At 67.1% G+C, this 43,705-nt stretch carries 38 protein-coding genes and 1 pseudogene; 17 read left to right on the top strand and 22 right to left on the bottom strand.

The window, feature by feature from the left end:
- A pseudogene (locus Q0Z44_RS09720) lies at positions 1 to 247 on the top strand (hypothetical protein); the annotation flags it as partial.
- 22 nt (positions 248 to 269) lie between these two features.
- Here the strand turns inward: Q0Z44_RS09720 and Q0Z44_RS09725 are convergent.
- Positions 270 to 806 carry a hypothetical protein gene (locus Q0Z44_RS09725; protein WP_298012041.1) on the bottom strand — a complete coding sequence of 179 codons (537 nt, stop codon included), beginning with the start codon at positions 804 to 806 and terminating at the stop codon, positions 270 to 272.
- Positions 807 to 856: 50 nt separating this feature from the next.
- Positions 857 to 2,113, bottom strand: a complete 1,257-nt coding sequence (locus tag Q0Z44_RS09730) for a GNAT family N-acetyltransferase (protein ID WP_298012043.1) — start codon at positions 2,111 to 2,113, stop codon at positions 857 to 859.
- Between Q0Z44_RS09730 and Q0Z44_RS09735 the strand changes: the two genes are divergently transcribed.
- Together Q0Z44_RS09735 and Q0Z44_RS09740 are read left to right on the top strand one after the other, a co-directional pair.
- The gene (locus Q0Z44_RS09735) at positions 2,112 to 3,821 is read left to right on the top strand and encodes an NAD+ synthase (protein ID WP_298012046.1); all 1,710 of its coding nucleotides are present in this window, start codon (positions 2,112 to 2,114) and stop codon (positions 3,819 to 3,821) included. The two genes, Q0Z44_RS09730 and Q0Z44_RS09735, sit on opposite strands and share 2 nt — an antisense overlap.
- A gap of 97 nt (positions 3,822 to 3,918) precedes the next feature.
- A complete protein-coding gene (locus Q0Z44_RS09740; protein WP_298012049.1) occupies positions 3,919 to 4,257 on the top strand; it encodes a P-II family nitrogen regulator in 339 nt (112 codons plus the stop codon).
- Between the two features lie 6 nt (positions 4,258 to 4,263).
- On the opposite strand, the gene Q0Z44_RS09745 is transcribed toward Q0Z44_RS09740, so the two are convergent.
- From Q0Z44_RS09745 to Q0Z44_RS09765, 5 genes are all read right to left on the bottom strand, one after another.
- Positions 4,264 to 4,878, bottom strand: a complete 615-nt coding sequence (locus Q0Z44_RS09745) for a TIGR00730 family Rossman fold protein (protein ID WP_298012050.1) — start codon at positions 4,876 to 4,878, stop codon at positions 4,264 to 4,266.
- A 5-nt stretch (positions 4,879 to 4,883) separates the two neighbouring features.
- Positions 4,884 to 5,471 (bottom strand): RDD family protein, encoded by a 588-nt coding sequence (locus Q0Z44_RS09750; RefSeq protein WP_298012052.1) that lies wholly within the window; start codon positions 5,469 to 5,471, stop codon positions 4,884 to 4,886.
- A gap of 62 nt (positions 5,472 to 5,533) precedes the next feature.
- Entirely contained in the window at positions 5,534 to 6,340 is an 807-nt protein-coding gene (locus Q0Z44_RS09755; RefSeq protein WP_298012054.1) for a DUF3106 domain-containing protein, read from the bottom strand.
- A complete protein-coding gene (locus tag Q0Z44_RS09760; protein WP_298012055.1) occupies positions 6,337 to 7,002 on the bottom strand; it encodes a DUF3619 family protein in 666 nt (221 codons plus the stop codon). Before Q0Z44_RS09760 ends, Q0Z44_RS09755 begins: the two co-directional genes overlap by 4 nt.
- Positions 6,999 to 7,583, bottom strand: a complete 585-nt coding sequence (locus Q0Z44_RS09765) for an RNA polymerase sigma factor (protein ID WP_298012057.1) — start codon at positions 7,581 to 7,583, stop codon at positions 6,999 to 7,001. The genes Q0Z44_RS09760 and Q0Z44_RS09765 overlap by 4 nt, the downstream gene beginning before the upstream one ends.
- 322 nt (positions 7,584 to 7,905) lie before the next feature.
- On the opposite strand from Q0Z44_RS09765, the gene Q0Z44_RS09770 reads away from it, so the two are divergent.
- From Q0Z44_RS09770 to ilvC, 3 genes are all read left to right on the top strand, one after another.
- Positions 7,906 to 9,684, top strand: a complete 1,779-nt coding sequence (locus tag Q0Z44_RS09770) for an acetolactate synthase 3 catalytic subunit (RefSeq protein ID WP_298012059.1) — start codon at positions 7,906 to 7,908, stop codon at positions 9,682 to 9,684.
- A gap of 185 nt (positions 9,685 to 9,869) precedes the next feature.
- Positions 9,870 to 10,361 (top strand): acetolactate synthase small subunit, encoded by a 492-nt coding sequence (gene ilvN, locus Q0Z44_RS09775; protein ID WP_109036974.1) that lies wholly within the window; start codon positions 9,870 to 9,872, stop codon positions 10,359 to 10,361.
- A gap of 98 nt (positions 10,362 to 10,459) precedes the next feature.
- Positions 10,460 to 11,476, top strand: a complete 1,017-nt coding sequence (ilvC, locus tag Q0Z44_RS09780) for a ketol-acid reductoisomerase (RefSeq protein ID WP_109036973.1) — start codon at positions 10,460 to 10,462, stop codon at positions 11,474 to 11,476.
- 79 nt (positions 11,477 to 11,555) lie between these two features.
- Here ilvC and Q0Z44_RS09785 read toward each other — a convergent pair whose 3' ends face one another.
- The 11 genes from Q0Z44_RS09785 to Q0Z44_RS09835 all read right to left on the bottom strand — a co-directional run bounded on the left by Q0Z44_RS09785 (position 11,556) and on the right by Q0Z44_RS09835 (position 25,837).
- Complete coding sequence (locus tag Q0Z44_RS09785; protein WP_298012063.1) at positions 11,556 to 13,082, bottom strand: TolC family protein; 1,527 nt, start codon at positions 13,080 to 13,082, stop codon at positions 11,556 to 11,558.
- A complete protein-coding gene (locus Q0Z44_RS09790) occupies positions 13,079 to 14,497 on the bottom strand; it encodes a bifunctional enoyl-CoA hydratase/phosphate acetyltransferase (protein WP_298012066.1) in 1,419 nt (472 codons plus the stop codon). Before Q0Z44_RS09790 ends, Q0Z44_RS09785 begins: the two co-directional genes overlap by 4 nt.
- An 11-nt stretch (positions 14,498 to 14,508) precedes the next feature.
- Complete coding sequence (locus tag Q0Z44_RS09795) at positions 14,509 to 16,242, bottom strand: alpha/beta fold hydrolase (protein ID WP_298012070.1); 1,734 nt, start codon at positions 16,240 to 16,242, stop codon at positions 14,509 to 14,511.
- A gap of 22 nt (positions 16,243 to 16,264) precedes the next feature.
- Positions 16,265 to 17,392 (bottom strand): ABC transporter permease, encoded by a 1,128-nt coding sequence (locus Q0Z44_RS09800; protein ID WP_298012072.1) that lies wholly within the window; start codon positions 17,390 to 17,392, stop codon positions 16,265 to 16,267.
- Between the two features lie 4 nt (positions 17,393 to 17,396).
- Positions 17,397 to 20,198 carry a ribosome-associated ATPase/putative transporter RbbA gene (gene rbbA / locus Q0Z44_RS09805; RefSeq protein WP_298012075.1) on the bottom strand — a complete coding sequence of 934 codons (2,802 nt, stop codon included), beginning with the start codon at positions 20,196 to 20,198 and terminating at the stop codon, positions 17,397 to 17,399.
- 13 nt (positions 20,199 to 20,211) lie between these two features.
- Positions 20,212 to 21,234 carry an HlyD family efflux transporter periplasmic adaptor subunit gene (locus Q0Z44_RS09810; RefSeq protein ID WP_298012077.1) on the bottom strand — a complete coding sequence of 341 codons (1,023 nt, stop codon included), beginning with the start codon at positions 21,232 to 21,234 and terminating at the stop codon, positions 20,212 to 20,214.
- Positions 21,231 to 21,950, bottom strand: a complete 720-nt coding sequence (locus Q0Z44_RS09815; protein ID WP_298012079.1) for a CerR family C-terminal domain-containing protein — start codon at positions 21,948 to 21,950, stop codon at positions 21,231 to 21,233. Before Q0Z44_RS09815 ends, Q0Z44_RS09810 begins: the two co-directional genes overlap by 4 nt.
- 139 nt (positions 21,951 to 22,089) lie before the next feature.
- Positions 22,090 to 22,605: a GNAT family N-acetyltransferase gene (locus Q0Z44_RS09820; RefSeq protein WP_298012082.1), complete on the bottom strand. Its 516-nt coding sequence runs from the start codon at positions 22,603 to 22,605 to the stop codon at positions 22,090 to 22,092.
- A 104-nt stretch (positions 22,606 to 22,709) separates the two neighbouring features.
- Positions 22,710 to 24,482, bottom strand: a complete 1,773-nt coding sequence (locus Q0Z44_RS09825) for a PhoH family protein (protein WP_298012085.1) — start codon at positions 24,480 to 24,482, stop codon at positions 22,710 to 22,712.
- Positions 24,483 to 24,851: 369 nt separating this feature from the next.
- A complete protein-coding gene (locus Q0Z44_RS09830; protein WP_109036964.1) occupies positions 24,852 to 25,331 on the bottom strand; it encodes a peroxiredoxin in 480 nt (159 codons plus the stop codon).
- Between the two features lie 131 nt (positions 25,332 to 25,462).
- A complete protein-coding gene (locus tag Q0Z44_RS09835; RefSeq protein ID WP_298012088.1) occupies positions 25,463 to 25,837 on the bottom strand; it encodes an Mth938-like domain-containing protein in 375 nt (124 codons plus the stop codon).
- Positions 25,838 to 26,026: 189 nt separating this feature from the next.
- Here Q0Z44_RS09835 and Q0Z44_RS09840 point away from each other — a divergent pair, with 189 nt between their 5' ends.
- From Q0Z44_RS09840 to thrC, 3 genes are all read left to right on the top strand, one after another.
- A complete protein-coding gene (locus Q0Z44_RS09840; protein WP_294637204.1) occupies positions 26,027 to 27,250 on the top strand; it encodes a pyridoxal phosphate-dependent aminotransferase in 1,224 nt (407 codons plus the stop codon).
- Between the two features lie 88 nt (positions 27,251 to 27,338).
- Positions 27,339 to 28,661: a homoserine dehydrogenase gene (locus Q0Z44_RS09845; RefSeq protein ID WP_298012121.1), complete on the top strand. Its 1,323-nt coding sequence runs from the start codon at positions 27,339 to 27,341 to the stop codon at positions 28,659 to 28,661.
- On the top strand, positions 28,658 to 30,079 hold the full coding sequence (gene thrC / locus Q0Z44_RS09850; RefSeq protein ID WP_298012090.1) for a threonine synthase: 1,422 nt from the start codon (positions 28,658 to 28,660) through the stop codon (positions 30,077 to 30,079). Before Q0Z44_RS09845 ends, thrC begins: the two co-directional genes overlap by 4 nt.
- A gap of 64 nt (positions 30,080 to 30,143) precedes the next feature.
- Here the strand turns inward: thrC and Q0Z44_RS09855 are convergent, their stop codons facing one another.
- Positions 30,144 to 30,812 carry a DUF542 domain-containing protein gene (locus tag Q0Z44_RS09855; RefSeq protein WP_298012092.1) on the bottom strand — a complete coding sequence of 223 codons (669 nt, stop codon included), beginning with the start codon at positions 30,810 to 30,812 and terminating at the stop codon, positions 30,144 to 30,146.
- A gap of 145 nt (positions 30,813 to 30,957) precedes the next feature.
- On the opposite strand from Q0Z44_RS09855, the gene glp reads away from it, so the two are divergent.
- From glp to Q0Z44_RS09890, 7 genes are all read left to right on the top strand, one after another.
- On the top strand, positions 30,958 to 32,238 hold the full coding sequence (gene glp, locus Q0Z44_RS09860) for a gephyrin-like molybdotransferase Glp (RefSeq protein WP_298012095.1): 1,281 nt from the start codon (positions 30,958 to 30,960) through the stop codon (positions 32,236 to 32,238).
- An 84-nt stretch (positions 32,239 to 32,322) separates the two neighbouring features.
- Positions 32,323 to 32,871 carry a molybdenum cofactor biosynthesis protein MoaE gene (locus Q0Z44_RS09865; protein ID WP_298012098.1) on the top strand — a complete coding sequence of 183 codons (549 nt, stop codon included), beginning with the start codon at positions 32,323 to 32,325 and terminating at the stop codon, positions 32,869 to 32,871.
- Positions 32,868 to 33,251: a CrcB family protein gene (locus Q0Z44_RS09870; RefSeq protein WP_298012100.1), complete on the top strand. Its 384-nt coding sequence runs from the start codon at positions 32,868 to 32,870 to the stop codon at positions 33,249 to 33,251. The genes Q0Z44_RS09865 and Q0Z44_RS09870 overlap by 4 nt, the downstream gene beginning before the upstream one ends.
- Positions 33,252 to 33,254: 3 nt before the next feature.
- Complete coding sequence (locus Q0Z44_RS09875) at positions 33,255 to 34,427, top strand: diguanylate cyclase (RefSeq protein WP_298012102.1); 1,173 nt, start codon at positions 33,255 to 33,257, stop codon at positions 34,425 to 34,427.
- Positions 34,428 to 34,547: 120 nt separating this feature from the next.
- Complete coding sequence (clpB, locus tag Q0Z44_RS09880; protein ID WP_298012105.1) at positions 34,548 to 37,142, top strand: ATP-dependent chaperone ClpB; 2,595 nt, start codon at positions 34,548 to 34,550, stop codon at positions 37,140 to 37,142.
- Between the two features lie 133 nt (positions 37,143 to 37,275).
- The gene (locus tag Q0Z44_RS09885; RefSeq protein WP_298012108.1) at positions 37,276 to 37,932 is read left to right on the top strand and encodes a type IV pili methyl-accepting chemotaxis transducer N-terminal domain-containing protein; all 657 of its coding nucleotides are present in this window, start codon (positions 37,276 to 37,278) and stop codon (positions 37,930 to 37,932) included.
- Positions 37,933 to 37,952: 20 nt separating this feature from the next.
- Positions 37,953 to 38,504, top strand: a complete 552-nt coding sequence (locus tag Q0Z44_RS09890) for a PEP-CTERM sorting domain-containing protein (RefSeq protein WP_298012110.1) — start codon at positions 37,953 to 37,955, stop codon at positions 38,502 to 38,504.
- Between the two features lie 28 nt (positions 38,505 to 38,532).
- On the opposite strand, the gene Q0Z44_RS09895 is transcribed toward Q0Z44_RS09890, so the two are convergent.
- The 3 genes from Q0Z44_RS09895 to Q0Z44_RS09905 form a co-directional block, all read right to left on the bottom strand.
- Positions 38,533 to 39,591, bottom strand: coding sequence for an MBL fold metallo-hydrolase (locus Q0Z44_RS09895; RefSeq protein ID WP_298012112.1), 1,059 nt, complete (start codon positions 39,589 to 39,591; stop codon positions 38,533 to 38,535).
- Between the two features lie 111 nt (positions 39,592 to 39,702).
- Positions 39,703 to 41,229, bottom strand: coding sequence for a fumarate hydratase (locus tag Q0Z44_RS09900; protein WP_298012114.1), 1,527 nt, complete (start codon positions 41,227 to 41,229; stop codon positions 39,703 to 39,705).
- Between the two features lie 97 nt (positions 41,230 to 41,326).
- Positions 41,327 to 41,923 (bottom strand): TIGR00645 family protein, encoded by a 597-nt coding sequence (locus tag Q0Z44_RS09905; RefSeq protein ID WP_298012116.1) that lies wholly within the window; start codon positions 41,921 to 41,923, stop codon positions 41,327 to 41,329.
- A gap of 164 nt (positions 41,924 to 42,087) precedes the next feature.
- On the opposite strand from Q0Z44_RS09905, the gene acs reads away from it, so the two are divergent.
- Positions 42,088 to 43,705 (top strand): acetate--CoA ligase (gene acs, locus Q0Z44_RS09910; protein WP_298012119.1); only part of this gene is annotated, 1,618 nt, incomplete at its 3' end.

Below are 43,705 nucleotides of genomic sequence, written 5' to 3' on the forward strand. Positions count from 1 at the left end.
GGGGGAGGACGCCGCCAGCGCGGTCAGCGCCGGTGCCAGCGGCGCCACCGACAAGGCGCGCCCGGAAGACAAGAAACGAGAGGCGCGTCCGGGCCCGCTCAACCCCCGGGCCGCGTGCGCCGGCAAGTCGTTCATCTTCCTGGCCATCTGCATGAAGCAGCATTGCAGCCGGTCGGCCTACAAACGCCATCCCGAGTGTGTGCGCATGCGCCGGCAGGAAGAAGCGCAGCGCAACATGCAGCCCTGATGCGCGCCCACCGGCAACGGCTTCAGGCCGCGGTCTGGTGGGCGGCGTCCGGCCGCAAGGCCACCAGCGTTTGCTGCAGTACGCGGGCGTCGGCGCTCGCCCGGTGACGCGCCAGGCCCATTCGCGCCGCCACCTGCTGCTTCACCTCATGCCACCGCGCGGCTTCGGCCTCGTTCAGCAGCGCCCGCAGGTTCTCCATCCGGAAGGACGGCGTGCGGTCGGCCACGTCATACAGCCGGCCCAGCCAGGTGTAGTCGTGCGCCCAGGCATCCGAATACACCGTCTGCCCGTGCAATTGGTCGTTCAGCGCTTCGCACACCACCCGCGGCGCCCGCCCATGGCGTGACAGCTGTTCCCGGGCGATGCCGTGCACGCAGGCGGCTGCGGCATCCCAGTGCTGCCAATCGGGCTCGGGGCAGATCAGGCTGCACCAGGCGCGACCATCCGGCAGCACGAACCCCACTTCGATCGGGTAGCTGCCATGGCCGAAGCCCGACGCCTCGATGTCGATGATGGTCGGCGGGAAGGGGGCGCTGTTGCCCTGAGGGGGACGGTTCATGGGAGCCCTGAGGTCGGTGTGTTGAATGTGCCCCCATGTCGACCTGCCCGTCACGTCGGGGGATCCCCCGCCTTGAAGGGCTGCCGCTCCTCCAGTTCGTTCAGGTAGTAGCCGATGCCGCGTTGCTCGCGGTCGAGGAAGTCGGCCACCGCCTGGCGCAGCCCGGGATGGCGCAGCAGGTGCACGGAGTGCGTGGTGACAGGCAGCAGGCCGCGTGCCAGCTTGTGCTCACCCTGCGCGCCACCCTCGAACCGCTGCATGCCCTGCGCGATGCACCAGGCGATGCCCTGGTAGTAGCAGGCCTCGAAATGCAGGCAGGACACCGACTCGAGCGCGCCCCAGTAACGTCCATAGGCCACCCGCGCCTGTGGATCGACTGCCAGCAACGAAGCGGCGATGCGTTCGCCGTCGCGTACGGCAATGAACATCGTCCAGCAGTCTGGCAGCGCCGTGCCCACCTGATGCCAGAAGGCGTGAGCCAGGTAGGGGCGTTGGCCGTGCTCCAGGTAGGTGCGCGTGTAGCAGCGGTGAAAGAAGTCCCAGTCGGCCTCGGTGATGTCCGCACCCTGCTTCACCTGGAAGCGCACACCGGCCTCGGCCACCTTGCGCCGCTCCTGCTGGATCTTCTTGCGCTTCTCGCGCTGCAGAGTGCCGAGAAAATCAGTGAAATCGGCATAGGGCGTTTCCTTGCGGTTCAGCCAGTGAAACTGCACCCCCGGCCGCTTCAGCCAGCCACGGGCGGCCGCCAGATCGGCCTCGTCGTCCTGCAGGAACAACAGGTGGGCCGACGACCAGCCCTGATCCTCACACTGCGCGGCCAGGACATCGAGCAGGCGGCCCTGCAATGCGGCACGGGCGGGGCCGGGCAGGCTCGGGTCGACCAGCAGCCGCGGCCCAGGGATGGGCGAGAACGGCACGGCACCCAGCAGCTTGGGGTAGTAGTGCGTGCCCTGGCGGGCCAGCGCCCGGTCGTGCGCGTCGGCCCAGGCCCAGTCGAACACGTACTCGCCATAGGAATGGTCCTTGGCGTAGGTTGGGCAGGCGGCGCGCAAGCGGCCCGCCGCATCGTGCAGCAACAGGAACTGCGGATGCCAGCCGGTGGCCGGGGCCGCACTGCCGGTGTCGTGCAGGGCCTGGAAGAAGGCGTGCCGCAAAAAGGGGCTCGCCCCCTCTGCGGGAAGCAGCGCATCCCAGGCCGCGGCGTCGATCTCGCCCGGGTCATCCACCCATGTGATGCTGCAGTCACCCGACAGGGCCGCTACCATGCTGGCTTGCGCGTCTGCGCCGTCTGCTTGAATCCTGCTCATGAATGCTGTGTCGTCCGCGGCCCGTCCTGCCCAAGCGCTGAACGTGGCCCTGCTGCAAATCAACCCGGTCGTCGGCGACCTGGCCGGCAACGCCCGCCTGATCGTGGACGCGGCCCGCCAAGCGTACGCGCAAGGCGCGCGCCTTGCCGTCACGCCGGAAATGGCCTTGTGCGGCTACCCCCCGGAAGACCTGCTGCTGCGCCCGGCTTTCGTTGCCGCGTGCGGCCAGGCTGTGGCTGACATCGCCGCACAGTTGGCCGATCTGCCCGACCTGCACCTGGTATTGGGCCATCCGCAGCCCGCCCCGGGCGCCGGCCTGCGCGGGCGGTCGCACGCCGTGCCGGGGCTGTTGAATGCCGCCAGCCTGATTGCGGGCGGCCAGGTGCTCGCCAGCTACGCGAAGCGCGAGCTGCCGAACTACCAGGTCTTTGACGAGCGCCGCTACTTCATCAGCGGCCGCGAAGCAGGGTTGGGTCCCGTCGTCGTCGACGTGCTCGGCTGGCGCGTGGGCCTGCTGGTGTGCGAGGACGCCTGGTTCGACGAGCCCGCCAACGCCGCACTGGGGCAGGGTGCTCAGGCCCTGGTCGTGCTGAACGCTTCGCCTTTCCACACCGGCAAATGGGGCGAGCGCGAGGCCCTGATGGGCGAGCGCGCGCGCCGGCTCGGCGTGCCGCTGGTCTACGCGCACATGGTGGGCGGTCAGGACGAGGTGGTGTTCGACGGCGCCTCGTTCGCCGTAGACGCACAGGGCGCCGTGCAGGCACGCGCTCCGAGCTTCGAGACCGCCACCCTTCCTCTGACGCTGCAGCCAGATGGCCGCGTGCAGGGCGCGCTCGCCGAAGTCCCGTCGGCCGACGCCGAAATCTGGCAGGCCCTGGTCACCGGCGTGCGCGACTACCTCGGCAAGAACGGCTTCCCTGGCGCCATCATCGGGCTGTCCGGCGGCATCGACTCGGCGCTGGTGCTGGCCATCGCGGTCGACGCCCTGGGCGCCGACAAGGTGCGCACCGTGATGATGCCTTCGCCCTACACGGCCGACATCTCCTGGATCGACGCGCGCGACATGGCTGACCGCCTGGGCGTGCGCCACGATGAAATCGCCATCGCGCCCGAGTTCGAGGCCTTCAAGACCTCGCTGGCGCCGCTGTTCGTGGGCCGCGCCGAGGACACCACCGAAGAGAACATCCAGGCCCGCATCCGCGGCACCCTGCTCATGGCCCTGTCCAACAAGACCGGCGCCATCGTGCTGACCACGGGCAACAAGAGCGAGATGGCCACCGGCTACTGCACGCTGTATGGCGACATGGCTGGCGGCTTTGCCGTCATCAAGGACCTGGCCAAGACCGTGGTCTACCGTCTGGCGCGCTGGCGCAACGCCCAGGCCGCCGCGACCGGGCAGGCCGAGCCCATTCCCGAGCGCATCATCACGCGCCCGCCTTCGGCCGAACTGCGCCCGGATCAGACCGACCAGGACAGCCTGCCCGAATACGACGTGCTCGACGCCATCCTCGAGCGTTACATGGAGCAGGACCAGTCCATCGACGAGATCGTGGCGGCTGGCTTCGATCGCGCCGACGTCGACAAGGTCACGCGCCTCATCAAGATCAACGAATACAAGCGTCGCCAGGCGCCGGTCGGCATCCGCATCACCTACCGCGCATTCGGGCGGGACTGGCGCTATCCGATCACTTCCCGCTTCCGCGCCTGAGCCCGAGACGTGCTTAAATAGCCATCATGCGGCGCAACATGGCGCCCGCGCGGCTTGCCGATTTCCCCCACTTCGCAGACTTATCCGGAGTCCCTCCATGAAACAGATCACCGCCGTCATCAAACCGTTCAAGCTCGAAGAAGTCCGCGAAGGCCTGGCTGAAGTGGGTGTGACCGGTCTGACCGTCACCGAAGTGAAGGGCTTCGGCCGTCAGAAGGGCCACACCGAGCTCTACCGCGGTGCCGAATACGTGGTCGACTTCCTGCCCAAGGTCAAGATCGAGGTCGTGGTGAAGGATGGCGATGTCGATCGTTGCATCGAAGCCATCGTCAAGGCCGCCAAGACCGGCAAGATCGGCGACGGCAAGATCTTCGTGACCGGCGTCGAGCAGGTCGTGCGCATCCGCACCGGCGAGACCGACGAATCCGCCGTCTGAGTTCGCTCAGATCTCGGGCGACACGCCGCCAGGACCCGGCTCAGGCTGGTCCGGCGGCGTTTGCACTTGAAGGCGGGCGTGTTCGTCCTCGATGCGGTCGAGCAGCGTCGTGATGTCATCCCCGACCATCAGCAACTCCTGCACATCCGGCCACAGAAAGCCGCCGTCGCGGCAGGTGTCGATGAAGCGCAGCAGGTGGTCGTAGTAGCCGGCCACGTTCAGCAGGCCCAGCGCCTTGCGGTGGTAGCCCAGCTGCCGCCAGGTCCACACCTCGAAGATCTCTTCCATCGTCCCGATGCCACCGGGCAGCGCCAGAAACGCGTCCGACTGCATGGCCATCCGGTGCTTGCGCGCGTGCATGGTGTCGACCACCTGCAGGTCGGTCAGGCGGGCGTGGCCCATCTCGCGGGTCATCAGACGCTCGGGGATCACGCCGATCACCGGGGCGCCAGCGTCGAGTGCCGCGTCGGCCACGGTGCCCATCAGGCCCGTGCTGCCACCGCCGTACACCAGCCGCCAGCCGCGTTCACCAATCTGACGGCCGACTTCACGGGCAGCGGCCACGTGGGCTGGATCCAGCCCGTCGCGCGAGCCGCAGTACACACACAGAGACAGGGACATGATGGTCAGGCCGCATGCGCGGCGTCGGGATGAGGCGTCGGCGCGGCGTCCGGCCGCGTGTCGATCAGGCGGGTGCCGCTCAGCACATCATGCAGGAATTGCCGGCGCGGCAGCACAAAGCTCGACACGGCATACAGCACCATCCAGCCCACCAGGGCGGCGAACAGCTGGCGCCCCTGCGTCAGACCGAGCACTTTCGGCAGCAGCAGGCCCGGCATCAGCCACAGCCAGGCCAGCACGTGGCGCAGCAGGGCACGGGGCACGGTCAGCCCCTCACCGTTGTGGCCCACCACACGCAGGTGCCAGGTCTTCATGGCCAGCGTCTGGCCGGTCTGCACCCAGCACCAGGTGTAGTAAAGCGCGAAGGCCAGCAGCAGCGCGGCCCACAATCCGTGTCGCCCTTCCAGGCCATGCCGCTGGTTCGTGGCGATGCCGTACACCAGCCCCACCGGCACGGCAATGCCGAACACGAGCACCCCTTCGTACACGAACGAGGTGACGCGGCGCCGCAGTCGCGGGGCTGTGGCGTGCGCCCGAGCGGTCGTTTCTTCAGCGGTGAGGGGGCGGTAGGTGTTCGAAGGCCGGGCAGACATGGCAGAAGACGGTCAGGCAAGCAGCCGCGAACGATACACCAGTGCAGCCGACGCGACCCGAGTCAGTCCGGCAGGTCGTGATCGCGGTCGGCCGGCATGGCGCCGCCCATGCCGGCGCCCTGTGCACCTTTGCGGGGCAGCAGGGTGACCGGGTCGACAAAGACCCGGGTGGCGGTGATCTTGGGCAGCCCGGCCTGCTGGTGCAGGGGCGGGGTGGCCGGCTGCGTCACCAGCCGCGTGGTCGCGCCGGGCCCTTCCTTGATCAGGGCCGGAGCGACCACCGTGGGCGCCGGGGCCCGCCGCTGTCCGGCGGCCGGCACGACGTTCGCCTTGCGTCCGTCGGCCGTCACGAGGCGGCGGCTGCTCTGACTCGATGCTGACGGGGCCGCGCTGGTCGCCATGCCGGCCGGGTCGGCCTTCTGGCGCGCCTGGCGGCCCAGCTGGTCGCGGTCTTCCGCGGAGAGCGCCTGGTAGGCCTCCCACTTCTGTTGCCGTTCGGCGGGGCTCAGCTGGCGCGCCTGTTGAAAGCGCAGCCGTGCTTCGCCCCGCTCGGTGGCAGGCAGTGATGCCCACTGGTTCATGCGCTCGCGCAGGCGTTGCTGTTCTGTGGCGGTGAGCTTGGGGTAGCGAACGGCCACCTGCAACCATTTCTCGCGGCTGGATGCAGGGAGGTCGCCCCACTGGGCAGCCAGGGGCTGCAGCACTTGCCGCTGGGCGGGTGTGAGCGACTGCCAGGCCGGTGCGCCGGCCTGCGCGGACTGGGCGCTCGCCGGCCCCTGCGCGTGCGCCAGGCTCACCACTGCCGGGCCGAGCGCCACCAGGCACAGCGCAACCAGCAGGGTGGGGGGGGCGCCACGCGGCATGGTCATGGCGTCACGGCGGGAGCGACCTCGCCGCCTTCCTCTTCCACTGCCGCCTCCAGTTCGACGGGCGGCTGAACCGAGACCTCGATGTCCGGCGTGCTCACGGTCTCCACCGCCATGGCGGGCGCCGTGTCGTTCTGAAGGAACTCGGCAAAGCCCGGGTCGGCATAAGCGTCAGGCGGCAGGTCGTCGCTCAGGAGCGCCGTGTCGACATCCGCTGCAGCTTCCGTTTTCTCGATCTGGTGATAGTGATGCACGCCCCACAGGCCCGCCACCAGCGCCATCACCGGCAGCACGGAGGCCAGCTTCAGGCCCCACGACAGCCGACCCTCATCAAGGCGGCGGCCGTGACCCGGCTGACGTGCGGCGCCTTCGTGCCATGCCGCCACCGGGGCAGAAAAACCGCCCGCCGCGCCCGTTGCACCGGCACCGGCCAGTCCCAGATGCACCACCGGCGTGGCAATGTGCGCGCTGGAGGACGCGGTGCGCACACGGGCCTCACGGGCCGTGCGCACCGCCTGTTCACGTGCCACGCGCAAGCGCTCGGTCACGTCATGGGGCACACACCGCGCACCTTCTTCCAGGCGCGCGCTCAGGCGCAGGGCAAAGCGGGCCTCGAGGGCCTCACGTTGCGCTGCGGTCAGCGGGGGAGTCGGGCGGGTCTTCACAATGTGATTCCACGAAGTTGAAGGGCTTTGGCCAGGGCCTGGACGGCGCGCGAGCAGTGCGTCTTCACGCTGCCTTCGGAGCAACCCATGGCGGCGGCGGTCTCTGCAACATCCAGTTCCTCCCAGTAACGCAGCAGAAACGCTTCCCGTTGACGCGCTGGCAGCTTTGCGATCTCTTCTTCGATCTGCCCCAGGGCTTCCGTGCGCGCTGCGGCATCATCTGCACCTTCCGTGCCACCGTCCTGTGCCGTCAGGGCCTCCAGCAGATCGAAATCGCCCTCGCCGTCGCCGGCTGCGGCCTCCAGGTCCCCGATGTTGGTGAACACGGCGTTGCGGACCTTCTGGCGGCGAAACCAGTCCAGGGTGGCATTCGACAGGATGCGCTGGAACAGCATCGGCCACTCGTTTGCCGGGCGGTCGGCGTAGCTCTGCACCAGGCGGATCATGCTGTCCTGCACGATGTCCAGGGCCGCATCTTCATCCCGGACGGCGTACACCGTGCGTTTGAAGGCGCGACGCTCGACGCTCCTGAGAAAGTCGTCGAGTTCTTCTTCTGGGGAGGGGCTGGGAAGAGGGGTCAAGACCAAAAGCCGGATGGCGGCGTATGACGCGGCGGATTATGGCACCCGCTTGCCCGGCGTCATGCCGCGGGGCCGCTTTGCTTGAAGTTGTGTCAGGGAATGCAATAATGTCGGTTTTGCGCCATTTCGATCTGGCTTGTGCTCGCCCGCATCAACAGGCGACGTGCCCAGGCCGCGCAGGCTCCGAAACCGCCTCACGAGGGCGAGCACGCTGGCAATCCGTTGCCGCAGTGCTGCTGTTGCCACCCGCCCGGGTGGTGGCCGTGTAAGAGGGGCACCGATCGTTTTTCGTTAGAGAAATTCGGAAAGGTTCTTCTTCATCATGGACATGTCTCCCGCAGACGCCAAGCGCGCCGCAGCTGCCGACGCCTCTTCCGCCGCCCACGGCGAAATCCTCAACGGTTCCGACATCCTCGTGCGCTGCCTGCAGGCCGAGAGCGTCAAGTACATCTGGGGCTACCCCGGTGGTGCCGTTCTGTACATCTACGACGCCCTGTACAAGCAGGACACGATCGAGCACGTGCTGGTGCGCCATGAGCAGGCCGCCGTTCACGCGGCTGACGGCTACGCGCGCGCCACAGGCGAAGTCGGCGTGGCCCTCGTGACCTCCGGCCCCGGCGTGACGAACGCCATCACCGGCATTGCCACGGCCTACATGGATTCGATCCCGATGGTGATCATCACCGGGCAGGTTCCCACGGCCGCGATCGGCCTGGACGCCTTCCAGGAGTGCGACACCGTTGGCATCACCCGCCCCATCGTCAAGCACAACTTCCTCGTGAAGGATGTGGCCGACCTGGCTGCGACGCTGAAGAAGGCCTTCCACATTGCCCGCACCGGCCGTCCCGGCCCGGTCGTGGTCGACATCCCCAAGGACGTCTCGCTGAAGACGACCGCCTTCCACTACCCCGAGTCGGTGGAAATGCGCTCGTACAACCCGGTGCGCAAGGGCCACGGCGGTCAGATCCGCAAGGCCGTGCAGCTGCTGCTCAACGCCAAGCGGCCCTACATCTATGTGGGCGGTGGCGTGGTGCTGGCCAACGCGCACAAGGAGCTGCGCGAGCTGGCCGACATGCTCGGCTTCCCCTGCACGAACACGCTGATGGGCCTGGGCGCAACCGCCGCCTCCGACCCGAAGTTCCTGGGCATGCTGGGCATGCACGGCACCTACGAAGCCAACATGACCATGCAGCACGCTGACGTGGTCATCGCCGTGGGCGCCCGCTTCGACGACCGCGTGATCGGCAACCCCAAGCACTTTGCCCAGGTCGAGCGCAAGATCATCCACATCGACATCGACCCGTCGTCGATCTCCAAGCGCGTCAAGGTCGACATCCCCATCGTGGGCGACGTCAAGGACGTGCTGCTGGAGCTGATCGCCCAGGTCAAGGAGTCGTCGCAGAAGGTCGACCAGCAATCGCTGGCCGCCTGGTGGAGCCAGATCAACGAGTGGCGCAAGCGCGAGTGCCTGCGCTACAAGACCTCGAACGACGTCATCAAGCCGCAGTTCGTGCTCGAGACGCTGGGCCGCCTGACCGCCGGCACCGACCACTACATCACGTCCGACGTCGGCCAGCACCAGATGTTTGCTGCGCAGTACTGCCGTTTCGAAGAGCCGCGCCGCTGGATCAACTCCGGTGGCCTGGGCACGATGGGCGTGGGCCTGCCGTACGCCATGGGCATCAAGCTGGCCAAGCCCGAGTCGGATGTGTTCTGCATCACCGGCGAAGGCTCGATCCAGATGTGCATCCAGGAGCTGTCGACCTGCCTGCAGTACAACACCCCGGTGAAGGTGCTGTCGCTGAACAACCGTTACCTGGGCATGGTGCGCCAGTGGCAGCAGCTGGATTACGGCGGCCGCTACTCGCACAGCTACATGGACGCGCTGCCCAACTTCGTGAAGCTGGCCGAGGCCTATGGCCACGTCGGCATGCTGGTGGAGCGTCCGGAAGACGTCGAAGGCGCCCTGAAGGAAGCCATCGCGCTGAAGGACCGCACTGTGTTCCTCGACATCCGCACCGACCCCACCGAGAACGTGTGGCCGATGGTGCAAGCCGGCAAGGGCATCTCCGAGATGCTGCTGGGCTCCGAGGAACTCTGATCCGCCACGCCAACTGACTCCGAGGCCCGATCCGGTCGGGGTTGAACCAAGGCCCGTGCTTTCCGGCACGGGCGGAGGGTTCGCTCAAGCCGGTCGGGCACATGCACAACGATTTCCCATCGTGCGCGGGCCACGGGCCCGGGGTTACCGCCCCGGGTGCTCAAGAGCCCGCCAGGACGATCAACATGAAACACATCATTGCCCTGCTGCTGGAAAACGAAGCCGGCGCCCTGTCCCGCGTGGTCGGCCTGTTCTCGGCCCGCGGCTACAACATCGAGAGCCTGACGGTCGCCACCACGGAAGACCCGTCGCTGTCGCGCATGACCATCGTCACGCACGGCTCCGATGACGTGATCGAGCAGATCACCAAGCACCTGAACCGACTGATCGAGGTGGTCAAGGTCGTCGACCTGTCCGAAGGCCCGTACACCGAGCGTGAACTCATGCTCATCAAGGTGCGCGCCGTGGGCAAGGAACGCGAAGAGATGAAGCGGATGGCTGATATCTTCCGCGGCCGGATCATCGACGTGACCGACAAGACCTACACCATCGAACTCACTGGCGACGCGTCCAAGCTCGATGCCTTCATCGAGGCCATCGACCGCGCAGCCATTCTCGAAACCGTGCGCACCGGGACCAGCGGGATCGGGCGCGGCGAGCGCATCCTGCGCGTCTGACTCTCCGCAGTCTCTTTCTCCCGCTGATTTCCGCTGTCACTGCAACAACCCGCTTGAGTCCATCAAGCAACCATTCGTTTTTCGACGGAGCACAAAACATGAAGGTCTATTACGACAAGGACGCCGACCTGAGCCTGATCAAGGGCAAGAACGTCGCCATCATCGGTTACGGCTCGCAAGGCCACGCCCACGCTCAGAACCTGCGCGACTCGGGCGTCAATGTGACCGTCGGTCTGCGCAAGGGCGGCGCCTCGTGGTCGAAGGTCGAAGCCGCTGGCATCAAGGTGGCCGAGGTCAACGACGCCGTGAAGGGCGCTGACGTCGTCATGATCCTGCTGCCGGACGAGAACATTCCCGACGTCTACAAGAACAACGTCGAGCCGAACATCAAGCAAGGCGCCGTTCTGGCGTTCGCCCACGGCTTCAACGTGCACTACAACCAGGTCGTGCCCCGCGCCGATCTGGACGTGATCATGGTCGCCCCGAAGGGCCCTGGCCACACCGTGCGTTCGGAATACCTGAAGGGCGGCGGCGTGCCTTCGCTGATCGCCGTGTACCAGGACAAGTCCGGCAAGGCCAAGGACATCGCGCTGTCGTACGCTGCGGCCAACGGCGGCACCAAGGGTGGCGTGATCGAGACCAACTTCCGTGAAGAAACGGAAACCGACCTGTTCGGCGAACAGGCCGTGCTGTGCGGCGGCGCCGTCGAGCTGGTGAAGATGGGCTTCGAAACCCTGACCGAAGCCGGCTACGCGCCGGAGATGGCCTACTTCGAGTGCCTGCACGAGCTGAAGCTGATCGTCGACCTGATGTACGAAGGTGGCATCGCGAACATGAACTACTCCATCTCGAACAACGCCGAGTATGGTGAGTACGTGACGGGCACCGAGGTGATCAACGAGAAGTCGCGCGAAGCCATGCGCAACGCCCTGAAGCGCATCCAGACCGGCGAATACGCCAAGATGTTCATCCAGGAAGGCAAGACGAACTACCCGAGCATGACCGCTCGCCGTCGTCTGAACGCCGTGCACCCGATCGAGACCGTGGGTGCCGAGCTGCGCGCCATGATGCCCTGGATCGCCAAGAACAAGCTGGTCGACCAGTCGAAGAACTGATCGGGCTGCCGGCGCAAGCCGGCTTGCTTGTCAGATTGAAAAGCCGCCGAGGTGCAAGCCCGGTGGCTTTTTCTTTGCCTCAGCGCGGTGCGCGCTCGGCGGTCTCTGCCCGAGAGGCCGTCTCGTCCTGCCAGCCACCTCCGATGGCCTGGTAGAAGGCGATGGTGGCGCGTGCGCGAGCCGCCTGGGTCTGGATCAGTTCGTCTTCGCGCTGCAGCGCAGTGAGGCGGGCTTCGAGCGCGGGCTGAAACAGCGTGCTGCCTTGTTCGAACAGGCGTTGGGCGTGGCGGGCTGCGTCGTTGCCGTGCTGCAGCGAGGCAGCGAGCTGCGTGGCGCGCTGATCGAGTGCGTGGCGCATGCCGTAGGCGTTCTCCACATCTTCCAGTGCGCTCAGCACCGCCTGTTCGTGCTGTACGGCGGCCGCTTCCAGCCGCGCGTCGGCCGAGGCGATGCGCGCGCGGATGCGGCCGCCTTCGAAGATGGGCAGGCGCATGCCGACGCCCCAGGCCGTGAACTGGTCGCGTGCGCCGAGGTTGTCGCCGATGCTCAGGCGCCCGTCGGTGTTCAGGAAGCCGAGGTAGAAGCTGGGCAGCAGCTCGGCCTTGGCGCTGCCGAGGCGGGCGGCGAGGGTGCGAACCTGGCGTGCGGTGCCGCGCACGTCGGGGCGTTGCTCGAGCACCGACGAAGGCAGCACGATGGGCAGCGCAGTCGGGATCACGCTGGCGTTGGCCGGGGCGGCGGCGGTGGGCGCGGGCAGGGTGCTCAGGGCGTCGGGCGTCTGGCCCGAGAGCACGGCCAGGCGGCGCAGGCGCGAGGCGAGCAGCCCCTGAAGCGGCGCGCGCTGGCCTTGGACGCTGGCCAGCTGCGCCTGGGCCCGGTCGATGTCGGCACGGCTGGCCTGGCCCGCCGTGAAGCGCCCGCGCACGTAGCGCAGCAGCGTCTGCAGCGTGGTTTCGACCCGGTCGAGCACCCCCAGCCGGTGCTCGATGGCACGGGCTTCGACGTAGTTGGCGGCGATGTCGCCAGCCACGAGCAACTGCGCTCCGTGGACGCGTTCGGTCTGCGCCAGCTCGGCTTCGCGGGCGGCGTCGATGTCGCTGCGCCGACGACCGAAGAGGTCAACTTCCCATGCGGCGGCCAGGCCGAAGCCGTCGAAGCGACTGATGGGCACGCGGACGTCGGGCAAAGGCACCGGCAGGCCGTCCGGCGTCGAGGGCAGGAAGTCCTGGCGGTTGCGGCCGATCCCGCCAAAGCCCGAGAGCGTGGGATAGAGCGCGGATTCGGCCTGGCTGCTCACGCCGCGTGCCTCCTTGACCCGGGCGAGAGCGATCCGCACATCGGCGTTGGCCTGCAGGCCCTGTTCGATGAGGGTGTGCAGGGTCGGGTCGGGCACTTGCCTCCACCACCGGGCGGTGTCGGGCAGGGACGAGCCGGGCTCGGCCGGTGCTTCGGCAAAGCGGTCGGGTGGGGTCACCCGCTGGGCGGGCATGTCGACCTTCACGAGGGCGCATCCACACAGGGTGGCCACGGCGAAGGCCTGCAGCAGGTGGGTGGGCACGCGGTGCAGGTCAGCCCGCGTGGGCGGGCGGATGAAGAGCGCGTTCATGTGATCGGGTGCTCGGTGGAAAGCCGGCCGTCGGCGTCGTGCAGCAGCACGGCCAGCGCGGCCGAGGCGAGCCGGGTGCGCGGGCTGTCAGCCGGGTTGGTGAGGATGATGGGCACGCGGGTGCCCAGCACGATGCCGGCGACGTCCGCATCGGCCAGCAGCGAGAGCTGCTTGACCAGCATGTCGCCCGTCTCCAGGTTGGGCACGACGAGCACGTTGGCCTGGCCTGCCACCGGCGACTGCGGATGCTTGAGGCGGGCAATGCGTTCGTTGATGGCAGCGTCCAGCGACAGCGGGCCGTCGACGATGCCGCCGGCAATCTGATGGCGCTCGAGCATCTTGCACAGCGCGGCCGCGTCCATCGACGAGCTCAGGGTGCTGTGCACGGTTTCTGCGGCCGACAGGATGGCCACCCGCGGCTCGCTCAGGCCCAGCGTGCGCGCCAGGTCAATGGCGTTCTGCACGATGTCGCGCTTGTCTTCCAGCGTCGGCTGGATGTTGATGGCCGCGTCCGTGACGATGAAGGGCCGCGGGTAGGTCGGCACATCGGCGATGTAGGCATGGCTGACGCGGCGGTGGGTGAGCAGGCCATCGCTGTGGTCCATCACGGCGTGCATCAGCATGCCGACCGTCACGGCACCCTGCATGACGGCCTGCACATCGCCTTCGCGGGCCAGGGCCACGGCCTGGTGGGCGGCGGCCGTCGGTCCGGGCGCTTCTTCGATTTCGCAGCCGTCGAGCTTGAGTTGCAGCTGCTCGGCCTGGGCACGGATGCGGCTGCCATTGCCCACCAGCACGGGCATCAGCAGGCCTGCGTGGGCGCATTCCAGTGCGGCCGTCAGCGTGTGTTCGTCATCCGGCCACACCACGGCACAGCGCAGCGGTGCGTGCGACTGCACCAGGCTCATCAATTGATCGAAGCGCTCGTGGCGGTGCAGGTGCACCTCGGGCAGGCTGTTGGGCGGGCGACTCACCTTGGTCTGCGGGGCAAGCACCTCGGCTTCGCCGGTGATGACGGGTTTGCCGAGCTGGTTGGTGCACACACAGTCGAGCCGCACGCGGTTGTTGGCCTCCTTGGCCTTCACCGTGACGGTCACGGTGATGCGGTCCCCGAGGCCCACCGGCCGCACGAACTGCAGCGTCTGGCCGACGTAGATGGTGCCCGGCCCGGGGAGCCTGGTGCCCAGCACGGTCGAGATCAGCGTACCACCCCACATGCCATGGGCGATGACCTTGTGAAAGGGCGTGTCGCGCGCATAGGCCTCGTCCAGATGGGCCGGGTTGACGTCGCCGCTCAGGATGGCGAAGAGCGCGATGTCGTCCTTGTTGAGGGTGCGAACGAGCGAGGCGCTGTCGCCCACGGACAGCTCGTCGTAGGTGCGGTTCTCCAGCAGAGCGGGGGTGTCGTTGGTCATGGGGCCTCCGGTCAGGGCACGCGCACGTAGTCGCCCGGCGCGTCGGGCAGCACCTTCTTGCGGCCGCCGGGCAGGCCCATGCGGGGCGGGGCGACCAGGCCACTCGAGTGTTCCACCAGCCAGGTCTGCCAGGCAGGCCACCACGAGCCTTCGACGCGGGGTGTCGTGGCCTGCCAGGTGTCCGGGTCGACATAGTGTTCATCGGCGGTGCGATGGTGGATCTGATAGCGACGGCGCGGGTGACCGGGCTCGCTGACGATGCCGGCGTTGTGCCCGCCGCTGGTCAGCACGAAGGTGAGGTCAATGGGCAGCAGGTGCAGTTTGTAGACCGACTTCCACGGCGCGACGTGGTCGGTCACGGTGCCCACGGCAAAGGCCGGCATGCGGATGTCGGTGAACCACACGGGGCTGCCGTCCACTTCGTAGCGGCCGCTGGCCAGGTCGTTGTGGAGGAAGAGCTTGCGCAGGTATTCGGAGTGCATGCGGTAGGGCATGCGCGTGGTGTCCGCGTTCCAGGCCATGAGGTCGTTGGGCTCGCTGCGCTGGCCCAGCATGTACTCCTTGAGCACGCGCGACCAGATCAGGTCGTTGGAGTGCAGCAGCTGGAAGGTGCCCGCCATCTGGCTGCCCTTGAGCACGCCTTCCTCGGCCATCATGGCCTCGATCAGGCTGACCTCGCTGTCGTTGATGAACAGCAGCAGCTCGCCGGCCTCGGTGAAGTCACCCTGCGCGGCAAACAGCGTCATCGAGGCCAGGCGGTCGTCGTGGGCGCGGCCCATGGCGGCGGCTGCAATCATCAGCATGGTGCCGCCGAGGCAGTACCCCACGCCGTGCACCTTGCGGTCGGGCACGATGCGGTTGACGGTGTCGAGCGCGGCCATCACGCCAAGCTCGCGGTAGCAGTCCATGCCCTTGTCACGGTCCTCGGCGCTCGGGTTCTTCCACGAGATCATGAACACCGTGTGCCCCTGGTCGACCAGGTACTTCACCAGCGAGTTCTGCGGCTGCAGATCAAGGATGTAGTACTTCATGATCCAGGCCGGCACGATGAGGATCGGCTCGGCGTGCACCTTCTCGGTTGTCGGGCTGTACTGGATGAGCTCGATGAGATCATTGCGCATCACGACCTTGCCGGGCGTGATGGCGACGTTGCGGCCCACTTCGTACTGCTCCGTGCCGGCCGCCGGCAGACCGCGCATCAGCCGTTGCCAGTCATCGAACCAGTTCATGCCCCCGCGCACGAGGTTCATGCCGCCTTCCTGTGCCGTGGCCTCCAGCACGTCAGGGTTGAGCCACGGCAGGTTGGAAGGCGAGAAGACGTCTAGCCACTGGCGGGCGGCGAAGGTGGCGGTTTCTTCGGTCCGGCGGCCTACGCCGGGCACCTCGCGCGTGGCGCGGTCCCACGCGCGTTGCACCAGCAGAAAGCCCTCTGCCCAGGCATTGAAGGGGAAGCGGCGCCAGCCCTCGGACTTGAATCGCTTGTCGGCCGGGACCTCGTCCTCTGGCGACAGCACCCGCTCGGTCGTGGCCTGGGCGTCTTCGATGAAGCGTTTGACCAGGTCAAGCTGTTTGCCCGGCGCCGTACCCAGGTGGCCCAGCCAGTCGAGGTAGACCAGTGCAGCCTGGATGGGCGAGATGCCGCCGGTCGCTTGCCCCAGGCGGGCCTGTGCGTGGCGGTCGAGCTCGGCGACCCAGTTCTGCCAGGCGTCCGGGCCCGGGGTCGGGGGCGTGCAAGAAGAGGTCATGGTCAGGCTCCTGAGTTGGGCATCAGCCCTGTCGGGCGAGCATCGATCTGAAACGCGACAGCGCGATGACGAGGAAGAGGGCGCCCGCGGCCGTGACGATCAGCAGCTGAGGCCAGACGATGTCGAGCCCGGCATCCCGGTACAGCACCGACTGCACCAGCCGCACGAACTGCGTCGTGGGCGAGAACTGCACCAGCTGCTGCACGCGCGGCGGCATGCTTTCGACCGGCGTGGCCGCGCCCGACAGCAGGTACAGCACTGCGTACACCGGCGACGACAGCAGGCCGAACTGCGGCATCGACGAGGCCAGCGTGGCCAGCATGATGCCCAGAGCCGTGACAGCGAACAGGTAGACCGTGGTGGCCAGCAGGATGAGGGGCACCGAGCCGGCCAGCGGCACGCCCAGCCACAGGTGCACGACCAGCCACAGCGACAGCATCACGGCCAGCACGATCACAGCGCCGTTGGCGATGATCTTGGCCAGGGCGATCTCGCTCGGGCGCACAGGCATGACCAGCAGGTGCTCGATGGTGCCGTGCTCGCGCTCGCGGATCACGGCCGCGCCCACGAGGATGATGGCCAGCACCGTCACGTTGGTCACGATCTGCATGACGGCCGTGAACCAGTACGACTGGGTGTTGGGGTTGTAGAGCACGTGCATCACCGGCCGCGTGGGCAGGCGCGCCTCGATGCCCTGCTGGTGGAAGAAATCGAGCAGCTCGCGGTAGAAAATTTCGTTGAGGTAGACCACGCCCAGGCCCGCCTGGGTCATGGCGGTGGCGTCGACCAGCACCTGCACGGTGGGCACGCGGCCGGCCAGCACATCGGCCTCGAAGCGCGGCGGGATGTCGATCACGAAGATCAGGTCGCCGCGGTCCATGGCCTGGGCGGCGGCCTGCGGCGTGGTGTCCACCGGGGGCTTGAAGTAGGGCGGTCGGATGGCGTCGCGCAGGCGGTGCGACAGCGCCGAGCGGTCGCCGTCGATGATGCCCACCGAAGCATTCGCCACCTCGGCCTTCACGCCCTTGGCGGTGCTGTAAATGGCCACCGAGAACGCGAACACGATCAGCGCCATCAGCGGCAGGTCGCCGGCCAGGCTGCGCAACTCCTTGCCTGACAGGCGCAGCACGTTGAGGATCCATTGCCGCATGGCGTCAGGTCTCCTGCTTGCGCACGGCCAGCCGCGCGGCGGTCAGGTACAGCACGCCGAAGCCCAGCAGCGCGGCGTACATCGGCCCGAAGCTTTCCAGCCCCAGGCCCTTGGTGAAGGTGCCCAGGCTGATCAGCTGGAACCACGACGACGGAAAACCCAGCCCCACCCAGCGCGCGCTGCCCTCCAGCGTCGACACCGGGTACAGCAGGCCCGAAAAGTTCACCGAGGGGATCATGCAGAGGATGGCCGTGGCGAACGTGGCCGCCACCTGCGAGCGCAGAAAGGCCGACACCAGCAGCCCCAGCGCCGTGCCGGCAAACACGAAGCACAGCGCCCCGAGGCTGAGTGCGATGAAGCTGCCCTTGAGCGGCACCTGCAGCAGCGTGACGGACAGGCCCACCAGTGTCAGGTAGCTCAGCATGGCCAGCGCGATGTAGGGCAGTTGCTTGCCGATCAGGAACTGCGCCACCGTGGCCGGCGAGGCGTACAGGTTCACGATCGAGCCCATCTCCTTCTCGCGCACCACGCCCAGCGCGGTCAGCATGCTCGGGATGATGATCAGGCACAGCATCAGCAGGCCGGGCGTGAAGGCGTAGATGCTGCGGAACGACGGGTTGTAGACGAAGCGCGGCTCGAACCCGGCGGGCAGGGCAACCGGCGTCACGCCCGGGGTCTCGCGCGACAGGCGCATCGCGTGTTCCAGCAGGATGCCGCGCGCATAGCCGCGGATGTTCTCGGCGGTGAAGGGCTGTGCGCCGTCGATGTAGAAGCCCACTTCCGGCTGCCGGCCGGCCAGCAGGTCGCGGCCGTAGCCGGGCGGAATGTCGATCACCAGCAGCACGTCGCGCCGCTGCAGCCGCGGGCTGATCTCGGCCATGTCGTGTAGGGGTGGCTTCTGCACGAAGTAGCGCGAGCCCTCGAAATGCGAGATCAGCTGGCGGCTGTCGTGGCTCTGATCGTGGTCCAGCACCGCAAAGGCCACGCGCTCGATGTCGAACGAGATGGCCCAGGCCGCGGTCAGCAGCAGGATGATGGGGCCCAGCAGCGCAAAGGTCAGGCGGATGCGGTCACGGCGCAGCTCCATGCCTTCGCGCCGGGCAAAAGCCCACATGCGGGCCAGCCAGCCGAGTCGTGCCGCGCGGCCGGCATCGGGCGCTTGCGCTGTGGTGGCCGTATCCAGCTGTGGCTCACTGGATGAGCGGGTGTCGGCCTGAGCGGCATCCCGGGCGGCCTGCACCGTGGTGTCGGCGGCTTCCAGGCAGGTGATGAAGGCGGCTTCCAGTGTGGGAGCGCCATGCTGCTGGCGCAGGTCTTCCGGCGAGCCCACGGCCAGCACCGTGCCGCGGTGCATCAGCGAGATGCGGTCGCAGCGCTCGGCCTCGTTCATGAAGTGCGTGGACACAAAGATGGTGACGTGCTCGTCGCGCGACAGCCGCACCAGATGCCGCCAGAACAGGTCGCGCGCCGCCGGGTCCACGCCAGAGGTGGGCTCGTCGAGGATCAGCACCTCGGGCCGGTGCAGACAGGCCGCGGCCAGCTGCAGCCTCTGGCGGATGCCCAGCGGCAGCGCCGAGGGCATGGCCTCGGCATGGTCGGCCAGCTCGAACTGCGTCAGGGCCTGGGCAATCGCGCGGTCGGCCGCCGCGCTGTCCATGCGGTACAGCTGCGCGTGCAGACGCAGGTTGTGCACCACGCTCAGCTCTTCATACAGCGAGAAGGCCTGCGACATGTAGCCCACGCGCATCCGCGTGGCCAGATCCCGGGCGTTGATCGGCTGGCCCAGCAGGCTGGCTTCCCCACTGCTGATGTCGAGCAGGCCGGTCAGCATCTTCATCGTCGTCGTCTTGCCGCAGCCGTTCGAGCCGAGGAATCCGAAGATCTCGCCGCGTTCGATGCGGAAGCTCACGTCGCTGACCGCCACGAAATCGCCGAAGCGCCGCGTGAGGTGACGGGCCTCGATCGCTGCTGGCCCCTCCGACAGCGTGCGCGGCGGAATGACCAGCGGCTCGCCGCTGCCGCGCCGTGCCGGCGGCAGCATCGCGATGTAGGCCGATTCCAGCGTGCCCTGCGGCGCCGTGGCCAGCACCTCGGTGGTGGGCTGGCACACCAGCACACGGCCGGCGTCCATGGCCACCAGCACGTCGAAACGTTCCGCCTCTTCCATGTAGGCGGTGGCCACGATCACCGTCATGCCCGGGCGCTCCTGGCGCAGCGCCTCGACCAGCGCCCAGAACTGGCGCCGCGACAGGGGATCGACCCCGGTGGTCGGCTCATCCAGGATCAACAGGTCCGGATCGTGCACCAGCGAGCAGCACAGCCCCAGCTTCTGCTTCATGCCGCCCGACAGCTTGCCGGCCGGGCGATCGCGGAAGGGCGACAGGCCGGTGGCGTCCATCAGGCGCTGGCTGCGTGCGGCCCGCTCCTGTGCGCCCTGACCGAACAGGCGCGCGAAGAAATCGATGTTCTCGGCCACCGACAGTGTCGGGTACAGGTTGCGGCCCAGTCCCTGCGGCATGAAGGCCACGCGCGGCGACAGCCGATGCCGGTCGGCGGCCGAGGCCACGTCCAGCCCGAGCACCTGCACCTCGCCCTGCTGCAGCCGCCGCACGCCCGCAACCAGTGACAGCAGCGTCGATTTGCCGACGCCGTCCGGCCCCACCAGGCCGATGGTCCGACCTGCGGGCAGTTGCAGGGTGACGTCGTCCAGGGCCAGGGTGTCACCGTGCCGATGCGAAACGCCGCGCACATCCACCGCCAGGGCGGAGGCCGACGGCGTCTGTGCGTGGGGTGGATGTTGCGCCATGGGGCCGCAATGCTCAGCGAGCCGATGCCGCGGAGGATGCCGGAGCTGCCGCGACACCGGGCAGCTTGACGGTCAGCGTGGCCGGCCAGGCCAACTGCGTGTCCGTACGCACGTAGGCATAGCCCGTCAGCCCAGCCTTCACGAACCCCGCGTGTTGCTGCGCCAGCGCGCGCGGCACGGCCAGCTTCACGCGGTAGACCAGCTTGTCGCGCTCGGTGGCGGTCTCCACATACTTGGGTGTGAACTGCGCCTCGGCGGCCACGAAGGTCACGTGCGCGGGCAGCATGTAGTCGGGCGCTGCGTCCAGCTGAAGCCGGGCCTCATCGCCCACCTTCAAGCGGCCCGCCACCGAGGTCGGCAGGAACACGGTCATGTGGACCTGGCTGGTGTCCAGCAGCGTGGCCACCCGCCCGCCCGACGGGATGACCGAGCCCGGCTCGACCACGCGGTACTCGATGCGGCCGTCCACCGGCGCGCGCAGGCTCATGTCGGCAATCGCCACGTCGATGCGGCGGATCTGCGCGTCGGCCTCGGCGCGGGCCGCGGTGGCCTCACCGATGGCGGCAGTGGCCACCATCACGCCCGCGCGCTCGCCGTCGCGCTGGGCGGTGCGGCGGTCCACCTCGGCACCCGACACCAGCTCATCGCGGCGCAGCACGGCGGTGTGATCGAGCTCCAGCTGCGCCAGCCGGGCCTGCACTTGGCGCACGGCGGTCTCGGCTCGGGCGCGTGCCATGGCATTGGTGGCCCGTTCCCGAGCGGCTTCCACTGCGGCCCGCTGCGCCTGCAACTCGCTGCTGTCCTGTCGGGCGATCAGGTCGCCCGCGCGCACGACATCGCCCTCGCGCACTGGCAGTTCAACGATGCGGCCGGGGTACTTGGCCGCGACTTCGATGCGCTCGACTTCCAGGCGGCCGTTGCTGCGTGCAATGCCGGCCGGCAGGTCGTCCCGGTGGGCCACGTACCAGTAGGCCGCGGCACCGGCGGTTGCCGCTGCGCAAGCCAGCACCACGGTGGTGATCACGGGGCGCTTCATGCCTGGGCCCCCCGACGGGCGGCGCCGAGCAGCTGGTCTCGCAGCGCCGTGCCAATGGTCTCCAGCAGCATTTCGATGCGCGGCGGGGTGAAGCCATCCCACCCGAGCCGCCGCAGCAGCACATCGCCGGTGAGGCGGAAGCACACCGACTGGTGAAAGGCGAGGTAGGCCAGTGCCCGCGTGCGCGGGTGGTCTGCCGGCAGATGCATGACCCGAGCCAGCACGCCACACACGGTGTCGTGGCTGGGCGAGATCACCTGTTCGAACAGCCGCTCGAAAGCGGCATCGCATTCGGTCTGAGCACGCATGTAGAACTGGATCCAGCTTGCCGGCGCTGCATCGGCCAGCAGCGAGCGTGCGTGTGCCTGCATGAACCGCACCAGATGGTCCACCAGCGCGGTCGGGTCGGTTTCCTCGTCGCAGGCGGCTTGCAGGTGGGCCAGCGGTTCGCGCATGCGGTCGGCAATGTAGTCAGCCAGCCAGGCCGCGGCCTGGCCGTACAGATCGTCCTTCGAGCCGAAGTAGTAAGGAATGGCGCCCAGGTTCATGCCGGCCTGCTGGGCCACCATGCGCGTGGTGGTTGCTTCGAAGCCGTGGCGGCCGAACAGATCGAGGGCGGCCATCAGCATGCGGTCGCGGGCGAGGGCACCGCGTGACGATTCAGGCAGGGCGGTGGGCGGGTGGCTGGCAGGCGTCTGGAAGGTGACGGGCGTCATCGCGGATCCTGTGGCTGGGTGCAGGGGAAACCCTGGCAACAGGTCGCAGCATGACACCGCCCGTGCAATCAATCAATCGACTGATTTGATACACCGCAAGCCGCGCGAAAACACCGTCCAGCCATGCGATGGGCGCCGTTCAACGCAGGTTCTGCTGCATGAAACACGCCTCGTCGCCGAAGCTGCGGAGCTTGTCGGCAAGCGGGCCCGCGGGCTGTACCACCGAGAAGCCATGCCGCGCCCAGTAATGCACCGAGCCTTGCACGGCCACCAGCACCATGGCGTCGCAGCCCATTGCCTGGGCCTGTTGCCGCGCCGTGTCCAGAAGGCGGCTGGCCAGCCCGAGCGCGCGGGCTTCGGGGTGCACGGCCATGTCGTGCAGATACAGCCAGCGAGGCTGCGCGGGCCGTTGCCAGGCAGTCGCGTGCAACGCCGGCAGGGCGTGCGGCGTGACGGGTAGGCAGAAAAGATAGGCCCTCAGCTGGCCGCGATGATCCACCCCCCAGCACGTGTCGGGCGCCTGGCCCAGCTTGTTGGCAAAGGCGTCCATCGGCTCGACGAAGCCTTCGCCGTAGCAGGCGGCCTGGATATCGAGCACGCCGGGCAGGTCGGCATGCAGCAGGGGGCGGATGGTGGGCGGGGGCAAGGCAGACACAGGCACGTATCCTAGGGAAAACCGCTCCGGCTTGTCCGTCGAAGATGAAAAAAAAGCCGAGGACGTTGCCTCGGCTTTCTGTATGGCGTGGTGCCGATCGTGCTTCAGAGCACTTCCGAAGCGAAGTCCGCCAGGCGCGAACGCTCGCCCCGTGCGAGGGTCACGTGCCCGCTGTGCGGCCAGCCCTTGAACTTGTCGACCGCGTAGGTCAGGCCGGACGACCCCTCGGTGAGGTAGGGTGTGTCGATCTGCGCCAGGTTGCCCAGGCAGACGATCTTGGTGCCCGGACCGGCCCGCGTGATCAGCGTCTTCATCTGTTTGGGCGTGAGGTTCTGCGCCTCGTCGATGATCAGGAACTTGTTCAGGAAGGTGCGACCCCGCATGAAGTTCATGCTCTTGATCTTGATCTTGCTGCGCACCAGTTCGTTGGTGGCCGCGCGGCCCCACTCGCCGGCACTGCTGTCGCCGCGGGCCAGCACTTCCAGGTTGTCGTCCAGCGCGCCCATCCACGGCGACATCTTTTCCTCTTCCGTACCCGGCAGGAAGCCGATGTCCTCGCCCACCGGCACCGTCACGCGGGTGACGATGATCTCGGTGTAGCGTCGCTCATCGAGCACCTGGCTGAGTGCCGAGGCCAGCGTCATCAACGTCTTGCCGGTGCCGGCTGAGCCCGTCAGCGTCACGAAGTCGCAGTCCGGGTCCATCAGCAGGTTCAGCGCGAAGTTCTGCTCGCGGTTGCGTGCCGACACGCCCCACACCGAATGCTTCTGGTTCGTGTAGTCCTTCAGCGTGCGCAGCACGGCCGACTTGCCGGTGATCTCGCTGACCTTGCCGTACCAAGGCGCGGCGCCCGGGCTCTCGTAGTACACGAATTGGTTGATCAGCAACGACGGCACCATGGGCCCGGTGATCCGGTAGTAGGTGATGCCGCCCTGCTGCCAGCTTTCCATGCCTTTGGCGTGGCGCTCCCAGAAATCGCCGGGCAGCGGCAGCACGCCGGTGTAGAGCAGGTCGCCGTCTTCCAGCGTCTTGTCGTTGAAATAGTCTTCAGCAGGCAGGCCCAGCGCGCGGGCCTTGATGCGCATGTTGATGTCTTTCGACACCAGCACCACATCGCGGCCCGGGTGCTCGTTGCGCAGCGCCTGTACGACCCCCAGGATCTGGTTGTCGGCCTTGCCCTGTGGCAGACCCATGGGCAGCTCGATGGCCATGCCGGTGGTCTGGAAGTACAGCTTGCCCTTGGCTTCGACATGGCCGGTCTTGGCGAGTGCGATGCCCGAATCGGGGGCCACCTGCTGGCGGTTGCTCATGTCGGCGGCAAGCCCGTCCAAGTCGCGGCTGACCTGGCGGGCGTTTCGTGCCACCTCGGTCATGCCCTTCTTGTGCCCGTCCAACTCCTCCAGCGTGATCATGGGCAGGTAGATGTCGTGCTCTTCAAAGCGGAAGAGCGACATCGGGTCGTGCAGCAGCACGTTCGTGTCCAGCACGAACAGCTTGGCCGGGCCGTCGTCCACCTTGCGGCGGCGGCTGCCCCCGGTGGTGGTGGCCGCGCGTGCCTTGCTGGCGCTGGATGGTTCGGGCGTGGGTGCAGCCGGCGCATCGACCTTGTCGGCCACGATCGGGGCCGTGCGGGGCGCCGCCACGATGGGCGGGCGCTGCGGGGCCGGCGCCGGATTGCGGGCGGCGTGGCCTTGCGGCTTGACCAACTCCAGCACCGGGGCGGCGGGCGCCGCGACCTCGGGCAGGGCAGGGGGCGCCGCGTCGGTGTTGCGGGTGCCGGCTTTTGAGCGGCTTGCCTTGGCCGGTTTGGGCTGCGAGGCGTAGTCCTCCTCGGTCAGCATGTCAGCGCGTTTGGTGGGCGGCTTGGGCAGAGGCATGGTGAAGTCCGTCGGGTTGGGACAAACAAAAAGGCCGCACACGGCGGTGTGCGGCCTCGTTCGGGTCGACCTGATGATCGCAGGGGCGATGCCAGGCAGGTCGGACGTCGGCGGGGAAACAGTCAATGCGCAGGGGCATGCGATTGATTATGCACACACCGTGCCTGCTCGCCAGCGCAGCATCCCGGGCGGAGGCCCGGGGCGTGGCGGCCGCGTGACAGCCGCCCCCAACAGGTCACAAACGTGTCATGCTGGTCAGCTGCGGGCGGGCAAAACAAAAGGCGCCCGGAGGCGCCCTTACTGAGATGGTGATCCGCCTTGTTTACGCTTCTTTACCGGAAGGTCTGGCGTGCACACCACAGATACGGTTCAAGCGGCTTCTTGCTTCAGGCTCTGGACGGCTTTCAGGACGTCGTCCACGTGGCCCGCCACTTTGATGCCGCGCCATTCTTCGCGCAGCACGCCGTCCGGCCCGATCAGGAAAGTGGAGCGCTCGATGCCCTTGACCTTCTTGCCGTACATGATCTTGTTCTTCACCACGCCGAACATGTGGCAAAGCTTCTCTTCGGTGTCGGCAATCAGCTCGTACGGCAGTTCAAGGTTGGACTTGAACTTGTCATGCGAGGCAAGGTTGTCGCGTGAAACGCCGAACACCACGGCCCCGGCCTTCACGAATTCCTTGTGCTTGTCGCGGAACTGCATGGCTTCGGTGGTGCAGCCAGGGGTGTGGTCCTTCGGGTAGAAGTACAGCACCACAGTCTGACCGATGTAACCCTGGGGAGTGAATTTCACGCCCCCAGTGGCAACTGCTTCGAATTCCGGCAACGGTTTGTTCAGGGCGGGTGTCATGTTGTAGTGAATCAGCAGCCTGATTGAATAGCCTCAGATTATAAAGTGCTTCTGCCGACACTCCCCGAGGTGTGGCCGGATCCCCCTGAGGGAGGATCAGGCTCGGGTCGCTAAGGCGCAAAGACGCCGCTTCAGTGCCCGATCAGCAGGGCCGCCCACGCCTGACGACCTTCGCCGACCAGGATGTTGAACGTGCGGCAGGCAGCGGCCGTGTCCATGGACTCCACCCCGATGCGCGCGCCCATCAGTTCACGCAGCACCGCGGGCGGGGGAAAACGAAGCGTGGTGCCCGACCCGAAGACGATCACTTCGGGGCGTGCCGCCACCAGTGGGCCGAAGTGCGCTTCCGTCAGGTCGGCCAGTACGGCCGGCTCCCAGGGCTGCACGGGCCCGGTGGGTGGAATGAGGATGCTGTGCGTGTAGGCCACGCCATTGACGGACACAGAACCGGGTTCGCAGGCATGGATGACGTTGACGCCCTCGGCGCGGTCGGCATGCAGTTTCATGAACGGGTGGGCAGGTTGGTGCACGGCGGCCGCACGGGCTGCGCCGGCCGGGAGAGGGTGTGGTTAAATTGTAGCTTTCCCTGAAAAAGCCGCGACTTGAGCGCGGTCTGTGTCGACTTGCCGCTTTTGCGGCCGCGTCCGGCAGGGAGAGACCCCGCTGAGCCCCCACGCACTCCCACGGAGCCTGTTTTGAAGCCGATCGCCAAATCCAGCAAGCTTGCCAACGTCTGCTACGACATCCGTGGGCCCGTGCTGGACAAGGCGCGCCAGATGGAAGAAGACGGGCACAAGATCATCAAGCTCAACATCGGCAATCTGGCCGTGTTCGGGCTGGAGCCGCCCGACGAGATCGTGCAGGACATGATCCGCAACCTGTCGGGCGCCGCGGGCTACACCGACAGCAAGGGCCTGTTCGCGCCGCGCAAGTCGGTGGTGCACTACTGTCAGGAAAAGGGCATCAAGGGCGTCACGGTCGACGACGTCTACCTGGGCAACGGCGCCTCCGAGCTCATCGTGATGGCGCTCAATGCGCTGCTGAATGAAGACGACGAGGTGCTGCTGCCGGCGCCCGATTACCCGCTCTACACCGCGGCCGTGTCGCTGTCGGGCGGCCGTCCGGTGCACTACCTGTGCGACGAGCAGTCGGACTGGTACCCCGACATCGCCGACATCCGCGCCAAGATCACGCCCAAGACCAAGGCCATCGTCGTCATCAACCCGAACAACCCCACGGGCGCCCTCTACCCTGAGAGCCTGCTGAAAGAGATCATCCAGGTCGCGCGCGAGCACCAGCTCATCGTGATGGCCGACGAGATCTATGACAAGACGCTGTACGACGGCGCCGTGCACACCTCGATGGCCTCGCTGGCCGACGACGTGCTGTTCCTGACCTTCAACGGCCTGAGCAAGAACTACCGCTCTTGCGGCTACCGTGCCGGCTGGATGGTGGTGTCCGGCGAGAAGCGCCATGCCCGCGACTACATCGAGGGCCTGAACATGCTGGCCTCGATGCGCCTGTGCGCCAACACGCCGGGCCAGCTGGCCATCCAGACCGCATTGGGGGGCTACCAGAGCATCAAGGACCTGGTGGCGCCCGGCGGCCGGCTGTGCAAGCAGCGCGATCTGGCCTATGACCTGCTGACCCAGATCCCGGGCGTGAGCGTGGTCAAACCCAAGGGTGCGCTCTACATGTTCCCGCGGCTCGACCCCAAGATGTACCCCATTGCCGACGACCAGCAGTTCGCCTACGAGTTGCTGGCCGAAGAGAAGGTGCTGATCGTGCAGGGCACCGGGTTCAACTGGGCCCACCCGGACCACTTCCGCCTGGTCTTCCTGCCCAACAGCGACGACCTGACCGATGCCGTGGGCCGCATCGCGCGCTTCCTGGATGGTTACCGCAAGCGCTACGCCTGAGGCCGCACCCCTTACCCCTTTGTACCCACCCGCGCCGCCCACGAGGCAGCGCGCAGCGAGAGAAGAGAACGACATGAGCCAAGAACAACTGCGTCCCGTGCGAGTCGGCCTGCTGGGCATCGGCACCGTCGGCGGTGGCACCTTCACCGTGCTGCAGCGCAACCAGGAAGAAATCCGCCGTCGTGCCGGCCGGGGCATCGAGATCACCATGGTGGCCGACCTGAACACCGAGCGCGCCAAGGCCGTCGTCGGTGACGCCGCCAAGGTGGTGGCCGACGCCCGCGAAGTGATCGCGAACCCGGACGTGGACGTGGTGGTCGAGCTGATCGGTGGCTACGGCATCGCCAAGGCGCTGGTGCTGGAAGCCATTGCGGCCGGCAAGCATGTGGTCACCGCCAACAAGGCGCTGCTGGCCGTGCATGGCACCGAGATCTTCGCCGCTGCCCGTGAAAAGGGCGTGATGGTGGCCTTCGAGGCCGCCGTGGCCGGTGGCATCCCCATCATCAAGGCGCTGCGCGAAGGCCTGACGGCCAACCAGATCCAGTGGGTGGCCGGCATCATCAACGGCACCACGAACTTCATCCTGTCCGAGATGCGTGACAAGGGCCTGGACTTCGACGTGGTGCTGAAAGAAGCCCAGCGTCTGGGCTACGCCGAAGCCGACCCGACCTTCGACATCGAAGGCGTGGACGCCGCCCACAAGGCCACGATCATGAGCGCCATCGCCTTCGGCGTGCCGGTGCAGTTCGACAAGGCCCATGTGGAAGGCATCACCAAGCTGTCGGCCACCGACATCAAGTACGCCGAGCAGCTGGGCTATCGCATCAAGCTGCTGGGCATCGCCCGCCGCCAGGCTGAGGGCATCGAGCTGCGCACCCACCCGACGCTGGTGCCGATGCGCCGCCTGATCGCCAATGTGGAAGGCGCCATGAACGCCGTGATGGTGCAGGGCGATGCCGTGGGCACCACCATGTACTACGGCAAGGGTGCCGGCTCCGAGCCGACCGCCTCGGCCGTGGTGGCCGACCTGGTCGACATCGCCCGTCAGGTTCAGGCGCCCGCTGCCTCGCGCGTGCCGGCGCTGGCCTTCCAGCCCGATGCGCTGTCCAGCCTGCCCATCCTGCCGATCGAGCAGGTGGTCACCTCGTTCTACCTGCGCCTGCGCGTGGCCGACCAGACCGGCGTGCTGGCCCGCATCACGAGCATCCTGGCCGAGCAGGGCATCAGCATCGACGCGGTGCTGCAGCGCGAGGCCGATGAAGTGAGCGGCGAGGGCGGCAACCAGACCGACCTCATCATCCTCACGCACGACACCAAGGAAGGCGCGATGAACACCGCGCTGGCTGCGATGCAGGCCCTGCCGACCGTGCTCGCCCCGATCGTCAAGCTGCGCAAGGAAGAGTTGGCATGAAATACATCAGCACCCGCGGTGACCAGACGCAGCGCGGCTTCTCGGAGATCCTGCTGGAAGGCCTGGCTCCGGACGGCGGCCTGTACCTGCCGGTGGCCTACCCGAAGGTCGACGACGCGCTGCTTTCGAAGTGGCGCGGCCTGTCGTATGCCGAGCTGGCCTTTGAGATCCTGTCGCTCTACATCGACGACATCCCGGCGGCCGACCTGAAGGCCCTGACGGCCAAGACCTACACCAAGGCGGTGTACGGGTTTGACGAGATCACGCCGCTCAAGCCGCTTGAGCCCGGTCTGGCGCTCGAAGCCTTGTCCAACGGCCCGACGCTGGCCTTCAAGGACATGGCCATGCAGCTGCTGGGCAACCTGTTCGAATACGAACTGGGGCGCCGTGGCGAGCAGCTCAACATCCTGGGCGCGACCTCGGGCGACACTGGCAGCGCGGCCGAATACGCCATGCGCGGCAAGAAGGGCGTGCGCGTGTTCATGCTGAGCCCCAACGGCCGCATGAGCCCCTTCCAGCAGGCCCAGATGTTCAGCCTGCAGGACCCGAACATCCACAACCTGGCGGTGGAAGGCGTGTTCGACGACGCGCAGGACATTGTCAAGGCGGTCTCGAACGACCTCGAGTTCAAGCGCAAGTACAAGATCGGCACGGTCAACTCGATCAACTGGGCCCGCCTGCTGGCCCAGGTCGTGTACTACTTCGCCGGCTACTTCTACGCCACCAAATCGAATGCCGAGAAGGTCAGCTTCACGGTGCCTTCGGGCAACTTCGGCAACGTCTGCGCCGGCCATGTCGCGCGCATGATGGGCCTGCCCGTCGAGAAGCTCGTGGTGGCCACGAACGAGAACAACGTGCTCGACGAGTTCTTCCGCACCGGCACCTACCGCGTGCGTGGCTCGTCCGAAACGTACGAGACCTCGTCGCCCTCGATGGACATCTCCAAGGCCTCGAACTTCGAGCGATTCGTGTTCGACCTGCTGGGCCGCGACGGCGCCCGCGTGAAGGCCCTGTTCAAGGACGAGGTCGAGCAGCGCGGGGTGTTCACGCTCACGGCGGAAGAGTTCGCCCGTGTGCCGGGGTACGGCTTCGTGTCCGGCACCAGCACGCACGCCAACCGCCTTGCCACCATCAAGGACACCTTCGAGCGCTTCGGCATCATGATCGACACCCACACGGCCGATGGCCTGAAGGTGGCGCGTGAGCACGTCTCGGCTGGCGTGCCGATGCTGGTGCTGGAGACGGCCTTGCCGGCCAAGTTCGCCGAAACCATCGTGGAAGCCACGGGCCGTCAGCCCGAGCGCCCGAGCTGGATCCAGGGCCTCGACGGCCTCGAAGACCTGCCCAAGCGCTTCGTGGTGGTGCCCAAGAGCACGCAGGCGGTCAAGGACTACATCGTCCAGCACTGCCAGGACTGAGGCTGGTCTGTCGCTCCTCGAAAGCCTGCCTCCGTGCAGGCTTTTTTCATGGGGAAGACGGGACTCAGCTCGCCAGCCTTCGGGCGCGCTCGAACAGCACGTTGCGCTCCAGGTAGATGTGTTCCATGAGGTCTTCCTTGAACCGGCGCAGCGCGGCGCAGAGCGTTCGCCATTCGGGCGATCCGTCGTCGGGCGGCGTGAAGCCATGCGTGAGCCGATCAAGTTGCGCCAGGGCGGCGGCGTGGCCTTCGTGCACCTTCTGCATGGCGCCCATGGCGGCCTGCGCTTGCTGTGCTTCTCCATCGGCGAGCAGCGGGAACAGGCTCTCCTCTTCCAGCTGCATGTGCTGCGCGAGCGCGGTGCCCAGCCCGTCGAGCACTGAAACCAGGCCGCGTGGGCAGGCCGGGTGGTCGGCATGCGCGGCCTCCACATGTCGGGCCAGACGCATCAATTCCGGTAGCTGGACGCGGTGGTGCCCGTGGTAGCGCTCGAGCAGGTGCTCCACCAGGGCTGGCGTGCTGGCCCTCGCCCAGTTCACCTGCGTGCGAGCGGCCTGTTTGATGGCTTCCAGTTCGGCTTCGATCACGGCAAGGTCGAGGCCTCTCGCCTGCGCCGCAGCCCGCAACGTCTGGTCGGCTTCAGTGCAGAAATCAAGGTTGTGCAGATGAAAAACCCGGGTCGCACCCGGAATGGCGCGGGCCAGGGTGCCCAGGGCCAGGTCAGCGTCATGCATGGTGTCCTCACGGTTCAACAGGAATGCACCGATGGTCGGCGCGCACGGGCCGCAGGGTTTTGATGCGGCGCAAGTCCGGGTTGCCGTCTGAGGGGCATGTGCTGCGCCACAATCACGCCGCGTCCACTTTGTGCCGAGGATCTCCGTGCCAGCTGCCTTCCAACCCCTCACTCCGCTCGACGACGCGTGGTCGCGCCTGCAGGCCGCGGTGCAGACACACCTGAGCGCCTGCGTGCTGAAGCCCGAGTCGGTGGCCAGCGTGGACGCCCTGGGACGGGTGCTGGCCCAGGACCTGACCTCGACGGTCGATGTGCCCCCGCTCGACAACAGCGCCATGGATGGCTATGCAGTGCATGCGGCGGACCTGACGGCCCTGGCGCAGCCGGGCGGCGTGCTGGCCGTGGCGCAGCGGATTGCCGCTGGGCAGGTGGGCGTCACGCTCGCGCCCGGGCAGACCGCGCGCATCTTCACCGGGGCACCGGTGCCCGCGGGAACGGGTGCCGTGGTGATGCAGGAGCACACCGAGCCGGCCGGCGAGGGAGCCGTGCGCTTCACCCAGCCCGTGCAGGCGGGGCAGAACATCCGGCGCCGTGGCGAGGACATCGGGTGCGGGCAGACCGTGCTGTCGGCGGGGCAGCGGCTCACCGCTGCGGGCCTCGGCGTGGCGGCCTCGGTCGGCGCGGCCCGCCTTCCGGTGTTTGCCCGCCCGCGTCTCGGGGTGCTAACGACGGGCAACGAACTCGTGATGCCCGGCGAGCCGCTGCCGCCAGGCGCCATTTACAACAGCAACCGGCACACCTTGATGGGCCTGGCGCAGGGATGCGGGGCCGTGGTGAGCGACCTGGGCATCGTGCCCGATCAGCTGGACGCCACGCGTGCGGCGCTGCGTGCGGCAGCGGCCACCCATGACCTGATCATCACCAGCGGTGGCGTGTCCGTGGGCGAGGAGGACCACCTGCGGGCGGCGGTGCAGGCCGAGGGCGAGCTCGCGTTCTGGGCCCTGGCAATCAAGCCGGGCAAACCTTTCGTGTTTGGCCGGCTGCGCCGGGCTGATGGCACCCACGCGCTGTACATGGGGCTGCCGGGCAACCCCGTGGCCAGCTATGTGACCTTTCTGTTGCTCGTGCGACCGGTGCTGAGCCGCCTGGCCGGTGAGGGGTGGCACCTGCCTCGACCGCTGATGCTGCCGGCCGGTTTTGCCTGGCCGAAGGCCGACAAGCGCCGCGAGTTCTTGCGCGCCCGGCTGGGCGACGATGGGCGGCCCGTGCTGCACCCGCACCAGGGCTCCGGCGTGTTGAGTTCGGCAGCGTGGGCGGATGGCCTGGTCGACCTGGCGCCGGGCCAGACCGTGCTGCCGGGGGACCCGGTGCCGTGGCTACCCTTGGCCGAGCTGTTGCAGCCCGCGATGGCGAGCCGCCAGGGTTGATCGGCACGCTGTTCTGCGAAGATGCCACCATGCGCACAGAAGTTTCGTTCGCCTTTCTTTCTCTGATTACCACAAGGTAAGCCCATGTCCACGCCAACCACCTGGCAGGACATGCTGTCCTGCGTCACCGTCGGCACCGATGACTTCGACCTCAGCACCGAGGTGGCCCGCCTGCGCGCGGGAGACCTGGGCGTGGGCGCCGTGGCGAGCTTTGTCGGCACGGTACGCGAATGGGTGCATGAGTCTGGCGACGCAACACCTTCTGCCGCCCCTCACGAGGCCACCTCGCAGCCCGTCATGTCGCTCGAGCACTATCCCGGCATGACGGAACGCAGCATCGCCGAGTTGATTGTCAGCGCCCGCGCGCGGTTTGACGTGAGGGGCGTGCGGGTCATCCACCGCGTGGGGCCACTGGCGCTGGGCGACCAGATCGTGCTGGTGGCGGTGAGTTCCGCGCACCGCGGCGACGCCTTTGCCTGCTGCGCCTTCCTGATGGACTGGCTGAAGACGCGGGCCCCGTTCTGGAAGAAGGAAATCTCGGCGCAGGGCAGCCGTTGGGTGGAAGCCCGTGCCAGCGACGACGCTGCGGCGGCGCGCTGGTCTGGCTCCGACGCACACGGAGACCCTGCATGAGCTTTTATGCCTGGCAAGCCTTGGCGGTCGCCGGTGGCGCGGTGGTGGGGGCCTGGCTGCGCTGGCTTGCTGCGCTGTGGCTGAACCCACTGTGGGCGGGCTTTCCGCTGGGCACGCTGTTCGTCAACCTAGTCGGTGGCTTTCTGGCCGGCCTGGCGTTCGTGTTCTTTGGGCGCGTGTCGAATGAAACACTGCGGCTGCTGATCGTGACTGGTGGGCTCGGCGGGCTGACGACGTTCTCCAGCTTCTCGGCCGAGTCGCTGGCGCTGATCGAGAAGGGGCGGCCGGAGGTCGCCATGGCGCACACGGCCGCGCACGTGCTGGGCGCACTGGGCTGCGCCTTCGTGGGCGCGCGGCTGGCGCGCCACTGGTGGGCCTGAGCCATGGGCGCGATTGATGTCTACACCAGCTACGTTGCGGCGGGCGCCGGGGCGCTGGTGGGCTTCGGGCTTGTTTCGCTCGTCCGGACCGACCAGCCGCGCATACGGCAGGCCCTGAACCTCTACCGCTGGGCGTTCGCCTGCCTGGGCACGCTGGCGGGTCTGCCCCTGATGCCGGACGCCGCGCGCGCAAGCTACCTGCAACTCGGCATCGGTTTCGTGGGCATGGGGGTGGCCTTGCTGGCCTGGGCCTTCCGGCAACTCAACGGGCGCCGCACTTCCCCCGTCGCGGGGACGGTGCTGACGCTCATCACCGGAGCGGTCCTCTGGGCCGGCGCGTGGGCGGGCGACCGACACTTCGTGCTGACGATCGGCTGGGTGTTCACGGTCCTCAGCGTGGGCCTGGCTGTCGAGCAAGGTTGGCTGATCCTGCGCAGTCCGAGGGTGAGTGGTGCCGAAATGTCGTTGCTTGGCGTGGCTGCCGGTTTTGCGCTGAACTGGGTGGTGGTGCTCAACCATGCCCTCACCGTGCCGGGGCCTTATCCCGCGCACTGGCTGCATGCGCCCGCGTGGCTGCTGCCGTGGTCGGGCCTGGCCATCGCCATCCTGCCGCTGGTGGTGGCCGCGGTCGTCTTTGCCATCGTCAACGAGCGGCTCAGTGCCCAGCTTCGTGCGCGGGCCCTGTCCGACGACCTGACGGGAACCTTGTCGCGGCGCGGCCTGCGCGAACTGGGTGAACGCATGCTGGCCTTGCAACTCAAGCCACCTCGCGCCACGGCGGTGCTGATGATCGATGTCGATCATTTCAAGGCCATCAACGACCTGCACGGGCACCTGCTCGGTGACGAGGTGCTGCGCCACTTGGCCCAGGTGTTGCGCGACCATCTGCGGGAGGACGCCTTGCTGGCCCGTTACGGTGGGGAGGAGTTCACCGTGCTGCTGCCGGTGAAGCTGGAAAGCGAGGCGTTGCGCGTGGCCGAGCGGCTGCGCCGGGTCGTCGAGGGCACACCGTGCAAGGCCCGCGGCGTGTCGGTGAGCGTCACTGTCAGCATCGGGGTGGCCTACCACGGCCGCGGCGAGTCGCTCGACGAGGGCCTGGCCCGAGCCGACGCCAGCCTGTACGAGGCCAAGCGGCTGGGCCGCAACCGGGTCGTCTGTCTGCCGCCACCCGCTTGACCGACGTCAAGTTGCGGCACTCTCGAAGGCCGGTCGGCGCAGCAGGGGGCTTGAAATGCGGCGTGTCTGCCCACACTCTTGGACGCATCGGCACCGATGCCCGGTGCCCCAGGAGTACCCATGCGACTCGACAAACTCACCACCAAATTTCAGGAAGCGCTGACGGAGGCCCAGAGCCTGGCCGTCACCCGAGACAACCCCTACATCGAGCCGGCCCACATCCTGCTCGCCATGCTGCGCCAGGAAGAGGGCCCCAAGGCCCTGCTCGAACGCGCCGGTGTGAAAGTGCAGCCCCTGGCGGCCGCACTCGAAAAGCAGATCGACAAGCTGCCACAGGTGCAGGGCGCCGACCAGGTTCAGGCCGGCCGCGACACCGTCAGCCTGCTGCAGGGCGCCGAGAAGGAAGCGCACAAGGCCGGCGACCCCTACATCGCCAGCGAGATGTTCCTGCTGGCGCTGACCGACCACAAGGGCGACACCGCCGTGCTGGCGCGCGACCACGGTCTCACCCGCAAATCGCTCGAGACCGCCGTCAAGGCCGTCCGTGGAGACCAGAAAGTGGACAACCCTGAAGCCGAAGGCCAGCGCGAAGCGCTGAAGAAGTACACGCTGGACCTGACCGAGCGCGCGCGGCAGGGCAAGCTCGACCCGGTCATCGGCCGCGACGAAGAAATCCGCCGCGCCATCCAGGTGCTGCAGCGCCGCTCCAAGAACAACCCCGTGCTCATCGGGGAGCCCGGCGTGGGCAAGACCGCCATCGTCGAAGGCCTGGCCCAGCGCATCGTGGCCGGCGAGGTGCCCGATTCGCTCAAGAACAAGCGCGTGCTGGTGCTCGACATGGCCCTGCTGCTGGCCGGTGCCAAGTACCGCGGTGACTTCGAGGAACGCCTGAAGGGTGTGCTCAAGGAGGTGGCCAAGGACGAGGGCCAGACCATCATGTTCATCGACGAGATCCACACCATGGTCGGTGCGGGCAAGGCCGATGGCGCGATGGACGCCGGCAACATGCTCAAGCCCGCCCTGGCGCGCGGCGAGCTGCACTGCATCGGCGCGACCACGCTCGACGAATACCGCAAGTACATCGAGAAGGACGCCGCGCTCGAGCGCCGCTTCCAGAAGATCCTCGTGGGCGAACCCACCGTCGAGGCCACCATCGCCATCCTGCGCGGCCTGCAGGAGAAGTACGAGGTGCACCACGGCGTCGAGATCACCGACCCGGCCATCGTGGCCGCGGCCGAGCTGTCCAACCGCTACATCACCGACCGCTTCCTGCCCGACAAGGCCATCGACCTGATCGACGAGGCCGCCGCCAAGATCAAGATCGAGATCGACTCCAAGCCCGAGGCGCTCGACCGCCTCGACCGCCGCCTCATCCAGCTCAAGATCGAGCGCGAAGCCGTCAAGCGCGAGCGCGACGAGGCCTCTCAGAAGCGCTTCGAGCTGATCAACGAAGAGATCACCCGCCTGCAGAAGGAATACGCTGACCTGGAAGACGTCTGGAAGGCCGAGAAGGCCCAGGCGCAGGGTTCGGCAACGGTCAAGGAAGAGATCGACAAGATCCGCTTTCAGATCGAGGAGTTCAAGCGCAAGGGCGATTTCAACAAGGTGGCCGAGCTGCAGTATGGCAAGCTGCCTGAGTTGGAGAAGCGCCTGAAGGATGCGCAGGAAAAGGAATCCGCCAAGGGCAAGGCGGGCGAGCGTCCACAGCTGCTGCGTACCCAGGTGGGGGCCGAAGAGATTGCCGAGGTCGTGGCACGTGCCACCGGCATTCCGGTGTCCAAGCTGATGCAGGGGGAGCGCGACAAGCTGCTGGCGATGGAGGACAAGCTGCACGAGCGCGTGGTGGGTCAGGACGAGGCCATCGTCGCGGTCTCCGACGCCATCCGCCGCTCGCGTGCTGGTCTGTCTGACCCGAACCGCCCATACGGCTCCTTCCTGTTCCTCGGCCCCACCGGCGTCGGCAAGACCGAGCTGTGCAAGGCGCTGGCCGGCTTCCTGTTCGACAGCGAAGACCACCTCATCCGCATCGACATGAGCGAGTTCATGGAGAAGCACTCGGTCAGCCGCCTCATCGGCGCGCCTCCGGGTTATGTGGGTTACGAAGAGGGCGGCACGCTGACCGAGGCCGTGCGCCGCAAGCCCTACAGCGTGGTGCTGCTCGATGAGGTCGAGAAGGCCCACCCGGACGTCTTCAACGTGCTGCTTCAGGTGCTGGACGACGGCCGCCTGACCGATGGCCAGGGCCGCACCGTCGACTTCAAGAACACCGTCATCGTGATGACCTCGAACCTGGGCTCGCACCACATCATGCAGATGGCCGGTCAGCCCGCCGAGGACATCAAGGACGCGGTGTGGGTCGAGGTCAAGCAGCACTTCCGCCCCGAGTTCCTCAACCGCATCGACGAGGTTGTGGTGTTCCACGCGCTCGACCAGGCGCACATCGAATCGATCGCCAAGATCCAGCTCAAGGGCCTGGAAGGGCGCATCGCGCAGATGGACATGAAGCTTGAAGTCAGCCAGGCAGCCTTGGTCGAACTGGCCAAGGTGGGCTTCGATCCGGTGTTCGGTGCGCGGCCGCTCAAGCGGGCGATCCAGCAGCGTATCGAGAACCCGGTGGCCAAGCTGATCCTGAAGGGCCAGTTCGGTCCGAAGGACGTCATCCCGGTGGACGTGGACAGCACGGGCGAGTTCAGTTTCGCGCGCACGGTCCACTAACGGGCCCGTCTCGTGATCAACCGGAGGCCGCCTTCGGGCGGCCTCTTGACGTTTTGTGTGATCGGTTTGTCTCCAGCACCACCGCATTGAGCCCGAGGGGCGCTGCGCTTGCGTCTGCCCGTATGCTTGCGACATGGTCCCGTCCTCTTCCTTGCCAACCGGTTCGGCACTGGCTCAGCCCGGCGCCGATGTGCTGTCACGCCTCATCAACCTCTCGGGTCGACAGCGGATGCTCTCGCAGCGGCTGACACTCTTCATCGTGCTGGCCGGGCAGGGCCAGGCCGACGCCATTCAAGCTGGCGAGGAGGTCTTGCAGCAGCTGGCGACCAGCCAGCGCCGCCTGGTGGAAGGGGGCGACGGGTTTCCGGGCCTGTTCAGCGAGCACCTTCGGCTGGTCTTCGATGGCCCCACCCAGGCGCGGCAGCGCATCCAGTCTTTCGTCGGGCTGGCCGAACAGATCCTCCGCAGTCTGCGTCAGGGCGTGCCTTTGGAGCCCGCCGTGCAGGCTGGGCTGGTGGAGACGGCCAGTTCCGTACTGAGTCTGTTCAACCTCGTTACCCAGGCCTTCGAGCAGGAGGCCCAGAGACTGGCGCGCAACCAGGAGCAACAGCGGGATCAGTTGGGCGCCACTGTGCGAACACTGGCGCACGAAGCCCGGCAGTTGCTGTACGACACTCGTTCTGCATCGCGAGCGTCGCCGTCGGGAAATTGGCAGGAACTGGCGGGACGAATGGAGGCCCTGACGGACGAGATGGACCGTCTTGCACGTGCTGTGACTCTGCTGGGCTGAGGGGCCCCCAGTCCATCCTGGTGATCCGTGCCGATGCCAGCGTGTTTGCCGAAGCACTGAACCCGCAGGCCTGCAGCTACTACTGGTGCAATAGCACCGAGTCGGCCAGCGCGTCGGCTTCGATGTCCCTGAGCTACAGCAATGGTGGGGCGCTGGGCTCGGTGTCGTACAACTACAGCGACAGCGTGTCGGTCAGCGCCACCGCGCGCGGCTCGTATACCGAGTCGGTCTTCGCGGGCTACCGTGACGTCTACGGTTATGGCTACGACTGCAATTACTACCGGTACTACTGCCAGCCGGTGTACGAGAGCGTTGTGCGCCCCGCCTTCGAGCAATCGAACAGCGACAGCCGCTCCTTCGTTGCGGTGTTCATGAACACCTCGAGCAGCAATGTGACCGCCTCGTTTTCGCTGAACGTCAGCACCAGTGGCTCCGCTTCCACGCCGTTCGCGCCGGCGGCATCTCTCGGCGCACCGCTGCCTGCAGTGCCCGAGCCGGGCACCTGGGGCCTGCTGGCTGCCGGCGCGCTGACGGTCGGTTCGCTGAACCTCCGTCGCCGTCGCCAGGACTGAGCGCCAGCGATTGCGGCGATCGGCCGCATCACGGCCGCGGCGGCAGTCGCCACGTCTGCCCCACGGCCATCACCCGAAATGCCTCGGCAGGCAGGCCTGCGGCGTGCAGGGCGGCCGCCAGCGCCCGAGGCGGCTCGTCCAGCGCCTCGTCGGTCAACTGGAACGTACCCCAGTGCACGGCCAGGGCGCGCTTGCATGCCAGGTCCTCGAAGATCTGCACCGATTCCTTCGGGTTCACGTGCTGGTCCTTCATGAACCAGCGCGGTTCATAGGCGCCAATGGGCAACAGCGCCAGATCAAAACCGCCGCCTTGCTCCGGTGTGTGTTCGCGCGCAAAGTGCTGGCGTATGTCCACGAAGTCCCTTGAGTAGGCCGTGTCGCCCGCAAAGAACAGGTGACAGTCCGGCGACAGCACCGCAAACCCGCCCCACAGGCTGCGCAGCGCGTCCCTCGTGGTGCGGGCTGACCAGTGCTGCGCGGGCGTCAGCACCACCGGCACGCGGTGGTTGCGCGCAGACGCCTCGACCACATGGCGATCCCACCAGTCCAGTTCCACCACGCGGTGCAGCCCCCAACGGTTCAGCCAGTGCCGGTGCGCCAGCGGGCAGATCACCAGTGGCGCGCCTCCTGGCTGCTGCGCCAGCGCCCGCATCGAGCCCTCGTCGAGGTGGTCATAGTGGTTGTGAGACAGCAGCACAAGGTCGATGTGCGGTAACTGTGCGAGTGTGAGTCCGGGGGGCGTGTGTCGGCGCGGGCCCGCCCACTGCACTGGAAAACAGCGCTCAGAAAACACCGGGTCCGTCAGGATGTTGAGGCCGCCGATCTGCAGCAGCACGGTGATGTGCCCGATCCATGTCGCGGCGGGCTGCATTTCCAGGCCTGCCCGGGCATTGCCGTGGATGAATGCCAGTTCCGGGGCCACCACGGGAATGGGTTCTTGCAGCGGCTTTGGCAAGCCGGCCCGCCACGCCTGCCATCGCCAGCGCAGCACTTCGTGCCAGCGCTTGCCGCGAAAGGAAGCGTGGTTGTTCTGGAACCCGTTCGGTCGGTGATGTCGCTTCGCCGGGTTGTAATGCGGGTTCTTCATGGTCCGAAAGGCTAGCGTACTGCGCCCACGGCGTACCCGGCCCAGCCACGAAAAAGCCCCGAGGCCGCGGGGGCGTCGGGGCTGGTGAGGGGGGGCGCTGTCGCCCGGCAATCAGGCGACGCTGACCGGGATCTTGCCGATCTTGGCCTGCCAGACCTTCGGGCCCTCGATGTGGGCACTGGTGCCGCCGGCATCGACGGCCACCGTCACCGGCATGTCGACCACGTCGAACTCGTAGATCGCTTCCATGCCCAGGTCTTCAAAGCCGACCACCTTGGCGGCCTTGATCGCCTTGGACACGAGGTAGGCCGAGCCGCCCACGGCCATCAGGTAGGCTGACTTGTGCTTCTTGATCGACTCGATGGCGGTGGGGCCGCGCTCGGCTTTGCCCACCATGGCAATCAGGCCGGTCTGCTCCAGCATCATGTCGGTGAACTTGTCCATGCGGGTGGCGGTGGTGGGGCCTGCGGGGCCGACCACTTCGTCGCGCACCGGGTCGACCGGGCCCACGTAGTAGATCACGCGGTTGGTGAAGTCCACCGGCAGCTTCTCGCCCTTGGCCAGCATGTCCTGGATGCGCTTGTGCGCGGCGTCGCGGCCGGTCAGCATCTTGCCGTTGAGCAGCAGGGTGTCGCCCGGCTTCCAGCTGGCCACTTCGGCCGGCGTCAGCGTGTTCAGGTCGACGCGCTTGCTCTTGTTGTAGTCAGGCGCCCAGTGCACGTTCGGCCACAGATCCAGGCTCGGCGGATCCAGGTAGACCGGGCCTGAGCCGTCCATCACGAAGTGGGCGTGGCGGGTGGCCGCGCAGTTCGGGATCATGGCGATGGGCTTGGAGGCCGCGTGCGTCGGGTAGGTCTTGATCTTGACGTCGAGCACCGTGGTCAGGCCACCCAGGCCTTGCGCGCCGATGCCCAGGGCATTGACCTTCTCGTACAGCTCGATGCGCAGCTCTTCCAGCTTGTTCTGCGGACCGCGCTGCAGCAGCTCGTACATGTCGATGTCGTCCATCAGCGACTCTTTCGCCAGCAGCGCAGCCTTCTCGGCCGTACCACCGACGCCGATGCCCAGCATGCCCGGCGGGCACCAGCCGGCGCCCATCGTCGGCACGGTCTTCAGCACCCAGTCGACGATGTTGTCGGACGGGTTGAGCATGTAGACCTTGGACTTGTTCTCCGAGCCACCGCCCTTGGCGGCCACGGTCACGTCGACCTTGTCGCCCGGCACCAGCTCCATGAACACCACGGCCGGGGTGTTGTCCTTGGTGTTCTTGCGCTCGAAGATCGGGTCGCTCAGCACCGAGGCACGCAGCTTGTTGTCAGGGTTGTTGTAGCCACGGCGCACGCCTTCATCGACGGCGTCCTGAATGCTGCGGTTGCCGAAACCTTCCCACTTCACGCCCATCCCGATCTTCAGGAAGACGTTGACGATGCCGGTGTCCTGGCAGATCGGGCGCTTGCCCTCGGCGCACATGCGCGAGTTCGTCAGGATCTGCGCGATCGCGTCCTTGGCCGCCGGGCTTTCCTCGCGCTCATAGGCGCGGGCCAGGTGAGCGATGTAGTCGGCAGGGTGGTAGTACGAGATGTACTGCAGGGCGGCAGCGACGCTTTCAACGAGGTCGTCGTGGCGAATGGTCGTCATGGCAGGGCCTTCTTGGGGCAGATGGACGGATGGGGTGGAGCCCGACATTGTGCCAAGGATGGGCACCGATCGGTCGGGCAGGTGTGCGCACTTCGGCTCAGTGGTGGGCTGGCGGGTGCAGCAGACGGTCGGTGTAGGCAATCGCCATGGCCGAGAACAGGAAGGCCACGTGGATCACCGTCTGGGCGATCAGGACCTTCTCCGAGTAGTTCTCGGCGTTGATGAAGGTCTTGAGCAGGTGAATGGAGCTGATGCCGATGATGGCCGTGGCGAGCTTCACCTTCAGCACCGAGGCATTCACGTGATCCAGCCACTCGGGCTGATCCGGGTGGCCCTCAAGGTTCATGCGCGAGACGAAGGTCTCGTAGCCACCCACGATCACCATGATCAGCAGGTTGGAGATCATCACCACGTCGATGAGCCCGAGGACGACGAGCATGATCGTCGTCTCGGTGAGGTGGGTGGGGGCCGCGCCGGCCTTCTGGCCCGAGGCTTCGAAGATGGCTCGAAGCGCTTCAGGCTGGCCCAGCGCGGCCTCGACGAGGTGCACGAGCTCGACCCAGAAGTGGAAGACATAGACCGCCTGGGCGAGGATCAGGCCCAGGTAAAGCGGCATCTGGAGCCAGCGGCTGGCGAAGATCAGGCGGGGGACGAAACCGAGCGTCGTCGGTACGGCAGCGGGGGGTTTGGGCATCTGTGTCACTTTGGAGCAGGGATACTACGGAGCAACAAATTGTAGGGAGAGGCGCATGGTTTAGGGAAAGCCAGGGCTTGTCCTGCGCCATGGTATGGCAAGTCCCGGCAATTGATTCAATGACTCAGCGCCCTTGTGGCGCAGGTACCCCAGGAGCCCATCTCATGACTGGCACAAGCACCACCCCCAGCCTCTATCCCGTTCCGGAAGCGTTTGCCAGCAAGGCCCGCGTCGGCAGCCGCGCAGCCTACGATCAACTTGTGGCCGCAGCCGAGGCGGATTACAGCGGTTATTGGGCGAACCACGCCCGCGAGTTGCTGAACTGGCACAAACCGTTTACGAAAACCCTCGATGAAAGCCAGGCGCCTTTCTTCAAATGGTTCGAAGACGGTGAACTGAACGCCTCCTACAACTGCCTGGATCGCCACGTTGAAGCCGGCCTGGGCGATAAGGTCGCGATCATTTTCGAGTCAGACGACGGCGTCGTCTCCAAAGTCACCTACAAGGAACTGCTGTCCCGCGTTTCCCGCCTGGCCAACGTGCTGAAGGCGCAGGGCGTGAAAAAGGGTGACCGCGTCGTCCTGTATCTCCCGATGTCGGTGGACGGCGTGGTGGCCATGCAGGCTTGTGCCCGTATCGGCGCCACGCACTCGGTGGTGTTCGGTGGTTTCTCGGCTCAGTCGCTGCGCGACCGGATCGAGGACGCTGGCGCTGTGCTGGTCATCACCGCCGACGAACAGAAGCGTGGCGGCAAGAGCCTGCCCCTGAAGACCATCGTCGACGAGGCGTTCACTCTGGGTGGCTGCGACAGCGTCAAGCAGGTGCTCGTGGTGCGCCGCACTGGCGGCGATGTGCCCATGATGGCCGGCCGCGACGCCTGGCTCGACGAGCTGACCGCGCAGGCTTCCGACGTGTGCCCGCCGGAGTGGGTGGGCGCCGAGCACCCGCTGTTCCTGCTGTACACCTCCGGTTCGACCGGCAAGCCCAAGGGCGTCCAGCACAGCACCGGCGGCTACCTGCTGCATGCCACGCTGACCACGCAGTGGACCTTCGACCTCCGCCCTGACGACGTCTTCTGGTGCACGGCCGACATCGGCTGGGTGACCGGACACAGCTACGTGGCCTACGGCCCGCTGTCGTGCGGCGGCACTCAGGTCGTCTTCGAAGGCGTGCCCACCTACCCGGATTCGGCCCGCTTCTGGCGCATGATCGAGGCACACAAGGTCTCGATCTTCTACACGGCCCCTACCGCCATCCGTGCGCTGATCAAGGCTGCTGAATCGAACCCGGAAGTGCACCCCAAGCAGTTCGATCTCAGCAGCCTGCGCCTGCTCGGCACCGTAGGTGAGCCGATCAACCCGGCCGCCTGGGAGTGGTACCACCGCGAAATCGGCGGCGGCAAGTGCCCGATCGTCGACACCTTCTGGCAGACCGAAACCGGCGGCCACATGATCACGCCGCTGCCTGGCGCCCATGACCTGGCTCCCGGATCGTGCACGCTGCCGTTCCCCGGCATCGACGCTGCGGTGGTCGACGAAACCGGCAAGGAAGTGCCGTGGGGGCAGGGCGGTGTGCTGGTTGTTCGCAAGCCGTGGCCTTCGATGATCCGCAACATCTGGGGCGATTCCGAGCGTTTCAAGAAGAGCTACTACCCGGCCGATTTCGGTGGCAAGTACTACCTGGCTGGCGACGGCGCGATCCGCGACGCGGAAACCGGTTACTTCACGATCACGGGCCGCATCGACGACGTGCTGAACGTGTCGGGCCACCGCATGGGCACGA

It is taken from the genome of uncultured Aquabacterium sp., assembly GCF_947366995.1.
GTDB lineage: Bacteria > Pseudomonadota > Gammaproteobacteria > Burkholderiales > Burkholderiaceae_C > Aquabacterium.

Bases quoted from the DNA above. Each gene is read 5' to 3' on its own strand.
- Q0Z44_RS09875 (WP_298012102.1), top strand. From the start codon at position 33,255: ATGGGCGCGATTGATGTCTACACCAGCTACGTTGCGGCGGGCGCCGGG.
- Q0Z44_RS09730 (WP_298012043.1), bottom strand. From the start codon at position 2,113: ATGAGCAGGATTCAAGCAGACGGCGCAGACGCGCAAGCCAGCATGGTA.
- Q0Z44_RS09895 (WP_298012112.1), bottom strand. From the start codon at position 39,591: ATGAAGAACCCGCATTACAACCCGGCGAAGCGACATCACCGACCGAAC.
- Q0Z44_RS09815 (WP_298012079.1), bottom strand. From the start codon at position 21,950: ATGACGCCCGTCACCTTCCAGACGCCTGCCAGCCACCCGCCCACCGCC.
- Q0Z44_RS09790 (WP_298012066.1), bottom strand. From the start codon at position 14,497: ATGACCAACGACACCCCCGCTCTGCTGGAGAACCGCACCTACGACGAG.
- Q0Z44_RS09750 (WP_298012052.1), bottom strand. From the start codon at position 5,471: ATGTCTGCCCGGCCTTCGAACACCTACCGCCCCCTCACCGCTGAAGAA.
- Q0Z44_RS09745 (WP_298012050.1), bottom strand. From the start codon at position 4,878: ATGTCCCTGTCTCTGTGTGTGTACTGCGGCTCGCGCGACGGGCTGGAT.
- ilvN (WP_109036974.1), top strand. From the start codon at position 9,870: ATGAAACACATCATTGCCCTGCTGCTGGAAAACGAAGCCGGCGCCCTG.
- clpB (WP_298012105.1), top strand. From the start codon at position 34,548: ATGCGACTCGACAAACTCACCACCAAATTTCAGGAAGCGCTGACGGAG.
- Q0Z44_RS09855 (WP_298012092.1), bottom strand. From the start codon at position 30,812: ATGCATGACGCTGACCTGGCCCTGGGCACCCTGGCCCGCGCCATTCCG.
- Q0Z44_RS09870 (WP_298012100.1), top strand. From the start codon at position 32,868: ATGAGCTTTTATGCCTGGCAAGCCTTGGCGGTCGCCGGTGGCGCGGTG.
- Q0Z44_RS09740 (WP_298012049.1), top strand. From the start codon at position 3,919: ATGAAACAGATCACCGCCGTCATCAAACCGTTCAAGCTCGAAGAAGTC.
- Q0Z44_RS09725 (WP_298012041.1), bottom strand. From the start codon at position 806: ATGAACCGTCCCCCTCAGGGCAACAGCGCCCCCTTCCCGCCGACCATC.
- Q0Z44_RS09770 (WP_298012059.1), top strand. From the start codon at position 7,906: ATGGACATGTCTCCCGCAGACGCCAAGCGCGCCGCAGCTGCCGACGCC.
- Q0Z44_RS09865 (WP_298012098.1), top strand. From the start codon at position 32,323: ATGTCCACGCCAACCACCTGGCAGGACATGCTGTCCTGCGTCACCGTC.
- ilvC (WP_109036973.1), top strand. From the start codon at position 10,460: ATGAAGGTCTATTACGACAAGGACGCCGACCTGAGCCTGATCAAGGGC.
- Q0Z44_RS09830 (WP_109036964.1), bottom strand. From the start codon at position 25,331: ATGACACCCGCCCTGAACAAACCGTTGCCGGAATTCGAAGCAGTTGCC.
- Q0Z44_RS09825 (WP_298012085.1), bottom strand. From the start codon at position 24,482: ATGCCTCTGCCCAAGCCGCCCACCAAACGCGCTGACATGCTGACCGAG.
- Q0Z44_RS09835 (WP_298012088.1), bottom strand. From the start codon at position 25,837: ATGAAACTGCATGCCGACCGCGCCGAGGGCGTCAACGTCATCCATGCC.
- thrC (WP_298012090.1), top strand. From the start codon at position 28,658: ATGAAATACATCAGCACCCGCGGTGACCAGACGCAGCGCGGCTTCTCG.
- Q0Z44_RS09735 (WP_298012046.1), top strand. From the start codon at position 2,112: ATGAATGCTGTGTCGTCCGCGGCCCGTCCTGCCCAAGCGCTGAACGTG.
- Q0Z44_RS09785 (WP_298012063.1), bottom strand. From the start codon at position 13,082: ATGAACGCGCTCTTCATCCGCCCGCCCACGCGGGCTGACCTGCACCGC.
- Q0Z44_RS09905 (WP_298012116.1), bottom strand. From the start codon at position 41,923: ATGCCCAAACCCCCCGCTGCCGTACCGACGACGCTCGGTTTCGTCCCC.
- Q0Z44_RS09885 (WP_298012108.1), top strand. From the start codon at position 37,276: ATGGTCCCGTCCTCTTCCTTGCCAACCGGTTCGGCACTGGCTCAGCCC.
- Q0Z44_RS09800 (WP_298012072.1), bottom strand. From the start codon at position 17,392: ATGCGGCAATGGATCCTCAACGTGCTGCGCCTGTCAGGCAAGGAGTTG.
- Q0Z44_RS09755 (WP_298012054.1), bottom strand. From the start codon at position 6,340: ATGACCATGCCGCGTGGCGCCCCCCCCACCCTGCTGGTTGCGCTGTGC.
- Q0Z44_RS09810 (WP_298012077.1), bottom strand. From the start codon at position 21,234: ATGAAGCGCCCCGTGATCACCACCGTGGTGCTGGCTTGCGCAGCGGCA.
- Q0Z44_RS09900 (WP_298012114.1), bottom strand. From the start codon at position 41,229: ATGACGACCATTCGCCACGACGACCTCGTTGAAAGCGTCGCTGCCGCC.
- rbbA (WP_298012075.1), bottom strand. From the start codon at position 20,198: ATGGCGCAACATCCACCCCACGCACAGACGCCGTCGGCCTCCGCCCTG.
- Q0Z44_RS09795 (WP_298012070.1), bottom strand. From the start codon at position 16,242: ATGACCTCTTCTTGCACGCCCCCGACCCCGGGCCCGGACGCCTGGCAG.